At 72.5% G+C, this 45,487-nt stretch carries 35 protein-coding genes; 18 read left to right on the top strand and 17 right to left on the bottom strand.

Going from position 1 to position 45,487, the window contains the following annotated elements:
* The 3 genes from IF20_RS40325 to ptsP all read left to right on the top strand — a co-directional run.
* Positions 1 to 197 (top strand): hypothetical protein (locus tag IF20_RS40325; RefSeq protein ID WP_234426969.1); only part of this gene is annotated, 197 nt, incomplete at its 5' end.
* A 281-nt stretch (positions 198 to 478) separates the two neighbouring features.
* Positions 479 to 928, top strand: coding sequence for a PTS sugar transporter subunit IIA (locus IF20_RS35305; RefSeq protein ID WP_052869539.1), 450 nt, complete (start codon positions 479 to 481; stop codon positions 926 to 928).
* A 108-nt stretch (positions 929 to 1,036) separates the two neighbouring features.
* Positions 1,037 to 2,707, top strand: coding sequence for a phosphoenolpyruvate--protein phosphotransferase (gene ptsP, locus IF20_RS35300; RefSeq protein ID WP_052869538.1), 1,671 nt, complete (start codon positions 1,037 to 1,039; stop codon positions 2,705 to 2,707).
* Between the two features lie 199 nt (positions 2,708 to 2,906).
* On the opposite strand, the gene IF20_RS35295 is transcribed toward ptsP, so the two are convergent.
* Both IF20_RS35295 and IF20_RS35290 read right to left on the bottom strand, forming a co-directional pair.
* Complete coding sequence (locus IF20_RS35295) at positions 2,907 to 3,887, bottom strand: hypothetical protein (RefSeq protein ID WP_234426968.1); 981 nt, start codon at positions 3,885 to 3,887, stop codon at positions 2,907 to 2,909.
* Between the two features lie 175 nt (positions 3,888 to 4,062).
* The gene (locus IF20_RS35290) at positions 4,063 to 6,072 is read right to left on the bottom strand and encodes an acetoacetate--CoA ligase (RefSeq protein WP_052869544.1); all 2,010 of its coding nucleotides are present in this window, start codon (positions 6,070 to 6,072) and stop codon (positions 4,063 to 4,065) included.
* A 340-nt stretch (positions 6,073 to 6,412) separates the two neighbouring features.
* On the opposite strand from IF20_RS35290, the gene IF20_RS35285 reads away from it, so the two are divergent.
* The 4 genes from IF20_RS35285 (at position 6,413) to IF20_RS35270 (ending at position 10,730) form a co-directional block, all read left to right on the top strand.
* Positions 6,413 to 8,923 carry a glycoside hydrolase family 31 protein gene (locus IF20_RS35285; RefSeq protein WP_052869537.1) on the top strand — a complete coding sequence of 837 codons (2,511 nt, stop codon included), beginning with the start codon at positions 6,413 to 6,415 and terminating at the stop codon, positions 8,921 to 8,923.
* Between the two features lie 168 nt (positions 8,924 to 9,091).
* Entirely contained in the window at positions 9,092 to 9,376 is a 285-nt protein-coding gene (locus IF20_RS35280; protein WP_110944853.1) for a methyltransferase, read from the top strand.
* A gap of 80 nt (positions 9,377 to 9,456) precedes the next feature.
* The gene (locus IF20_RS35275; RefSeq protein ID WP_052869543.1) at positions 9,457 to 10,308 is read left to right on the top strand and encodes a M15 family metallopeptidase; all 852 of its coding nucleotides are present in this window, start codon (positions 9,457 to 9,459) and stop codon (positions 10,306 to 10,308) included.
* Between the two features lie 71 nt (positions 10,309 to 10,379).
* Positions 10,380 to 10,730, top strand: coding sequence for a DUF962 domain-containing protein (locus IF20_RS35270; protein WP_052869535.1), 351 nt, complete (start codon positions 10,380 to 10,382; stop codon positions 10,728 to 10,730).
* A gap of 58 nt (positions 10,731 to 10,788) precedes the next feature.
* Here IF20_RS35270 and IF20_RS35265 read toward each other — a convergent pair whose 3' ends face one another.
* The 4 genes from IF20_RS35265 to IF20_RS35250 form a co-directional block, all read right to left on the bottom strand.
* Positions 10,789 to 11,601: an ABC transporter permease gene (locus IF20_RS35265; RefSeq protein ID WP_052869534.1), complete on the bottom strand. Its 813-nt coding sequence runs from the start codon at positions 11,599 to 11,601 to the stop codon at positions 10,789 to 10,791.
* A gap of 205 nt (positions 11,602 to 11,806) precedes the next feature.
* Complete coding sequence (locus IF20_RS35260; RefSeq protein ID WP_234426971.1) at positions 11,807 to 12,622, bottom strand: ABC transporter permease; 816 nt, start codon at positions 12,620 to 12,622, stop codon at positions 11,807 to 11,809.
* 232 nt (positions 12,623 to 12,854) lie between these two features.
* Positions 12,855 to 14,060 (bottom strand): ABC transporter substrate-binding protein, encoded by a 1,206-nt coding sequence (locus IF20_RS35255; RefSeq protein ID WP_052869533.1) that lies wholly within the window; start codon positions 14,058 to 14,060, stop codon positions 12,855 to 12,857.
* 236 nt (positions 14,061 to 14,296) lie between these two features.
* Positions 14,297 to 15,505: an ABC transporter ATP-binding protein gene (locus tag IF20_RS35250; protein ID WP_052869532.1), complete on the bottom strand. Its 1,209-nt coding sequence runs from the start codon at positions 15,503 to 15,505 to the stop codon at positions 14,297 to 14,299.
* A 401-nt stretch (positions 15,506 to 15,906) separates the two neighbouring features.
* Here IF20_RS35250 and IF20_RS35245 point away from each other — a divergent pair, with 401 nt between their 5' ends.
* From IF20_RS35245 to glpK, 3 genes are all read left to right on the top strand, one after another.
* On the top strand, positions 15,907 to 18,135 hold the full coding sequence (locus tag IF20_RS35245) for a GGDEF domain-containing protein (protein WP_110944852.1): 2,229 nt from the start codon (positions 15,907 to 15,909) through the stop codon (positions 18,133 to 18,135).
* Between the two features lie 505 nt (positions 18,136 to 18,640).
* Positions 18,641 to 19,408: an MIP/aquaporin family protein gene (locus IF20_RS35240; protein ID WP_052869531.1), complete on the top strand. Its 768-nt coding sequence runs from the start codon at positions 18,641 to 18,643 to the stop codon at positions 19,406 to 19,408.
* A 435-nt stretch (positions 19,409 to 19,843) separates the two neighbouring features.
* On the top strand, positions 19,844 to 21,376 hold the full coding sequence (gene glpK, locus IF20_RS35235) for a glycerol kinase GlpK (RefSeq protein WP_052869530.1): 1,533 nt from the start codon (positions 19,844 to 19,846) through the stop codon (positions 21,374 to 21,376).
* A gap of 287 nt (positions 21,377 to 21,663) precedes the next feature.
* On the opposite strand, the gene IF20_RS35230 is transcribed toward glpK, so the two are convergent.
* Entirely contained in the window at positions 21,664 to 22,272 is a 609-nt protein-coding gene (locus tag IF20_RS35230) for a GTP-binding protein (protein ID WP_052869529.1), read from the bottom strand.
* A gap of 387 nt (positions 22,273 to 22,659) precedes the next feature.
* Between IF20_RS35230 and IF20_RS35225 the strand changes: the two genes are divergently transcribed.
* Together IF20_RS35225 and IF20_RS35220 are read left to right on the top strand one after the other, a co-directional pair.
* Positions 22,660 to 23,454 carry a GntR family transcriptional regulator gene (locus IF20_RS35225; protein ID WP_052869528.1) on the top strand — a complete coding sequence of 265 codons (795 nt, stop codon included), beginning with the start codon at positions 22,660 to 22,662 and terminating at the stop codon, positions 23,452 to 23,454.
* Entirely contained in the window at positions 23,451 to 24,224 is a 774-nt protein-coding gene (locus tag IF20_RS35220) for a sulfite exporter TauE/SafE family protein (protein ID WP_052869527.1), read from the top strand. Before IF20_RS35225 ends, IF20_RS35220 begins: the two co-directional genes overlap by 4 nt.
* 202 nt (positions 24,225 to 24,426) lie before the next feature.
* Here IF20_RS35220 and IF20_RS35215 read toward each other — a convergent pair whose 3' ends face one another.
* From IF20_RS35215 to IF20_RS35205, 3 genes are read right to left on the bottom strand one after another with little or no spacing between them, the layout of a single operon-like run.
* Positions 24,427 to 24,837, bottom strand: coding sequence for a DUF742 domain-containing protein (locus IF20_RS35215; protein ID WP_052869526.1), 411 nt, complete (start codon positions 24,835 to 24,837; stop codon positions 24,427 to 24,429).
* Between the two features lie 36 nt (positions 24,838 to 24,873).
* Positions 24,874 to 25,308 carry a roadblock/LC7 domain-containing protein gene (locus IF20_RS35210; protein ID WP_052869525.1) on the bottom strand — a complete coding sequence of 145 codons (435 nt, stop codon included), beginning with the start codon at positions 25,306 to 25,308 and terminating at the stop codon, positions 24,874 to 24,876.
* Positions 25,305 to 28,022 (bottom strand): nitrate- and nitrite sensing domain-containing protein, encoded by a 2,718-nt coding sequence (locus IF20_RS35205; protein ID WP_052869524.1) that lies wholly within the window; start codon positions 28,020 to 28,022, stop codon positions 25,305 to 25,307. Before IF20_RS35205 ends, IF20_RS35210 begins: the two co-directional genes overlap by 4 nt.
* A 209-nt stretch (positions 28,023 to 28,231) precedes the next feature.
* Here IF20_RS35205 and IF20_RS35200 point away from each other — a divergent pair, with 209 nt between their 5' ends.
* The 3 genes from IF20_RS35200 to IF20_RS35190 all read left to right on the top strand — a co-directional run bounded on the left by IF20_RS35200 (position 28,232) and on the right by IF20_RS35190 (position 31,080).
* Positions 28,232 to 28,687 carry a hypothetical protein gene (locus tag IF20_RS35200; protein ID WP_234426970.1) on the top strand — a complete coding sequence of 152 codons (456 nt, stop codon included), beginning with the start codon at positions 28,232 to 28,234 and terminating at the stop codon, positions 28,685 to 28,687.
* Positions 28,688 to 29,028: 341 nt separating this feature from the next.
* A complete protein-coding gene (locus tag IF20_RS35195) occupies positions 29,029 to 29,847 on the top strand; it encodes an IclR family transcriptional regulator (protein WP_052869522.1) in 819 nt (272 codons plus the stop codon).
* Positions 29,848 to 29,994: 147 nt separating this feature from the next.
* A complete protein-coding gene (locus IF20_RS35190) occupies positions 29,995 to 31,080 on the top strand; it encodes an S-(hydroxymethyl)mycothiol dehydrogenase (RefSeq protein WP_052869521.1) in 1,086 nt (361 codons plus the stop codon).
* Positions 31,081 to 31,315: 235 nt separating this feature from the next.
* Here the strand turns inward: IF20_RS35190 and IF20_RS35185 are convergent, their stop codons facing one another.
* The 7 genes from IF20_RS35185 to IF20_RS35155 form a co-directional block, all read right to left on the bottom strand.
* Complete coding sequence (locus IF20_RS35185; protein WP_234426967.1) at positions 31,316 to 36,859, bottom strand: hypothetical protein; 5,544 nt, start codon at positions 36,857 to 36,859, stop codon at positions 31,316 to 31,318.
* Positions 36,860 to 36,941: 82 nt separating this feature from the next.
* Positions 36,942 to 37,877, bottom strand: coding sequence for a hypothetical protein (locus IF20_RS35180; protein ID WP_110944851.1), 936 nt, complete (start codon positions 37,875 to 37,877; stop codon positions 36,942 to 36,944).
* 97 nt (positions 37,878 to 37,974) lie between these two features.
* Positions 37,975 to 39,516, bottom strand: coding sequence for a hypothetical protein (locus IF20_RS35175; RefSeq protein ID WP_052869520.1), 1,542 nt, complete (start codon positions 39,514 to 39,516; stop codon positions 37,975 to 37,977).
* A gap of 56 nt (positions 39,517 to 39,572) precedes the next feature.
* Positions 39,573 to 40,217, bottom strand: coding sequence for a pyroglutamyl-peptidase I (pcp, locus tag IF20_RS35170; RefSeq protein WP_052869519.1), 645 nt, complete (start codon positions 40,215 to 40,217; stop codon positions 39,573 to 39,575).
* 73 nt (positions 40,218 to 40,290) lie between these two features.
* A complete protein-coding gene (locus tag IF20_RS35165; RefSeq protein WP_052869518.1) occupies positions 40,291 to 41,259 on the bottom strand; it encodes a DUF979 domain-containing protein in 969 nt (322 codons plus the stop codon).
* Entirely contained in the window at positions 41,256 to 41,963 is a 708-nt protein-coding gene (locus tag IF20_RS35160; RefSeq protein ID WP_052869517.1) for a DUF969 domain-containing protein, read from the bottom strand. Before IF20_RS35160 ends, IF20_RS35165 begins: the two co-directional genes overlap by 4 nt.
* Before the next feature lie 98 nt (positions 41,964 to 42,061).
* On the bottom strand, positions 42,062 to 42,799 hold the full coding sequence (locus IF20_RS35155; protein WP_199896901.1) for a GntR family transcriptional regulator: 738 nt from the start codon (positions 42,797 to 42,799) through the stop codon (positions 42,062 to 42,064).
* 247 nt (positions 42,800 to 43,046) lie between these two features.
* Here IF20_RS35155 and IF20_RS35150 point away from each other — a divergent pair, with 247 nt between their 5' ends.
* The 3 genes from IF20_RS35150 to IF20_RS35140 are packed head-to-tail and all read left to right on the top strand — an operon-like array spanning position 43,047 to position 45,396.
* On the top strand, positions 43,047 to 43,811 hold the full coding sequence (locus tag IF20_RS35150; protein WP_110944850.1) for a LamB/YcsF family protein: 765 nt from the start codon (positions 43,047 to 43,049) through the stop codon (positions 43,809 to 43,811).
* A gap of 56 nt (positions 43,812 to 43,867) precedes the next feature.
* Entirely contained in the window at positions 43,868 to 44,509 is a 642-nt protein-coding gene (gene pxpB / locus IF20_RS35145) for a 5-oxoprolinase subunit PxpB (RefSeq protein WP_199896903.1), read from the top strand.
* The gene (locus IF20_RS35140; protein ID WP_052869514.1) at positions 44,506 to 45,396 is read left to right on the top strand and encodes a 5-oxoprolinase subunit C family protein; all 891 of its coding nucleotides are present in this window, start codon (positions 44,506 to 44,508) and stop codon (positions 45,394 to 45,396) included. The genes pxpB and IF20_RS35140 overlap by 4 nt, the downstream gene beginning before the upstream one ends.
* The last annotated feature ends 91 nt before the right edge of the window (positions 45,397 to 45,487 follow it).

The raw sequence follows: 45,487 nt of genomic DNA, 5'->3' as shown, positions 1-45,487 counted from the left end.
TGACTTTTGGCACGCTGTTGAGTTCTCAAGGAACGGACGCTTCCTTTGTACTGACCCGAGAGACTCTCTCAGGCTTTCCTCCGGGCGCTTCCCTTCGGTGTTTCACACTCTATCAGGCCTTTCCGGTCTTCCGAACCGCGTCCCTTTCCGCATTCAATGCGCGCACCGCAAGAAGCGATGCAGGCATGCAGAAGTGACCGAGATTCTCAGATCAGACTCTGATGGGGTGCCACCCCTGTCGCGGGCCGCAGTGATTGCGTCCTCGTGTCCGGGGCAGGTGTTAGACAGTACAGGTGGGGTTGGGGCGAGGCAAATCGGGGGAAGGCCGCTGTCCAGCGGCACCCCTTCACACGCATGATCGCGCCTCGCGTCTGTCGTGCGAAGCGTCCACTTCTTATGACTTACGCTCTGACCGGTGCGCCGTCCGGGACAGGTAGTGACGGCGACCTGATAGATCTCCACCCCTGGGAGGCTTCCCATGACCACCGTGACGTCCCCGCTCGCCGGACGCGCCATCGGGCTCAGTGCAGTGCCTGACCCCGTCTTCTCCGGCGCGATGGTGGGGCCCGGTACCGCGATCGACCCGACCCGCGAGCCTTCCGTGGCGCTCGCGCCCGTGGACGGCGTCGTTGTTTCCCTGCACCCGCACGCGTTCGTCGTCGTCGACGCCGAAGGGCACGGCGTGCTGACGCACCTGGGCATCGACACCGTTCAGCTCAATGGCGAGGGCTTCGAGCTCCTCGTCAACAAGGGGGACAACGTGACGCGCGGCCAGGGCGTCGTCCGTTGGGACCCGGCCGCCGTCGAGGAGGCCGGCAAGTCGCCGGTCTGCCCCGTCGTCGCGCTGGAGGCCACCGCCGACGCGCTCGGTGACGTGCGCGAGGACGGCGACGTGAAGGCCGGGGACCAGCTCTTCAGCTGGCAGTGACGCCGAATCCGTTCCGTGAACAGGCACCGGACGACGGTGCGGGCGGAGCGGCACGTACGACATTCAACGCGGCGGCGCCGGCCGTCGCATCACACGGAGACGGGTGCAATGGAGACAACGCTGCGAGGCGTCGGCGTGAGCCACGGTGTCGCCATAGGCGAGGTACGGCACATGGGAACGGCGGTGTTGGAGCCGCCGGCCAAGCAGATCCCCGCCGAGGAAGCGGAGCGCGAGCAGGGGCGCGCCCGCCAGGCGGTGGAAGCCGTGGCCGCCGACCTGATCGCCCGTGGCAACCTCGCGGGTGGTGAGGCGCAGGCGGTGCTGGAGGCCCAGGCCATGATGGCCCAGGACCCCGAGCTGATGGCCGACGTCGACCGCCGGATCGCGGTGGGCAGCACGGCCGAGCGCGGCGTGTACGACGCGTTCGCCGCGTACCGGGCGCTGCTGGCCGGTGCCGGTGAGTACCTGGCGGGCCGGGTCGCGGACCTGGACGACGTGCGGAACCGGATCGTCGCGCGCCTGCTGGGCGTGCCCATGCCGGGCGTGCCGGACAGCGACGAGCCGTATGTGCTGATCGCGCGGGACCTCGCGCCGGCCGACACGGCGCTGCTGGACCCGTCGCTGGTCCTCGGTTTCGTCACCGAGGAGGGCGGGCCGACCAGCCACAGCGCGATTCTTGCGCGGGCGCTGGGCGTGCCGGCCGTCGTCGCCCTGCCGGGTGCGCACGAGCTGGTCGAGGGCACGGTCGTGGCCGTGGACGGCAGTACCGGCGAGATCTTCGTGAACCCGAGCGATGAGAAGCGCGCGGAGATGGAGCGGGCGGCCGAGGAGCGGAAGGCCGCGCTGGCCGCCGCCACGGGTCCGGGCGCGACGTCGGACGGGCACAAGGTGCCGCTGCTGGCGAACGTCGGCGGTCCGGCGGACGTGCCGGCGGCGGTCGAGGCCGGTGCCGAGGGCGTCGGGCTGTTCCGTACGGAGTTCCTGTTCCTCGACGACAGCAAGAACGCGCCGTCGGAGGAGAAGCAGGTCGAGGCGTACCGGCAGGTGCTGGAGGCGTTCCCGGAGGGCCGGGTGGTCGTGCGCGTGCTGGATGCGGGCGCGGACAAGCCGCTGGACTTCCTGACGCCGTCGGACGAGCCGAACCCGGCGCTGGGCGTGCGGGGTCTGCGTACTCTGCTCGACCACCCGGATGTGCTGCGGACCCAGCTCACCGCGCTGGCGAAGGCGGCCGAGGGGCTGCCGGTCTACCTCGAGGTCATGGCGCCGATGGTGGCGGACCGCACGGATGCCAAGGCGTTCGCCGACGCGTGCCGTGAGGCGGGGCTGCAGGCGAAGTTCGGCGCGATGGTGGAGATTCCGTCCGCCGCGCTGCGGGCGCGTTCGATCCTGCAGGAGGTGGAGTTCCTGTCGCTGGGTACGAACGACCTGGCGCAGTACACCTTCGCGGCCGACCGTCAGGTCGGTGCCGTGTCCCGGCTGCAGGACCCGTGGCAGCCCGCGCTGCTCGACCTGGTGGCGATCTCGGCGGAGGCCGCCAAGGCCGAGGGCAAGAGCTGTGGCGTGTGCGGCGAGGCGGCTTCCGACCCGCTGCTCGCGTGTGTGTTGACGGGGCTCGGTGTCACCAGCCTTTCCATGGGTGCGGCGTCGCTTCCCTACGTACGCGCCACGCTGTCGAAGCACACGCTGGCGCAGTGCGAGCGTGCTGCGTCGGCGGCGCGTGCGGCGGACACCGCCGAGGAGGCGCGTCTGGCGGCGCAGGCGGTGCTCTCCGGCGAGTGACCTGACGCTCGGGGCCCCGGTTCGGAGGTCTCCCCCAGCGGTCTGTGCCGTGTCGATGGCCGCCCCGCCCGTGTGGCGGGGCGGCCATCGTCGTATGCGGGGGCGTGGGCTGGTCACCGGGGCGCGGGTCGTGCCCCGGTGTCGTCCGCCGGGCCTTCCGTGTCTCTCCCTGTGGCGTCTCTCCCTGTGGCGCTCACCCTCACGTGCCTCCGCAGTGCTCGTGGGGGTAGTCGGGAGCGGGCAGGGCGATGCCCGGGAGGTAGTCGACGCCTGGTTCGGGTGACACGGGGTCGCCTGTCCTGGCGTCGGTGCAGTACGCGGAGAAGACCTCGGCCGCGGTGAGGGCGGTGAGCCAGCTGCCGCGGAGGGACCAGCCGCGGACCTCGTCGCCGTGCTGGTCGTCGAGGGTGCGGGAGACGACGCCGCCGGCGCCGCCGAGGGTGAAGCCGGCGGCGAGGACGGTGCAGAAGATCAGTGCTTCCGCTTCGGCGAGGTGCAGGCGGCCGTCGGGGTATGTCGTGGCGTGCATCGTCGCGAGGAGCGGGCTGTCGCCGCTCGCGGTGACGCTGCAGACGACGTGGTGTCTGCCGGGGCCGAGGGCGCCGAGGAGCCGCAGCATGGCTTGGGAGGCGTGCTCGAAGGCGTCGTGCCCGGTGTCGCCGTCGCAGGTGGGGCAACGGCCGGCAGTCGACAGGAGCGTGCTGGCCCGGTCCCAGGTGTCCTGGCGGACGGCTTCGTCGAGGAGTACGGGCAGGGTGTCGGTGATCCGCCGGCCGGTGTACGGGACGGTGGCGCCGGCGGTGGTCACCTCGGTGGTGTAGCGGGCACGGCTCTCCGGCCGGTCGGGGTCGATTCCCGTGTCGGTGCAGTAGGTGGCGTATTCGCCGGGGTCGAAGAGGGTGAGAGCCGTGTGCCGGCCCTGGGCGGCGCGGGTGCGGAGCAGGCCGTCGAGCCGGCGGAGGTAGCCGAGGTGATCCTGGCCGGTGAAGGGGAAGGTGCGGTAGCGGCTCATGGCCGCGAGGTCCTCGGGAGTCGGGAGGATCGCGAGGGTGCCGGGGATTTCACGGGCCAGCCGGCGTGCGGCGGCGGTCCTGCGGCGGGTGCGGCGCGCGGGGCCGCGGGTGCGTCGGGTGGTGCGTCGTTGGGCGCCGGGCTGGGCGCGGCGTGCGGTGCTGGTCATGGTGTCCCCCTTGATGACGCTGGTGAGCGGGCGCGGATCGGCTGACGGGCCGATCCGGCTCGCGAGTCGTCACTGACGACTCATGTGCTCACTGAGCGTAAGCGAGGGGTCTGACAATGGCTGCGATGAGCCGCCGAAAACGTCTGTGAGCAGGCGTTTTCGGCGGCTCATTCGATCACTGAGCGCGGTCGGCGGCGATCCGCTCGTAGAACCTGAGGAGTTCGAGGTTGTCGACGGAGCCGGGGTTGACCGCCTTTTCCAGCGGGGTGCCCTGGAGCAGCCGCTTGACCGGTACTTCGATGCGCTTGCCGGTGAGCGTGTGCGGCACGCCGGGGGCCTCGATGATGTCGTCGGGGACGTGGCGCGGCGAGAGCTGGGTGCGGATGGTCTGCTTGATGCGGCCACGCAGGTCGTCGTCGAGGGTGGCGCCTTCGGCGAGGTGCACGAAGAGGGGCATCCAGTAGCCGCCGTCGGGGAGTTCGAGGCCGATGACGAGGGATTCGCGGATTTCGGGGAGTCGTTCGACGGCTTCGTAGATGTCGGCCGAGCCCATACGGACGCCTTGGCGGTTCAGGGTGGAGTCCGAACGGCCGTGGATGACGACGGTGCCGCGTGCGGTGAGGGTGATCCAGTCGCCGTGCCGCCAGATGCCCGGGTACATCTCGAAGTAGCTGCCCCGGTAGCGGCTGCCGTCGGGGTCGTTCCAGAAGTGGATGGGCATGGAGGGCAGCGGGTTGGTGACGACGAGTTCGCCGACCTCGTCGGTGAGGGGCTTGCCCTGCGGGTCCCAGGCCTGGAGGTCGGTGCCGAGGCAGGGGGCCTGCAGCTCGCCGATGTAGACGGGGAGGGTGGGTACGGCGCCTGCGAAGCAGCTGCAGACGTCGGTGCCGCCGCTGACGGAGGCGATCCACAGGTCTTCGGCGACTTCGTCGTGGAGCCAGCGGAAGCCGTCCGGAGGGAGCGGGGAACCGGTGGTGGCGACGCATGTGACGCGGGAAAGGTCGTAGTCGCGTCCGGGGTGGACCCCGGCCTTGGCGCAGGCCATGACGTATGCGGCGGAGGTACCGAAGAGGGTGGCTCCGGTGCGTTCGGCGATCCGCCACTGCGCGCCGGTCTCGGGGAAGCCGGGGCTGCCGTCGTAGAGGACGATCGTGGAGCCCACGAGGAGGCCGGCGACGAGGAAGTTCCACATCATCCAGCCGGTGGAGGTGTACCAGAAGAAGCGGTCGCCGGGTCCGAGGTCGCAGTGGAGTCCGGCCTGCTTGAGGTGTTCGAGGAGGATGCCGCCCTGGGACTGGACGATGGCCTTGGGGAGGCCGGTGGTGCCGGAGGAGTAGAGCACCCACAGGGGGTGGTCGAACGGCACCTGTTCGAAGACCGGCTCTTCGGTGTGGGAGACGACGTCGTCCCAGTGGAGCGCGCCTTCGGGGGCCTCCGTGCCGAGCAGGGGGATGTGCACGACGGCGGTGAGGCTGGGCAGTTCGGCGCGCAGCTCGGTGACGGTGGCGCGGCGGTCGTGTTCCTTGCCGCCGTAGCGGTAGCCGTCGACGGTGAACAGGACGACCGGTTCGACCTGCTGGAAGCGGTCCAGGACGCTGCGGGCGCCGAAGTCGGGTGCGCAGGAGGTCCAGACGGCGCCGACTGCGGCGGAGGCCAGGAGGGCGACGACGGCCTGCGGGATGTTGGGTACGTAGCCGCTGACGCGGTCGCCGGGGCGGACGCCGAGGCGGCGGAGTTCGGCGGCGAGCGAGCCTACCTGTGCGCGCAGCTCGGCCCAGGTGACGGGGGTGGGGTCGTGGCTCTCGTCGACATGCAGCAGGGCCGGTTCGTGGGCCCTGGCGGGGTCTTCGCCGGCGCGCAGGGCGTGCTCGGCGTAGTTGAGGGTGGAGCCGGTGAACCAGCGGGCGCCGGGCATGGTGGCGTCGGCCAGCACGGTGTCGTAGGGCGTGCTGAAGCGGACGTCGAACCATTCGGCGGTGGCGCGCCAGAAGGTGCTGAGTTCTTCGACGGACCAGCGGTGGAGTGCGGCGTAGCTCGTGATCGGGTCGCCTTGTGTGGCTGCGGGCGCGTCGTACTGGGCGGCGGCCCATTCCTGGAAGCGGGTGACCTGTGCTCCGGCGATACGGTCCGCGCCGGGTTGCCACAGGGGCTCCGGGTGGGTTGCGGGCTGCGGTGCGGTGGTCATCATGCGGCTCCCGGGCTGTACACGGCTGGTGTGCCGGTCCGTGCGCCGCGGTGGGCGGTGCCGCCGGCCCGTCCCGCCCGGTGGCGCCCGACGCGTCCGTAGGGGTGCGCAGGACACGACTGCTCAGGACGATGCCATGTGATCGTCTTCGGCACCAGGGTGGACGCCCCACATTCAGGGGGAATGGTGTGTGGCGCGGACACGGTGTGAGCGGCGCGCCCCGCGCCGGGCCGGAGGACCTGGAGCACGGTGTCTCTTTTGCGGACACAGCAGGTCAACGCAGGTGAACGGAGGCTGAACGATGCCTGCACCGGGGTGCGCTGATGGCAGGCTGAGCAGTATGGACGGGCGGGATCTGGTGCGGTCGGCACGGACGGTCAGGGCAGTGGGCACTTCTCAGGGGTGGTTGTCGGTGCGCTCGGCGCTGCGGCGGAGGCGGGCCGACGCCGCGGGGCTGCCGCCACGGGGTGCGGAGCGGGCGCGGGTCCCGGGTACGGCGGTGGGGGCCGAGCCGCAGCCGGGCGGTGGGGTGGTGCGGTTCGCGCGGTCCTCGCTGCGGATCAGGGTGACGTCGGGCGGCGCGGTCTTCTGCGGCTGGGACGGTGCGACGCCGGAGCCGTCGTACGCGCTGGTGGGGCCGGGGCCGGAGGCGGACGGTCGGGCGGAGCTGGAGCCCGACACCGAGGGCGGCTGGCGCGTGGTGTCGGAGCGGGTGACGGTCGCGGTGTCGCGCTTCGGCGCGGTGGAGATCCGTACGCCGGGGGGTGTGGTGCTGCGCCGGGAGTTGCCGCCCCGGTGGTGGGACGTGGTGTCGGAGGCCGGCCACGGAGACGGCACGCGGCCGGAGAGCCGCTCGGACCAGGATGCGGTGTCCGGGGACGACGGCACGGAGGAAGCCGTGCGGACCGGTTCGTGTGGTGGTGTGTCTCGGTGGGTGCAGCGCTCCGAGGTGGCGGCGGACGCGCGGTTCTTCGGGCTGGGCGGCCGGGCGAGCGGACCGCGGCTGCGGGACGGCACGTACCGGCTGTGGAACACCGACCCCGGGGGCGCTTTCGGGCCCGGTGACGACCCGCTGTCGCTGACGATGCCGGTGCAGCTGGTCGTGGCGGACGCCGGTACGCACCTGGTGTTCCACGACAACTCGTGGGACGGGCGGGTCTCGCTGCACGAGGGTGAGGAGGGCAGGGGGTCGGGGCACGACCGGGCCGGTTCCTGTGAGGTCCGGATGGACGGCGGGCCGCTGCGCTACTGGGTGCTGACGGGTACGCCTTCCCGGGTACTGCACGGCTGGGCGTCGCTCACGGGGGCGCCCGCGCTGCCGCCCCGCTGGGCCCTTGGGCATCAGCACGCCCGGTTCGGTTTCGGTGATGCTGCGGAGGTGCGGCGGGTGGTCGCCGGTTACCGGACGCGCGGTGTGCCGCTGACGGCGCTCCACCTGGACATCGATCACCTTGACGGCCATCGGGTGTTCACGGTGGACCGTACGCGCTTCCCCGATCTGCCGGGGCTCGCCTCCGAGCTGCGCCAGGAGGGCGTGCGGCTGGTTTCGATCGTGGATCCGGGGGTGAAGGCGGAGCCGGGGAACGCGGTGTACGAGAGCGGAGCGGCGGCCGATGCGTTCGTGCGGGAGGCGCGTGGGCGTGAGGTGCGGGGCGTGGTGTGGCCGGGTGAGGCGGTCTTCCCCGACTTCACGGACGCCCGGGTGCGCAAATGGTGGGGCGGGCTGTATGCGGAGCGGCTGGCTCAGGGGTTCGCGGGCGTGTGGCACGACATGAACGAGCCGTCGTCATTCGTCGCGTTCGGGGAGCCGACGCTGCCCCGGTCGGCGCGGCACGCCCTGGAGGGCCGGGGTGGGGACCACCGGGAGGCGCACAACGTCTACGGGCTGGCGATGGCACGTGCGGGCTATGAGGGGCTGTGCGAGCTGCGCCCCGATGAGCGTCCGTTCCTCTTCTCTCGCTCCGGATGGGCCGGGCTCCAGCGCTACGGAGGCACGTGGTCGGGAGACGTGGCGACCGGGTGGCCGGGGCTGCGGGCTTCCTTGGCGCTGGTGCTGGGTCTGGGACTGTGCGGCGTTCCGTACAGCGGTCCGGACATCGGCGGCTATTCGAAGGTGCCGTCGGCCGAGCTGTATCTGCGGTGGTTCCAGCTGGGGGCCTACCTGCCGCTGTTCCGTACGCACTGTGCGCATGACACGGGGCGCAGGGAACCGTGGGAGTTCGGGGACGAGGTACTGGCGTACGCCCGCGGGGCGGCCCTCGAACGCGAGCGGCTGCTGCCGTACGTGTTCACACTGGGGCAGCTGGCCCGGCTGACCGGTGCGCCCTACGTACGCCCGCTGTGGTGGAACACGCCGCGCGATCGGGCGCTGCGTGATTGTGAGGACGCGTTCCTGCTCGGGGACTCGCTGCTGGTGGCGCCGGTGTTGGAAGAGGGCGCGCGGCGGCGGTCCGTACGCCTGCCGCGCGGGCGGTGGTACGACACCACGACGGGGCAGGCGTACGAGGGGCCCGGGCGGGTGATGGTCGATGCGCCGTTGTCCCGGATTCCGGTGCTGGCACGGGCGGGCGCGGTGCTGCCGGTGGCGGGCGCGGACGGCGACGTGGAACTGGAAGTGTGGGCTCCGGCGCAGGGGCGTAAGGGCGGCGGACTTGTCGTGCCGGATTCCGGGGACGGTTGGGAGCGTCCGTGCGTTGAACGGATGGAGTCGCAGTGGGAGTCGGGGCGTGTGGTGGTGAGCCGGCCGGACGGGGAGCCGGTGGGCTATCGGGTACGGGTGCGCGGAGGCGAAACGAGGGCCGAGGCCGGCGAAGCCGGACCCGACGCGCATGGTGGACGCGACGAGGCATGACACGGCACGTAGCAGGCCGACGGACGGAGACGGTGATGGGGGAAGACACTTCGGAACACCTCGGGGAGGGCCCCGGCGTGCCGGTCGGCGGCGCGTCCCGGAACGTGGGGGAACTGGCGGACCTGGTGACGCCGATGGCCATCCGGACCGCGGCGACGCTGCGGCTATCTGCTGTGTGCCGTGCTGCACGACTGGGACGACGAGGCGGCGGTGGCGATCCTCAGAAGCTGCGCCTGGGCTGCCGGCCGTACGGGCAAGGTCCTGGTGGTGGAGAAGTTCGGCGCGGGCGGGGAGGCAGTCAACACGGCGATGGACCTGCGGATGCTGGTGTACTTCGGTGGCCGTGAGCGCGGCGTCACGGACCTGACGGTGCTGGCGGCACGGGCCGGGCTGGAGGTGCGCGAGGTCCATCCAGCGGATCGGCTGGCAGTCGTGGAACTGACGCCGAGCTGACCGACGCCGGCCCGGAGATGGCGCTCAGACCCCGCGTGGTGGTCTTCCGCAGGCTGGTGCGGGCCTGGTAGACGATGGGCATGCCAAGACTTGCTGCCGCGCTGCGCGGCCTCGCCGTCACTGCCGCCACCCTGGTATGCGTCGCCGCGCTGCCCCCGGGCGCCCAGGCCCAGCAACCGCAAGGACATCCGGCTTCGGGGCAGGCCTCACCCACCAAGGACCCGAGGGCCCCGAAGGAATTCGTGGCGCTGCGCGACGTGGATCCGACGATCCGGCAGGAGATCCGGTACTACACGCCGCACAACTTCATGGGCGTGCCGGTCACTGGCTACGAGAAGCCGATGTGTCTCCTCACACGGGACGCGGCGAACGCGCTGCACCGGGCACAGGTGTCGTTCCTCAAGAAGGGCTACACCCTGAAGGTCTACGACTGCTACCGGCCGCAGCGGGCGGTGAACCACTTCGTGGAGTGGGCCAAGGACCTGGACGACCAGCGTATGAAAGGCGAGTTCTATCCACAGGTCGACAAGTCGACGCTCTTCAAGGACGGGTACATCGCCGAGAAATCCGGGCACAGTCGTGGCAGTACGGTCGACCTGACGCTGGCAAAGCTGCCTGCACTGCCCACCCGCCCGTACGTGCCCGGTGAGCCGCTGCACCCGTGCTACGGCCCGCGGGACGACCGGTTCCCCGACAACTCGCTCGACATGGGCACGGGCTTCGACTGCTTCGACACCCTGGCGCACACCCTCGATCCGCGCGTGAAGGGCGAGCAGCGGAAGAACCGGTTGTTCCTCAAGGCGGGGCTGGAGAAGGCCGGCTTCGTGAACTACGAGTATGAGTGGTGGCACTACACCTTCCAGCCGGAGACGTTCCCCGACACCTACTTCGACTTCCCCATCTCACGGAAATCGCTCGCCGGACGCCACTGACAGGCGTGGCCCCCGCCCGTCGTCGCGCACGCCACTGACAGCCGTTGTGCACCGACGCTAACGTGCCGCCCATGACGACACGGGAATTCAACAGCTACGAGGAGTTCTGGCCGTACTACGTGGCGATGCACTCCAAGGCCGCGACTCGATGGGTGCACCTGACGGGCACGCTCACCGGGCTCGCGGTCTCGGCGTACGGGCTGCTGCGGCGGCGCCGGAAGCTGCTGCTCGGGCTGCCGCTGATCGGGTACGGAACGGCCTGGCCGGCGCACTTCCTCATCGAGGGCAACAACCCGGCCACCTTCGGGCACCCGGCGTGGTCGCTGCGTGGTGACGCGCAGACGATCCGCATGATGCTGGCGGGACGGGACGCCGAACTGGACGAGATCGCCCGCAAGTGGCTCGCGGAGAACGCGGCGTAGCCCCCACGGCCCCGCCCTGCTCACGGCCGGTCGCTGACCTGCTCATGGCTTCCCGCGCTCACAACCGCCCGCCGGCCGAGTCCGACGAGAGCCGCTGGGCCACGTACACCGGGATCACCGACAACGCGATGAGCAGGGCGGCGACGACGTTGATGACCGGAGCCTGGTTCGGGCGGGCCAGGTTCTCGTAGATCCAGATGGGCAGCGTCTTCGTCCCCGGCCCGGCGGTGAACGTGGTGACCACGATCTCGTCGAAGGAGAGGGCGAAGGCGAGCAGGGCGCCTGCGAACAACGCCGACCGCAGCGCGGGCAGGGTGACGTGGCGGAAGGTCTGGGCGGGGCGGGCGCCCAGATCGGCGGAGGCCTCGGCGAGCGAGGGCGCGATACGGCGCAGCCGGGCGGCGACGTTGTTGAAGACGATGACGACGCAGAAGGTCGTATGGCCGACGATCACGGTGAACAGGCCGAAGCCGATGCCGAGCGGGTCCAGGACGGTACGGAACGCCGCGTTGAGCGCGATGCCCGTGACGATGCCCGGCAGCGCGATCGGCAGCACCACCAGAAACGAGACCGTCTGCCGGCCGAAGAAGCGGTGCCGGTGGACGGCGAAGGCGGCGAGTACGCCGAGGACCAGGGCGATGGCGGTGGCGGCGAGACCCGCCTGCAGGGACGTCCACAGGGCGTCCCGCACACCTTGACTGCGCACGGCGCGCACCCACCATTCGCCCGTCAGCCCGCTGGGCGGCCAGGCGAAGGAGCGGTCGGCGTTGAAAGAGTTGAGGACGACCAGGAGCAGGGGCACGTGGACGATCGCCAGCCCCATGGTCATGAGCACGCCCAGCACGGCCCGGGCGGTGCGGGTCAGATGCACCTCACGTCCTCCTCGCGAACGGCAGGTCGGTCCGGTGCGGGACCGGGGATGGCGGCGCGTGTCGGAGCCGGAATCGCTGATGAGCTGTCCGGCGCGGAATCGGATGTCGGATGCGGGAACCGGGGCGTTCGACGGTCCGTTGTCACAGTGAGTAAGGAAAACGGGACGGGGAGCAGAGGGGAAAGGCAATGTGAGATACGGGGAGTCACAGTGAGTCCAGGGCTCCGGCGCGCCGCACGGCCGCCAGGTAGCAGACGATCAGCACGACCGGTACGGCGGAGAGCGCGGCTGCCAGCGGCAGGTCGAGGGTGACCTGTGAGGCGATGACGTTGCCGAGCAGTTGGGTGCGGCCACCCACGATCTGGACGGTGAGGTAGTCGCCGAGGCTGAGGGAAAAGGTGAAAACGGAGCCGGCGAAAAGGGCCGGGCGTACGGCGGGCAGGACGATGAGGCGCAGGGTGCGCCAGGCACCGGCACCGAGGTCGGCGGAGGCCTCCAGATGGTGGGTGGGGAGCCGCTCCAAGGCCGCGAACACGGGGAGGACCATGTAGGGCAGCCAGAGGTAGGCGAGGACGAGGACTACGGCAGGCAGGCCGTAGCCGGGGCCGGTCAGTCCCAGCGGGGCGAGTACCGCGTTGACCAGACCGTGTTCGCCGAGCATGACGCGCCAGGCATACGCCTTGACGAGGTAGCCGGCCCACAGGGGCGTGAGCACGGCCACGAGCAGGGCACGCCGCCACCGCCCGGACGCCACCCGCGCCATGAAGAAGGCCATGGGCAGGGCAAGGAGGGCGTCGATGAGAGTGACGGCTACAGCCACGCCGAGGGTACGCAGGGTGATTGTGCGGTAGACCGAGTCGGTCAGGATCGTGCGGAAGTTGTCGGTGTTCCAGACATGAATGACATCGGAGGTGAAGCTGTCGGTGGTCCAGAAAGCGGAGAGCAGAAGGACAGCGAGCGAGCCGAGGTAGGCGAGGCCCAGCCACAAAAGGGGTGGTGCGAGCAACGCCGCCAGCCTCAGTCGGGCTCGCGCACGGGAGCCGGCCGCCGAGGAGGCTTCTTCCGCCGGGGTGTCAGTTGTTGAGGTCCCGATCGGTGAGACGTCAGCCGGTGAGACGTCAGCCGGTGAGACGTCAGTCGCTGAGCCCCCTGACGGCGCGAGGTCTGACCTCGAAAGGCCTGACGGTGAAAGGTCTGACGACGAGGGGTCTGGTGGAGGGGGTTGCATCGGTGAGGTCACCGGCCTGGTCCTCTCAGCCCTTGATCTCCGTCCAGGCGCGGGTCCATTGCGCATAGTCGGTGCACTTCACGGTCGTCCGCCCGTCCAAGCACTGCTTGACGGGCGTGGTCCAGAAGTGGACGCGCTTGTAGTAACTCTCGTCGTCGGCGTGATACGTGGCGCAGTGCTTGGGGTCGGTCGTCTCGTCGCACGCCTTCGCGTTGGCGGGTGCCTCGCCGAAGTACTCGGCAACCTGGGCGTTCACCTTCGGTGAGACGATCCAGTCGAGCCACTTGTACGCGCAGTTGGGGCGCTGGGCCTTGGCGGACACCATCCAGGTGTCCGACCAACCGGTGGAGCCTTCCTTGGGCAGGACGGCCTTGACCGGGGCCTTCTCGGCCTTGGTCAGGTTGGCGATGACCTGCCAGGTGGTGCCGATGACGCTGTCGCCACCCTTGAAGGCGGTGACTTCCTTCTGGTAGTCGCTCCAGTACTCGCCGACGTTGGCGTGCTGCTTCTTCAGAAGTGCGGCGGCTGCATCCAGTTGCCGCTGGTCCAGCGCGTACGGGTTCTTGATGCCCAGTTGCGGCTCGGCCTTCATCAGGTACAGCGCGGCGTCGGCGATGTAGATGGGCGAGTCGTAGGCGGTGACCTTGCCGGCGTGCTTCGGTGCGTCTTCGAAAACGGCTCGCCAGGAGTCGGGGGCGGGCTTGACCTTGTCGGTGCGATACATGAGGAGATTGGCGCCTCGGCCGTGCGGAATGCCGTACATCTGTCCGTCGACGGAGTTGAACGGCTGTTTCTTCAGGCCCGCGAAGATGTCCTTGTAGTGCGGTACGAGCTTGGTGTTGACGGGTGCGACATCGCCGGAGGCGATCAGGCGCAGGGTGGCGTCGCCGGAGGCCGAGACGGTGTCGTACTGGCCGGTCTTCATCAGCGAGACCATCTCGTCGGAGGTGCCAGCGGTCTTAGTGTTGACCTTGCAACCGGTCTGCTTCTCGAACGGGTGGACCCAGTCGATCTTGGGGTCGTTGGAGCCGTCCTCGGCGTAGCCCGCCCAGGCGATGATGTTGACCTGTCCTTCGCCCTTACCGAGCGATTTCTTCATGGGAATGTCGGGAGCTCGGAAGCCACCATCCCGGGCGTCGCCTCCGCCACCACCGCCCGAGGAGCCGCACCCGACGGCCAGTAGCAGGACCGTGGCCGCGGCGGCGGCCTTCCACACGTTCGTGTTGCGCATCCGGTTCTCTCCCGTCGCACACGGCGTCAGACACAGGTGCTGAGCGTCGCTCAGTATCCGGATCAAGAGCGCACTCCACCAGAGCGCGTGGGGCATCGATCGGGTCAACTCTTGGCGGAGCGCCTGTCGGTGCGCCTGTCGGAGCGGCTGGCCGAGCGACTTGCGGGGCGGCTGGCGGGAGGGTTGGCGGGGCAGTCTGACAGCGAAGGGAACGAGGGAGGGAGGAGCGGAGCGAGTCAGTTGGGGACGGGGTAGGCGTCGTCGGAGGTCCAGGTGAGGCGGACCGGGGAGTCGGGGCGCAGGGGCAGAGCCGGGGCGGTGTTCAGGCGGAGGACGGTCAGGCGGTCGCCGCCTTCGTCGAGCCGGACGAGGAAGCGGGTGTGCGGCCCGGCGTGGGCGATGTCGGCGATCCGGCCGGTGACCGAGCGTTCCATTGACACGGCAGTGGTGGGGGCTGCCTCCGGTACGGCAGTGATGGGGGCAGCCTCTGTCACGGCAGTGGCGCGGGTCGACTCCGCGGGCCCTGAGTCGCTCGCGGGACGCGTCGGGGTTGTGGGGGATGGGGAGGATGTGGGCTTCACGGTTGCCGGAGGTGGGAGTGTCGGAGAGGGGGTGTTGTCGAGAGGGGTGATGCGTATGCGTTCGGGGCGGATGCTGTAGGTGCCCGGGCGGCCTGCCACTCGTTGTGCGGCCTCGCCGCGCAGCAGATTCGTCATGCCCACGAAGCCCGCTACGAAGGCGGTGGCCGGGCGATCGTAGATCTCCAGGGGTGAGCCGACCTGTTCGATGCGGCCGCCGTCCAGGACCGCGACTCGGTCGCTCATCGTCAGCGCCTCCTCCTGGTCGTGAGTGACGAGGAGGAAGGTGATACCGGTGGTGCGCTGGATCTGCTTCAGTTCGGTCTGCATCTGCTGACGGAGCTTGAGGTCGAGCGCGCCGAGCGGTTCGTCGAGCAGCAGCAGTCCGGGGCGGTCGACGAGGGCCCGGGCGAGGGCGACCCGCTGTCGCTGGCCGCCGGAGAGCTGCGCGGGACGCCGGTCGCCGTATCCGTCGAGCCGTACGGTCGCGAGGGCTTCGCGGGCACGAGCACGGCGTTCGTCCTTGCGGACGCCGGCGACGAGGAGTGCGTAACCGACGTTCTGCTCGACGGTCATGTGCGGGAAGAGGGCGTAGTCCTGGAAGACGGTGTGCACATCGCGGTGGTGGGGCGGTAGTGCGGTGACGTCGCGGCCGGCGAGTTCGACGCGCCCGGAGCTGGGGGCTTCGAATCCGGCGATGAGGCGGAGGAGGGTTGATTTGCCTGATCCGGACGGGCCGAGGAGAGAGAAGAACTCGCCCTTCCTGATGTTGAGTTCGGCGCTGTCGACGGCGCGTACGGTGCCGAAATCCTTGGTGAGGGCGGTCAGGCGGACCGCCGCTGCGGGCGTCGAACGGTCGTCGGCCATGCGGTCTCCCCCGGTGGGACGGCTTGATCGCGCCGGGCGACTGTACCGGGGCGGCGCGGTCCGCGTCACCGGCGCAGGCAGAGGAAGAGACGCGGGAGAGGAAGAGACACGGTGGGTGGAGTCGGAGAGGGAAAGTACGGAAAGTGGCGTGCGAGATCCGCGATGCGAGATATGTGGCGTGAGGTACGAGATGTGAGGTGTGATGCTGGTTCGCGAGGCGCGGCTTCGGGAGTTCTCATCGCGACGGGCTGCCTGACGGGCGGACGCCCCAGGGCGTGTGTGTCCTCCGCTCCCCCGAATCGCCTGGGTCGGTCGGTGCATTCTCCCTACGCGCAGGAAGGGTGCGTGAACAGCGCGTGAACCCTGCTGCGCAGGAGGCGGGTGGGGGGCATGCTGTCCGCGTGCCTGCCTGGACGGACCAGCTCCGATTCGCCTACCAGCCCGTCGTCAACCTCACGACCGGCACCGTCGCCGCGCTGGAGATATTCGCCCGTCCCGAGCGCGGGGACGTGCTGGCACAGGCCCACCGCTCCCCCGCCCTCGACGTCGACCTGGCCGCGCTGGCGATCCGGCACGCCACGCACCGTGAGACGTTGCTGCCACTCCAGGTGAACCTGTTCGCGGCCACCGCGGCCGAGTTCCCCGAACTCACGGCGTTCCGTTCGGCGGTGCGCGCATCGGGACGACGACCGTGCGAGATCACGCTCGACCTGACCGGGCCGTACACCCACGTACCGGCCTGTGCGCTGTTGGAGGCGGTGGCGGAGCTGCGCGCCGACGGCTTTCGGATCTGTGCGGACGGGGTGGGCGACGGGGACATACCGCTGCGGCTGCTGGGCGATCTGGCGCCGGACATCATCAAGCTGGACGCCTCGCTCTGTGCGGACCTGGACGTCCGGCCGGGGCGGGCAGCGGTCGTACGGATGGTGCGGCAGCTCTGCGACGAGTTGGGCGGGTTGCTGGCGGTGGAGGGCGTGGAGACCGAGCGGAGTTACGCGGCGGTGCGGCTGGCCGGCGCGCAGCTCGGACAGGGGCATCTGTTCGCACCACCCGCGCGGCGGCCCGCGGCCGAGGTTTTCGTGCCCCCGCAGACGCCGTCCGCGTCGGCCATGGTGGCCGGTTCGGCCACGCCGGTCAGGACGACGGCCGGACCGACTGGGACGACCGTCCCGGTCGGGACAGCTGGGAGGGCCGGGAGGACTGGGAGGGCTGGGGCCACCGCCCCGTCCGGGATGCCTGGAACCACCGTCCCGGCCGGGACGACGAGGTCGGCCGGGGCGGAGGTCGGCGGGGTGTCCGAGGCCGGTGGGGTGGGGGAGGCCGTCGGGGTCACGGCCGGACCGCCGGTGGCGCAGTTCGTGCAGCCGGCAGCGCTGCTGCCGGTGACGGCCTCGGCGGAGGAGGTACGCAGCCGGCTCACGGGGCTGCCGGACGTATCCGGGGTGCTGTTGGTGGACGCGGACGGCGTGCCCGTACGGGCCGTGGACCGGAACCGGTTCCTGCTGTCGCTGTCCGGGCGGTACGGGCACGCACTGTACGCGGACCGGCCGGCCCTGCGGCTGGGCGACCGGCCGCGTACGGTCGGCGCCGACGCGACGGCGTGGGAGGTGCTGGACGTCATCGCGGACGGCGACCGGGACCGTACAGGGGACGATGTCGCGGTGGTGGACGAGCGGGGCCGGTGCATCGGGGTGGTGCATCTGGCGGACATCCTGCGGGCGCTCGCGGAGAGTCGGGTGGAGGAGGCGGTGCGGCTCAATCCGCTGACGCGGCTGCCGGGTTCCGACGCGGTCAACGCGGAGGTGGACCGGCGGCTCGCGCAGGGTCGGGCCGTCGCGGTGAGTTGGCTGGACGTGGACGGGTTCAAGCAGGTCAACGATGGCGCCGGGTTCGCGGCGGGGGACGAACTGATCCGAGCGGTGGGCGCGGCGCTGGCCCGAGCGGCGAGCGGGGACGCGGCCTGCCGGGTGGGGCACATCGGCGGCGACGACTTCCTGGTGCTGACCGATCCGGACGGGCTGGACGCGGTGGCCGCTGCGGTGCTGGACGTGCCGTGGTCGGCGGGCGGGAGGCCGGTGACGATGTCGCTGGCCACGGTGGTGTGTCCGGCGGGTACGGTCACGGGCCACGCGGCGGCCGCGGCCGCGCTGGCCCCGCTGAAGAAGGCGGCGAAGGGGTTGATCGGGGCGAGTTGGGTGCTCAGCCGGCTCGGATCGGCCCACCAGGAGGTTCGCCGGGGGCGAGTGGCCGGTGCGACGGCACCGGCGTACGCATCGGGAACGGCACCGGCGTCAGCACCGGGGGCAGCGGGGGCGTCAGCACCGCGAACGGCACCGGCGTCAGCACCGGACGCAGTGGCGTCAGCGCCGGAAGCGGCGGCGTCGGCAAGCCTCCCATCGGAGTCGGCGAGCCTGCCCTCGGAGTCGGCAAGCCTGCCCTCGGCGGCCGGCACAACGTCCGGTCCCTCGGCGGCCGGTGCAACGTCCGGTCCCTCGACCGCATCGCCCAGCCCCTCGTCCCCATCGCCGGGCGCCCCCTCGATCCAAGCACCGGCGACCCCGTCGGCCGGTTCGGCACCCGTGGGCTCCCTTCAAGACAAGTACGGGGGCGAATTGCGGCCCACGCATTGAGTCTCGCGTGAAGCGCCGGGCCGCGCGGCCCGGCCACGTCGCCTCCTTCGATCGCGGTTCGGATGCGGTCCGGTACCGGTTCGGGCAGGGAGGGGAGCGTGCGGGTGGGGCTGCCGAGCGGTGGTCGCCCCCGTGGTCTGCGAGTTTCGAGCCCGGGGAGGCGTGCGGGGCGGTGTACGCCTTGAGCGGCGCGGGTCGTTGCTGTCCATGTCCTTGACGCTCCATGACGGCCGGTGAACACTTCCGGTGTCAGTCGGCGTGCCGTACGCAGGCTCCCCCGACCGCGTGGCGTCGCCGCGCGTTGTCCTGCGCCCCACCGGCGTCCCACCGCACTGGCGCGCTCATCGCGGAGGCCGGGCGGGTGATGCGGGAATCACGGCCGCCGGCTCCGCTCCGTACGAACACCATGGCGCGTCCGGAATTCATGTGGCCGAGCCATGGGAGAGGTACGCACCCTGCACGGAGGACCGGGGTCCGCCCCGGGCAAGGGCCCAAGGAGCCGCAGATGTATTCCAATGGGGACATATTCGTCGGTGAGATCATCGGCACCGCGATCCTGATTCTCTTCGGCGCGGGCGTCTGCGCCGCCGTCACCTTGCACTACTCCAAAGCGAAGTCGGCCGGTTGGGTGGCCATCGCGTTCGGCTGGGGCCTCGGCGTGCTCGCCGGTGCCTACACCTCGGCGCCGCTGTCCGGTGGCCACCTCAATCCCGCCGTCACCCTCGGCTCGGCCGTCGCGGGCGGCACCCCGTGGTCGAAGGTGCCGCTGTACATGGCGGGGCAGCTCATCGGTGCACTCATCGGTGCGGCGCTCACCTGGGGCGCGTACTACGCACAGTTCGCGGCGAACTCGCAGGCGGACAAGGCGCAGCCGACGCTCGGCGTCTTCTCCACCGGACCGGAGGTGCGCAAGCCGGTGGCGAACCTCGCCACCGAGATCATCGCGACCATCGGCCTGGTGCTGCCGATCCTGTTCTTCGGCGAGAACAAGGGCATCGGCATCGGGCCGATCCCGGGCACGTCCGGCGGGGTCTACGGGTCGGGTATCAACGTGCTGCTCGTCGCTCTGTTGGTGGTCGGCATCGGTCTCTCCCTCGGTGGTCCGACGGGGTACGCCATCAACCCGGCCCGCGACCTCGGCCCTCGTATCGCGCACGCGCTGCTGCCCATCCCGAACAAGGGAACCTCGGACTGGGGTTACGCCTGGGTGCCGGTCGCGGGTCCGCTGATCGGGGCGGTGCTCTCCGCGTTGATCTACAACGCGGCCTTCTGACAGCGAGCGGTACGCGCGGGCCGTCCCAGGACGGCAGGCCCGTCGACAGCAGTACGGCGGTTCACGGTTGACAGTGGTTCTCGGCAGGTACCGGTAGAACGGTTCAGGGATGGCATCGGTTCCCGACGGACACCGGCACACCGGCACATGGGCACACCAGCACATGGGCCCACCGGCTCCACGATTTCGCCAGCGCCCTCGGCACGCCGGCTCCACAGTCATCGCCAGCGCCCTCGGCACACCGGGCACCCGGCACCCGGCACCCGGCACCCGGCACCCCCGGTATCCCGGTCCCACGCCCCGGGCTCGCCCCTTCCCCCATCGGCTCCGCCCCTCGTATTCCGCGTACGCCCTACCGACCGCGTCGTTCCGCCCGCAGCCTGGCGCTGCGGGCAGCACGCTCACCGACTGCGGTCATCCGACTGAGGAGACGCCATGACGGACAGCACGCCGAAGACCACGCCGAAGTACGTCGCCGCGATCGACCAGGGCACCACCTCCAGCCGTTGCATCATCTTCGACCAGGACGGTGCGATCGTCGCCGTCGACCAGCGCGAACACCGGCAGATCTTCCCCAAGCCGGGCTGGGTGGAGCACGACGCGACAGAGATCTGGTCGAAGGTGCAGGCGGTGGTGGCGGGGGCGCTCGCCAACGCCGGGCTGCGCGCGGACCAGCTCAGCGCGCTGGGCATCACGAACCAGCGGGAGACGACGGTCCTGTGGGACCGGCGGACCGGGAAGCCGGTGCACAACGCAATCGTCTGGCAGGACACGCGTACCGCGGCGCTCTGCAACGAGCTGGGTGGCGCGGACGGCCAGGACCGGTTCCGGGACGCCACGGGCCTGCCGCTGGCCAGCTACTTCTCCGGGCCGAAGGCGGCCTGGCTGCTGGACAACGTCCCCGGGCTGCGGGCACGTGCGGAAGCCGGCGAGATCGCGTTCGGCACCATCGACTCCTGGCTGATCTGGAACCTCACCGGTGGCACGGACGGCGGGGCGCACGTCACGGACGTGACCAACGCCGGCCGGACGATGTTGATGAACCTCTCGACGTTGCAGTGGGACCCGGCGATCCTCTCGGCGATGCGGGTACCCGAGGCGGTGCTGCCGGAGATCAGGTCCTCGGCTGAGGTGTACGGGACGGCCGTGGGCCAGTTGGCGGGCGTGCCCGTGGCGTCGGCGCTGGGTGACCAACAGGCCGCGGTGTTCGGGCAGACCTGCTACGGCGTCGGCGAGGCCAAGAACACGTACGGCACCGGGTCGTTCCTGCTGCTCAACACCGGTAACCGGCCCGTGCCGTCGAAGAGCGGGCTGCTCACCACCATGGGGTACCGGCTCGGCGGCGAGGCCCCGGTGTACTGCCTGGAGGGCTCGATCGCGATCACCGGCGCGTTGGTGCAGTGGTTCCGCGACCAGCTGGGCATCATCAGCGCCGCCGAGGAGATCGAGACGCTGGCGGCGAGCGTCGAGGACAACGGCGGCGCGTACATCGTGCCGGCGTTCTCCGGGCTGTACGCGCCGTACTGGCGCTCCGACGCGCGGGGTGTGATCACCGGACTGACCCGGTACGTCACGAAGGCGCATCTGGCGCGTGCCGTGCTGGAGGCGACGAGCTGGCAGACCCGCGAGGTCGTGGACGCGATGTACCAGGACTCGGGCGTGCAGATCACGTCGCTGAAGGTGGACGGCGGGATGACCGCCAACAATCTGCTGATGCAGCATCAGGCGGATGTGCTGGGCGTGCCGGTGATCCGGCCGGTGGTGGCCGAGACGACCTGTCTGGGCGCGGCGTACGCGGCGGGGCTGGCCACCGGCGTCTGGCAGGACCTGGACGAGCTGAGGGCGCACTGGAAGCGGGACGCGGAGTGGGCGCCGCGAATGCCGGGCGAGGTCCGCGAGCGGGAGTACGCGCAGTGGCGGAAGGCGGTGGAGCGCAGCTTCGGCTGGCTGGACGAGAACGGCGAGTAGGGCACGTCACAGGAGAAGCGACGTCACAGGACGAGCAGCGTCACAGGACGAGCAGCGTCGCAGCACAATCGACGTCGCACGACGAGCAGAGCGTCCCGTGGGCTGCCGCACGGCTGTCCGCGGGGTTGACGTCCCACGGGCTGCCGCACGGCCGTCCGCGGGATCGTGGCGGCCCGTACTCCGGACGGCGGGGTACGGGCCGCGCGGCGCCGTCGGAGGCCGTTTCCCTGTCGTAGCCCCCGGGCAGCGCGGCACCGCCGTCGGCGCCCCCTCGTGCGGCCCGGGAGTCAGGACAGCGCCGGCTGGTGCTGCTCCTCGCTCATGCGCAGGGCGTGCTGGACGACCTCGATGAGGACGTCGCGCGCCGAGTCCTTCTCCCGGGCGTCGCAGTCCACGATGCTGACCTCGGGGTCGAGGTCCAGCGCTTCGCGGACGGTGTCGGCGGGGTAGCGCTCGGCGCCCTCGAAGCAGTTGACGGCGACGGTGAAAGGGATGCCGCGGCGTTCGAAGTAGTCGATCGCGGCGAAGGAGTCCTCCAGGCGGCGGGTGTCGGCGAGCACGACGGCGCCCAGCGCGCCGGTGGCCAGCTCGTCCCACAGGAACCAGAAGCGGTCCTGGCCCGGGGTGCCGAAGAGGTAGAGGACCAGGTCCTCGCGGAGGGTGATCCGGCCGAAGTCCATGGCGACGGTGGTGGTGTGCTTGCCCTCGACGCCGGCGGTGTCGTCGAAGGGCAGGCTCGCCTCGGTCAGCTGCTCCTCCGTACGCAGCGGCTTGATCTCGCTCACCGCGCCGACCAGGGTCGTCTTGCCGACGCCGAAACCGCCCGCGACGAGGATCTTGAGCGTGACCGGCTCGACGGCTTGCTTGCGGCGTCGCTCAGCGCGCCCGAAGACCATTGACCGCTTCCTCCGATTTCGGTGGTGTCGTGTCAGCGGCGGGCCGGCGCACCGCGGCTGACGACAACTGTGGGAGTACGACAACTCCTGCGTGGGAGTGGATCGTTCCGCACCGACTGTACCGACGACAAGCCCGCGGCCCGGCACCGCCCCTGTGTGATGTGTTCATGTTCACTGACCGTGCGGAGCCCTGCACACGGAGATCCCGGCCCGGCGGATCGCCGAGCGGCCCGCCATGAACCCACTGGTCAGGCGTTTATGCAGGTCAATCGGGGTGGCGTAACTCCGGCGTAATGCCACGGCGGTACCGTCGGAGGCTGCGGAGAACGCGGCGGCGGCATGATGCCGCCACGTGCCGCCACGTGCCGCCACGGAAAGGAGTCGGCCATGCGGGAGACGGCACCATCGGGTGCGCAGGGCAGGGACGACGGGCCGTGGGTGTCCTCGCGCCCCCGGGCCGAGCGGGCCCGGCAGCTTGCCGACGTGCTCCGCCACCGGATCACCAGCGGCGCGTACGACGGCGGAGTGCTGCCCGGCGAGCGCGAGTTGGGCGCGCACCTCGGGGCGTCCCGCAACGCCGTACGGGAGGCGCTCGCCCTGCTGCGCAACGAAGGGCTGATCACCCGCAAGCAGGGTGTGGGCACGACGGTCGTACTGCCCAAGTACGGCCACGGGCTGGACCGGCTGGCGGGCCTGGCGGAGACGCTGACCGGGCACGGGACGGTCACCAACGAGGTACGGGCGGCGCATCCGGTCCCGGCTCCCCCGGCGGCCATCGTGGAGCGGCTGGGCCTGGCCCCGGGCGAGGGAGCGGTGCACGTAGAGCGGTTGCGCCGGCTGGGCGGCCTGCCGCTCTCCCTGGACACCACGTACCTGACGGCCGACATCGGGTTGCCGCTGCTGGGCTGCGACCTGGCGCACCGCGACCTGTTCGCGCTCATCGAGGAGACGTCCGGGCAGCGGCTGGGCCGCGCGGAGGTGTCGGTGCACGCGGTGACCGCGGACCCGGACACCGCCGCGCTGCTGGGCGTGGAGGCGGGTGCCGCGGTCTTCGCCATCGAACGGCTCACGCACCTCGCGGACGGCCGCCCCGTGGACGCCGAGTCGCTGCACATCAGGGCGGACCGACTGGCCCTGCACGCCACGTTGCACCGCGGCCCGGCCCCCACGGAGTCGCGATGACGGGGGCCGGGCTCGACACCGCCACGCTGGTGCTGCTGGCCCTCTTCGGGCTGGTGGCCGGGGTGGGCATCACGGCCGTGGGGCCCGGTGGCGTCCTCGCGACCGTGGGGCTGTTCGTCCTCACGGGCCTCTCCCCCGCCCAGGTAGCCGGCACCGCCATCGTCACCCACGTGGCGACAGGCCTGTTGGGCACCGCCGCGTACGTGCGCTCCGGCGAGCTGCGGGAGCTCCGGACACGGCGTACGGCCTGGGTGCTGGCGGGTGCGGCGGTGCTCGGCACGCCGCTCGGCGTGCTGGCCAACACCGTCGTCTCGGGGCGGGCCTTCGGGCTGCTGCTGGGCTTCTTCGTGGCGCTGGTCGGCGCGCTTCTTTGGTACCGCGAGCGGCGGGCCGCGCCTACGGGGGCGGCGTATCCCCCGGCACGGGTGACGGCACCGCTGGGCTTCGGGGTGGCGGTGGCGAGCGGCGTGTTCGGGGTCGGCGGACCGATGCTCACCGTGCCGCTGCTCGTCGCGCTGCGGATGCCGGTGTTGGCCGCGCTGGCCGTCGCGCAGGCCCAGTCGGTGGTCATCGCCACCGCGGGGACGCTCGGCTACGTCGCGCACGGCGCGGTCGACTGGCCGCTGGCGGCGCTCGTCGGCGTGCCGGAGCTGGCGGGCGTGCTGATCGGCTGGCGGCTGGCCCGCGCGCTCCCCTCGCGCACGCTCAAGACGGGCCTGGTCGTGGCCCTGTTCGCGCTGGCGCCGTACCTGGCGCTGTACGGCGGCTGAGAGCGGTCCCGCACGATGGGGGCTGAGAGCGGTCCCGCACGACGGCTGAGAGCAGCCCTGTACGGCGGCGGCTAAGAGCGGCCTGTACGGCAGCGGCTGAGAGCACCCCTGTACGACGGCGGCTGAGAGCGGCCTGTACGGCGGCTGAACGGGCGTACGCGGCCGGGCGGGGCCCTGGGGCGCCCGGGCCCGGCCGCGCCGCTCAGAGGGCGCGCAGGCCGTTGATGACCTCGCGCAGGATGCCTTCGTCGGGGAGTTCGGCGGGCGGTACGGGCCGGCTGACCCGCACCAGCTCGGCCTCCAGCAGATCGCCGATCAGGACCCGGACCACGCCGACGGGCAGGTCGAGTTCGGCGGCCAGTTCGGCCACCGAGAGCGGGGCCTCCCGGGTGAGGTCGACGATGTCGAGGTGCTCGGGCGACAGGGACTGGTCGGTGACCGGCTCGTCGGCCCGGCTCTCCGCGATCACCTGCGCGATCAGGTCGAGTCCGGCGACGGCCCCGCTGGCGGTACGGCCGCGGGTCATGGCGTACGGACGTACGACCGGGCCCGCCTCGTCGTCGAACCACCGGGCCGGGCCCGCTCCGGGCCCGGCCTGTTCTTCTCGGTTCATGCGGTCACTCGGTTCATGCGGTCACCGTCGTCATCCTCAACTGGGCCGGTCGGCCCTGGGCGCCGTGCCCAGGTGCGTACCCACCCGCTTGACCAGCAGCGTCATCTCGTACGCGATCAGGCCCACATCGGAGTCGGCGTCGGCGAGCACGGCCAGGCAGCTGCCGTCGCCCGCGGCGCTCACGAACAGGAACGCCTCGTCCAGCTCGACCATGGTCTGTCGGACCTGGCCCGCCTCGAAGTGCCGGCCGACGCCCTTGGCCAGGCTGTGGAAGCCGGAGGCGACCGCCGCCAGGTGCTCGGCGTCCTCCCGGGACAGGTCGGCCGAGGCGCCGGTGGCCAGTCCGTCGCTGGAGAGGATGAGCGCCTTGTGGATGGAGCCCACCCGGCCGACCAGCTCGTCGAGCAGCCAGCCCAGTTCGCCCGAGCCCTTCGCTGCGGTCCCTGCTGCTGTTGCCTTCGGTGCGGTCATCGACCGTCCCCTCCCATGTTCTTTCTCGGTGCTGTGCCGCTGCCGTCGTCGCCGGATTCGCGCCGGCCCCGCTGCCAGCCACGCTGGAGCGAGGCCATGCGGGCCCGCACGGCCTCGGCGTCACGGTCGGCCGCGGGGTCCGCGGCCTCGGGCGCCGCGCCGGCCTGCCGGTCGGTCGACGCCTTGAGCTGGGGGGCGAGGCTGGCCTGCCGTACGCGCCGGGGCAGGCCGCGCACCGTACGGGCGGGCTGCGCCTCTTCAGCGGGCGCGGGCGCGGCCTCCGTGGGCCGGTCGCCGGCGGATGCGTCCGCGGTCGGCCGGCCGGGGAGCCGGTAGGCGCCGCTGCGCTCCGACTCGTCCTGCGCGCCGCGCTCCGTGGAGCGCTGCTCGGCGGGGCCGTCGGCCTGGCCGCCCTGCGCGCGACCGTGCTCCCGGCGCCCGTGGGTCTCCTCGCCGGCCGGGCCGCCGCCCGCTCCCGGCACCGGCCGGCCGTGGTCGCTGACCAGCGCCGGCGAGCGGCGGCGGCGCGGCAGGGGCGCGGGCCCTTCGCCCGGGGCCCGGTCGCCGGCCGGCCGGTGCTGCTCGCTCTCGGCGGGGACGGGGCCCGTGGGCGAAGCGGGGCGGCTCTCCTCTGTGCGGCGCTGCCGCCGGGGGCCGCGGAGGACGTGCGCGTCCTCGTCCGCGGCGGGCCGCCGCGCCGGCAGGTCCGAGGTGCGCTCCGGGAGCGGCACCGGGATCTGGGCGAGGGCCGCCAGGTCGCCACCACGGGCGGCCGGCGCGGGCCGCTCCACCGAACCGGTGTCCTCGCCGCGGCCGTCGTAGGTCTCGGTCAGCAGCGTGCCCGGGATGAACACCACCGCGGTGGTGCCGCCGTACGGGGAGGCCTGCAGGGAGACGCGTACGCCCTGCCGCTGGGCGAGCCGGCTGACCACGAAGAGGCCGAGCCGGTCGGTGTCGGAGAGTTCGAACTCGGGGGTCTCGGCGAGCCGGAGGTTGGCGTCCAGGAGCGCGTCCGGCGCCATGCCCAGGCCGCGGTCGTGGATCTCCAGGGCGAAGCCGTTGGCGACCCGCTCGCCGACCACCTGTACGGCGGTGTGCGGCGGCGAGAAGACGGTGGCGTTCTCCAGGAGTTCGGCGGTGAGGTGGGTGAGGTCGGAGACCGCCGGGCCCTCCACTGCGAGGCGCGGCAGCCGCCGCACCTCGATGCGCTCGTAGTCCTCGACCTCGGAGACCGCGGCGCGCACGACATCCATGAGCTGGATGGGCTTGCGCCACTGCCGGGAGGGCGCGGCGCCCGAGAGGATGACCAGGCCCTCGGCGTGCCGCCGCATACGGGTGGTGAGGTGGTCCAGGCGGAACAGGTCGGCCAGCTCGTCGGTGTCCTCGGTGCGCCGCTCCATGGCGTCCAGCAGGGTGAGCTGGCGGTGCAGCAGGACCTGGCTGCGGCGGGCGAGGTTGACGAAGACCTCGGAGACGCCGCGGCGCATGTCGGCCTGCTTGACGGCGGCCTCGATCGCGGCCCGCTGCAGCGTGTTGAGCGCCTGGGCGACCTGGCCCATCTCGTCCTGGGTGAACTCCAGTCGGGGCGCCTCGGCCTCCACGTCGACCCGTTCGCCGGCGGCGAGGCGGCGCATGACGCTGGGCAGTCGTACGCCGGAGACCTCGTGCGCGTCCTTGCGGAGCCGGCTGAGGTCCTTCACGTGCCGGCGGCCCAGCCGGAAGGAGACGACGATCGAGGCGAGCAGCGCCACGAAGCCGAGCACACCGGCGAAGGCGGCCTTGGCGAGCACGGTCATCGCCTGGGGCTGGACGCGGTCCTCGAAGCGGTCGCCCGCTTCCTTGTCCAGCCCGTCCAGGTCGTCGAGGACCCGGCCCGCGACGCTGTGCCAGCGTTCGGCGTTGACGGCGGTGGGGGCGGCCGAGGGTCCGGCGGCGATCACCTTGTCCTCGAAGGACTGCAGTTCGCGCGGCTTGTCGCCGTTCCAGTAGTCCTCGTAGACGGCCCGCTCGCTCGCGGGCAGGGAGGTGAGGTTGGTGTCGTACAGGAGCTTGCGCTCGGCCACCCGGTCGGCGAAATCCCGCAGTTCGCGCGGGGTCATCGAGCGGGACACCAGCGCGGCGCTGAGCACCGCGTCCTCACGGGAGACGGCCTCGCGCCCGCGGGTGACGCCCACCAGCGCGCCGCCCTCCTTGGAGATGTCCGCGTTCGGCAGGAAGTGCAGGCTGCCCATGAAGTCGTAGCAGGGGTCGACCAGGGCGTTGTACTGCTGGAACGCCTCGCGGCGGGTGAGGGTGTTGTTCTCCACCTGGTCGCGCAGCTCGTCCAGGCCGGCGAAGCCGTCGAGCGCGGTCCGCAGCCGCGGTCCCGCGCTGCCGAGCAGGTCCTCGCGCACGCCGGAGGAGTCGGCGTTGCTGCGCAGCTGGGCAACGGCCCGGTCCGTGGCGCGGGTTCGGCGGCGCAGCTCCGTCAGGGAGCCCGCGATGCGCGGGTCCGCGAGGTAGACCAGGGTGGCGCGGCGCTCCTTCTGGAGAGCCTGTACGGCGTCCTCCGTCGGGTAGCCGACCTTGTCGACGATGACCGCGACCTTCAGCAGTTGGCGGGCTTCGCTTCCGGTGACGTAGGTGGCGAACGCCCACATGGCGGTCAAGGACACCAGAGGTACGAGCAGCAACGCCACGATCTTCCGGCGGATGGACTTCCCGCGAAAGCGCATGGCCTCCCCTACGTCAACCCCGGCGCGCGGGGATGGTGTTCCGTCAACAAACGGCGCGAGCCTACTACTGTCGGGGGATCAACTCGAAGAGCTGTCCGGCGGAGTGGGCCGCAGGTCAGGACCGGATAGCCCCCCTTGTCCGACGATTCCGGGACAACCCGCCCGCCCGTGTGGCCTCCGCCACGGAGCGTGCGGCGGGTCCCCATAAGATCGGGAACGCCGGTACGCGGCAGCATGTACCGGAGAAAATCCGGGCAGTCACCGAACAGCCGGGCAGGCGGGGAAAGTACGGGGAGAGTGACGCTTTCATGGACATCGGCAGAGGCGACACGCTGTGGCAGGAGGATCCGTCCCCCCGCCCCCGGATGCCCGATCCGGTTCGTGCCGCCGCCGTACGCGCCGTGATCATCGTGGCGGTGACACTCGTTCAGGCGATGGTCGCCTTCCTCAGCACGCTCGCGGGGTCCTGGCTCGCCTTCCCCGCGGTGCTCAGCACGGTCGCCTCGACGATCGTCGCGACGTGGGGCGTGCTGGACGTCTGGGTGACCCGGCAGGTGTGGATCCAGCGCAACGGCGTGGAGTCGCGCCCGAGCAGCACGGCCAGGGCACTGCGCCGGGAGCGGCGGCGCGCGCGACGGCAGGAGCGCCGCTCGGCCGCCGCCTGAGGCCGCGCAGGTGCGCCGCTCAGTCGCCGCGTGCGGCCGTACAGGAGCGCCGCTCGGCCTTCGCGTGCGGCCGTACAGGAGCATCCCTCGGCCTTCGCGTGCGGCCGCGTCCGCACCGGCTGTCTTCCTTCGCCATGCCGTACGGAGCGGAAAGACTTCCCGTGGTTTCGGCCACCATCTGGCCTCTTTGGCGTCGATCGGTATGATGACGTTTCCCATTGCGCATCGCTCAGCGCAATACGCAACTGGGTGACGCGCAACAGACCGAGCTACGGGAGTCGGTCACGACGGGCTCCCGACAACTGGCCGCACAGGGCCACCGGGCGGTGACGCACAGACCGATGCCGAAGACGAGCGAGAGCAGCACCAACGAGACCGCCGAGGAAGCCGGCGACAGCACACGCGGCGGAGGCGGCTCCGTCCAGTCCGTCGACCGGGCGGTGAGCGTGCTGGAGATCCTGGCCCGGCTGGGCGAGGCCAAGGTGACCGAACTGGCCGAGGAGCTGGGCGTCCACAAGTCGACCGCCTTCCGGATCCTCGGCGTCCTGGAGAACCGCGGGCTGGTCGAGCAGGAGGGCGAGCGCGGCAAGTACTACCTGGGCGCGGGCGTACTGCGGCTGGCGGGCGCCGCCGCGATCCGGCTGGACATCTCCCAGGAGGGCGCCCCGGTGTGCCGGGCGCTGGCCGAGGACACCGGCGAGACGGCCAACATCGCGGTGCTCGACGGCGACGCGGCGGTCAACATCATGCAGGCGCGCGGCTCGGCCGCGGTCACGGCGTACAACTGGCTGGGCCGGCGCACCCCGCTGCACGCCACCGCGAGCGGCAAGGTCCTGCTGGCGCACCTGCCGCGGGAGCGCCGCGACAACCTGCTGACCCGTTCGCTGCCCCGCTTCACCGAGCACACCCTCACGACCGCGCCGTTGCGCGCGCAGCTGACCGAGGCCCTGGAGCAGGGGTACGCCTGCACCGCCGAGGAGCTGGAGATCGGGCTGAACGCGGTCGCCGCGCCGGTGCGGGCGCACGACGGCGCGGTGATCGGCGCTATCGGCGTGTCAGGACCGGCGTACCGCATGGAGCAGGAGCTGCTGCCGGAGCTCGCCGAACGGGCCGCGAAGGCGGCGGCCGAGCTGTCGCGCGCCATGGGCTTCGCGATCTGAACTCCCTTGCGCCGCAAGGGCGAAAACCTCTTGACGGATCCGCCCCTGAATCCCAGCATGTCTCATATGATGCAACAGACCGCATCATAGGCAACACAAACCGGGCACCGCCCTCCGCCGCCACAGGCGCTGTCGAGGAGTGAAGACATGCCGCACGAAGCCCGCGCCGTCATCGCCGTGAAGAAGGGGGCGCCGGTCGAGGTCCTGCCGGTCCTGGTGCCCGACCCGGGGCCCGGAGAGGTCCTCGTACAAGTGCAGGCGTGCGGCGTCTGCCCCACCGACGTGCACCACCGCGACGGCGCGGCCGGTGACGCCTTCCCCTACCTGCTCGGCCACGAGGCGGCCGGCATCGTCGAGGCCACCGGCCCCGGTTGCGGTGGCCTCACGCCCGGCGACTACGTCGTCCTCGCCTGGCGCGCCCCCTGCGGCTCCTGCCGTTCCTGCCGCCGCGGCCGCCCCTGGTACTGCTTCGACTCCCGTACGGCGCGCGGCCGGACGACCCTGCTGGACGGTACGCCGCTCACGCCCGCGCTCGGCATCGGCGCGTTCGCCGAGAAGGTGCTGGTCGCCGCCGGCCAGGCGGTCAAGGTCGACCCGTCGGCCCGGCCCGAGGCCGCCGGGCTGATCGGCTGCGGGGTGATGGCCGGGTACGGCGCCGCGGTGTACACGGGGCGGGTCGGCAACGGCGACACCGTGGCCGTGATCGGCTGCGGCGGAGTCGGCAACGCCGCCATCGCCGGGGCCTCGCTGGCCGGCGCCCGCCGGGTGATCGCGGTGGACGTGGACGCCCGCAAGCTGGACGCCGCCGAGCGCTTCGGAGCCACCGACACCGTCAACTCCCGCTGGACCGACCCGGTGGCGGCCGTCCGCACGCTCACCGGCGGGCACGGCGTGGACGTCACGATCGACGCGGTCGGCAGTCCGGACACCTTCCAGCAGGCCCTCGCGATGCGCGACCTGGCCGGGGTCCTGGTCCAGGTCGGCGCCCCCGAGGAGGACCTGCACGTCGAAATCCCGCTGCACGACCTCTTCTCGCGCGGCGGCGCCCTGAAGACCTCCTGGTACGGCGACTGCCTGCCCAGCCGCGACTTCCCCGTCCTCATCGACCTCCACCTGCGCGGCAAGCTCGACCTGGAGGCGTTCGTCTCGGAGACGGTCGCCCTGGACGACCTGGAGAGCGCCTTCGGCCGGCTGCAACGGGGGGACGTGCTGAGGTCGGTGGCGGTGCTCTGAGCCCCCCTGCCGGACAGCACGCCCGCAGCCAACCCTGACGAACGTCGTGGGGTGCCCCGGCGGGCTCGGCCGGTTCCGGGGAACCACCGCGCCGCCCGTGCCGGTCTCTCCGGGCGGCGTGGCCCCGGTCCGGTCCTCGGTTCGTCTCACCGCGCCACCATACGAAGGGTCGCGGGCCGCCGGACACTGCCGAAAGACCCATGGGCGCCCGGCCGGTGGCGGCGCGGTGTACCGACTACCGGTCGGTCGGCGGGCCGTCCGGCGTCGTGGGCTCCTCGGGTGCCGTCGTCGCATCGTCCCGTACAACCGACGGCTCGTCCGGTGCCGTCGTCGGCTCGCCCCCGGCGCCGGTCGGCTCCTTCGGGGCCTTCCGGTCGTCGCCCTGCGGGACGCGGGGGGCCTCCTGCTCCTCCGGGCGCTTGAACATCCGGGTGGCGGTGATCTCGCCGTGGATCGTCTCCGCCTCGCGCTGCTGCGGCAGACCGGGGCGCAGGTGCTCCTCGACGCTGATGTACTTCAGGCCCGCGCGCAGGTCCGCGTCGTTCCGCAACCGGATGACCAGCGGGAACTCCGCGAGCGCCGTGGTGTCGAACAGGCCGGTGGTGTAGAGCAGCTGGACGCCGAGCGCGTCGGCGACGGCCCGCTGGAGCTCCAGCAGGTACGTGGCGTTGGCGCGGCCGATGGGGTTGTCCAGGAACAGCGTGCCGGCGTGCCGCTCCTTGTCGCGGCCCCGGTCGTTGCTGCGCAGCGCCGCCATCGTGCAGTACAGCGCGATGGCCGCGGTGAGCAGCTGGCCGCCGGAGAAGACGTCGCCCATCTGCCCGACCGGCACCCGCTCGGCACGGAGCACCGCGTCCGGCTTCAGGATCTCCACGGCGACGCCGCGCGGCTGGAGGGCCGCGGCAACGCCCCGCAGGAGCAGGGACATGCCGTCCCGGCGCAGGTCACTGTTGCGCTTGACGGCGGCGCGGGTCGCCTCGTCGATGACCTCGCCGAGCCGCTCGGTCAGCGTGGCCTGGTCCGGGTCGTCGAAGCGGATGCGCAGGAACTCCTGGCCCGACCACTCCCCCAGACCCTCGGGGAGCCGGGACAGCCGCTGCGCCGAACGGAGCGTGGCCAGCGAGGACTCCACGAGTCCGCGCAGCCGGTCGACGATGCTGTCGCGGTTGCGCTCCAGCTGCTCCAGCTCGTCGGTGAGGACCCGCAGCCGGGGCGCGAACGCCTCCGCCCACTTCGCCGCGTGGTCCGGCAGCGCGGCGGCGGGCAGCTCGCGGATCTGCTGCCGGGCCGGCGTCTTCACCATCTCGTACCGGGTGGAGTTGGCGTGCCGTACGAGCACGTCGCTCGCCTCGCGGACCGCGGACTCCGCCGCCGACAGGTCGCTCGCGCAGCCGCGCAGCGAGCGGCGTGCCTCCGCGGCCGCCCGGCGGGCCTCCTCCAGCCGGCCACGGTACGGCTCGGGCGCCTCCTGGTCCTCCTCCGGGCCGTTGTCGCGGAGGATGTCGCGCAGCATCGCGGCGGTCTCGTCGAAGCCGCCTGCCGCGTCCTCGGCGGCGCGGTGGCCGCGCAGCAGCTGGGCATGGGTGGCGCGGGCGGTGTCCAGCGCGTCGGTGGCGGTGGCCAGTTCGGCGTTGGCGGTACGCAGCAGTTCTTTGGCGCGGTCGGCGTCGGCCGGTACCAACTCCTCGGGCAGCTCGGTATGGGCCTCGACCCCTTCGGGGGGCGCCAGCCGCTCCGTCTCACCGCGCAGCCGGCCCAGCTGCTCACTGGCTGCCGAGGCACGCGACTCCAGCATCGCGACCAGTTCCTCGGCGCGCGCCGCGGCGGCCTGCCGGGACGGGCCGTCGGCCGCGTCCGGGCTCTGCAGCAGCGTCTCGGCGCGGGTGCGGACCTTGTTGGTGAGCCGGTCCAGCTCATTGCGGGCGTTGCTCTCGTCGCCCTCGGCGCGGGCCTGCTCGGCCCGCAGGTCGGCGCCGACGCCGACCTTCTCGTACAGCTGGGACGCGGCACGGTAGGCCTCGCGGAGCGTGGGCAGCGAGGACTCCGGCGGGGCCTCCTCCTCGCCCAGGTCGTCCGGTACGCCCGCGATCTCGGCCCGCTCGGCGCGCAGCGCGCGGGCGGTGCGGCGTGCGTCGTCGGCGGCGCGCTGGGCGGCGCGGCGGTCCTCGTCGGCGGCGCGCGCCCGGTCGACGCACTCCTCCGCGCGGGCCTCGTACTCCGCGCTCTCGTCGGCCAGTTCGCGCAGCCTGGTCTGCCAGGCGGCGCGCTCGCGGAGCCGGTAGGCGAGGCCGGCCAGCGCGTCGGCGACCCGGCGGGCGCGCTGCGCCGCCTCGCCGCGCTCCTCCCGGACGCGGGCCGCCTCGGCAGCGGCCTCGTCCGCCTCGGCGCGTGCCGTGCGGGACTCGGCCAGCTCCGCCGTGGCGGCGTCGGCGGCCGCACGGGTCTGCTCGGCGGCGGCCGCCAGTTCGGCGAGCCGGCCGGCCGGGCAGCCCGTGCGCCACGAGGCGAGCCGGGCGGCGAGCGCGCGGTCGGCGGAGAGCCGGGCGGCCAGCTGCCGGATCTCCTCGTCGCGGGCGGTGGCGCGGGCGCGCAGCGCCTGCCGCTCCTCGTCGGCGGCCGACTCGTCGTGCATGGCCGGGTTCGGCGGCACGAGGAAGACGCCGCTGTCCTCGGCCTCCGGGGGCGGCGTCGGCGCGAGCAGGGCGGCGGCCGTACCGACGGCCACGGCGGAGCGCGGCAGCAGCGCGGCCTGGGCCAGGACGTCGCGGGCGCGGGCGTGGGTGTCGGGGTCGGTGATGATGACGCCGTCGACCAGTTCGGGGCGGGCGGCGAGCACGCGTGCGTGGTCCACGGGGTCGACGGACTGGGCGAGGTAGCGCCAGCCGGGCAGGGCCGGTACGCCGTGCTCGCCCAGGTACTCGACGGCCGCCAGCACGTCGGGGCCGGGCGGCAGGAGACCGCCGTCGCCGAGTGCGCCGAGGATCCGCGCGTCGTCGGCCGCCGCGGTCCGCATGTCGAACAGCTGCCGCTCGGCGGAGCTCACGCTCTCGTCGAGCAGTTCCTGCAGCGCGTCGGCGTTCCGGTCGACCTCTTCGGCGGAGAGGGGGCCGTCCGCGCCGATGCGCCGGGGGCGGGGCAGGGCCGCGCCGTGCGCGCCGTTGCCCTCGTGGTCGTCCGCGTGGTCGGTCCCGTCGTCGGGGCAGGCCTCGTCCTCGGCGGAGGCGGCCTCCACGGGGGCGGCGTCGGCGCGCTCTTCGGGGGCCGCAATTGCGTCGGCCGTTTCGGCGCCGGTCGCTGCTCCGGTGTCCTCAGGTGCTTCGGCGCCGGCCGCCGGTCCCGTGGGCTCGGACGCTTCGGTGCCGGCCGCCGGTCCCGTGGCCACGACCGGTACGTCGGCGTCACCGTGCTCGTCGTCCGCGTCACCGTGCCCGTCGCCCCCGTCCCCGCGTTCGTCGTCCGCGGTGCCTGCCGGCCCCTCGGAGTCGACGGAGTCGATCCGTGCGGAGACTTCGTCGCGGTTGTCGGACTCGGCGGCGTACGTGCCGCGTCCGCCGGCGGGCCGCTCGTCGGAGGCAGGGTCCTCCTCCTCGGCCGAGGCACCGAGCCCCACGACGCCGGACGCCCAGGAGCCGCCGCCCACGGCCATCGCGTCCCCGGTGCCGGACGTACCGGCCGCCGGGGCCGTGGGCGCGGGCGTGGCGGGGCGTACCCGGTCCGGGGCGCTCCCCATGACCGGTCCGGCGAAGTACCCGTCGTCGGGCTCGGCATCGTCCACGCCGGCGGGGTCCGTACCCGTGCCGTCCGCTTCGGCGGCCACGCCCGCGGTTTCGGCGTCGTCCAGTCGGACCGTCACCCGTAGCGGCGGCCGGTGCTCGGCCGCGAGGGGGCGGCTGCCGCGCTGGCCCGGGAGGCCCGGCGCGGGGGCGGGCAGCGCCGACGGGAGGCCGAGCAGTTCCGCGAGCCGGGGCTCGGCGCCGATCGACTCGGCGGCACGGCGCTCCGCGTCGTAGGCGCGCTCGGCGGCGTGCGCGGCGTCCTCCGCGCGGGCCGCGGCCAGTTCCGCGCGGGACTGGCGCGCCGCGGCTTCCTTGGCGCGGTCGCCGGTCACCCTGGCGGCCTCGCGGGCGGTGTCCCAGGACTCGACCGCGGCCTTCTCCGCGTCCGTCGCGGCGAGCGCGGCGCGGGCCGGGTCGGCGTCCGGCGCGGAGTCGTCCAGCCAGCCGGCCCGTACCGCCTCCGCGGTCTCCTGCTCGACCTCGGCCAGCCGCTGCTTGAGGTGCTCGGTCTCGCTGCGGGCGCGCTGCGCTGCGGTTGCGGCGGCGGTGGCATCGCGATGCGCCGACTCGCCCGTCTCCTGAAGGGCAGCGGAACGCTCCTCTTCCTGGTTGGCCCAGGTCTCGGCCTCTGTAGCGGCGCCGTGCAGCGCCCGTACGAGGTCGGCGGCGGCCTTGCTGCGGGCGGCGAGCGCGGGCGCGGCGTCCCGCTCGGCCTCCTGGATGGCGGCGGCGACGCGCGCCGACCGGTCGGCCGCCGCACGGTGCCGCAGCACGGTCTCGGCGGCCTGCCAGGCGGAGTGCAGCGTACGGGCGTCGTTCAGCTCGCGGCGCTGCGCGGCGGCGCCCTTCTCGGCTGCGGCCAGCGCCAGCGAGGCGTGCCGGTAGGCGATCTCGGCGGAGATCAGGGAGCGGCGCTCGCGGGTGGCCTCGGCCTCGGTGACGGCGTGGGACGCGGCGGCGACCTGTTCGGCGAGCTCGGCGGCGCGGCCGCGCTCCTCGGTGGCGCGGGCGTGCAGCCGCTGCGAGAGGTGGCGCGTGCGGCGCTCGGCTCCGGCGTGCACCTCCCGGGCGCGCTCGCGGTGTTCGGCGTTCTCCGCGATCTTCGAGAGGAGGTCGAGGGAGCCGGCCGTGAAGTCGCGTTCGGCGGTCAGCTCGGCGCGGCGGCCGAGCTTGTGCGCGAAGCCGTGCACGAGGTCGGCGAGGCCGTCGGTGTCCCGGGTGTCCGTGACGGCGCGCAGCAGCAGGTCGGTGAAGTCGGAGTCGTTCTTGACCGCGAAGAGGCCGGCCGCCTCGCCCTCGTCGGCGTTCATCTCCCGCTGGTAGCGGAAGAGTTCGGGGTCCAGGCCCAGCTCGCCGAGGTGTTCGTTCCAGCGTTCGTGGATCTCGACCCAGACGACGTCGAGGTTGGGGTAGTTCTTGCCGGCCTCGGTGAGGGCGTCGCGGAAGCCCTTCATCGTGCGGCGGCGGCCCTGCGCTGCGGACGCGCCCTCGACGATCGGGCGGACGGCGGTGGACTCGGCGACGGGGAGGGAGTCCAGGCTCATGCCGGGCCCTGGCCGGAAGCTGTACCAGGCCTCGGCGAACTTCCGCGGGTCGTTGGAGACCTGACGGCCGCGCCACTCGCTGACCTTGCCGACCACGACGGTCTCGCCGGTCACCGTGTGCTGCCACTCCAGCGCCACATGGCCGCAGTCGTCGGCCAGCAGGAACTTGCGGAGCACGCCGGAGCTGGCGCCGCCGAGGGTGTTGCGGTGGCCGGGCAGCATGACCGAGAAGATCAGCTTGAGCAGTACGGACTTGCCGCCGCCGTTCTCCAGGAAGAGCACGCCGGCGGGGGCCGGGCGGCGCGGCGGGCCGACCGGCTCCTCCTCGAAGAAGTCCGCCTGGGCCGGCGCCGGTCGGGGCACGGGCTCACCGACTCCGCGCAGGTCCAGGACGGTGTCGGCGTAGCGCGCACCGGCGGGCCCGATGGAGTAGAGGCGAACCCGGGACAGCTCGTACATAGCGGCGGACTCTCGTTGTGGTGACGGTGATCGGTGGTTGGCCGGCGGGCCGGCCGCGATTTCGGGTGTACGGGACCGGGGGTCAGCCCGAGTGGAAGGGCAGCCCGGCGTCGGCGACCAGGTCCAGGTCGTCGGTGTCCTCGGCGGGCAGCAGCGAGGCGCTGCCGTCCGCTATGGGGACCACCCCCAGCTCCAGCAGCTCGGCCATGGCGGCCGTGCCCGCCATGTCGCGCACCTGGAGCTGGTAGCGCGCGGTCGTGCGGTACGTGCCGCCGGCGTCGTCCCCGGTGCGCTGCAGGAAGCCGGAGTCGACGAGGAAGGAGACGGCCTTGGCGATGATGCCGGTGGTCGAACCCGCCAGCCGCCGGGCGTCCTTCGTGGCGCCCGTCGCGCTGCGCCTGGCGTACACCCGCCAGGACGCCTCCAGGCCGGGCGCGCCGCTGGTGGGGTCGGTGTTCTCGCCGGCCTCGGCGGCGCGCTCCTCCAGGCGCCGGCAGGCCTGGCGGACGAAGGCGTCCACGCCGTTGACGGTGATGCGGCCGATGTAGCCGTCGTCGGCGAGGTCCTCGGGGCGCGGGAAGGCCATCGCGGCGACGGCCAGGTGCGCGAGGCCGTGCAGGAACCGGTCGCCCGCGTCGGTGGAGGCACGGCGGGCGTAGTCGCCCATGCGGACCGCGAAGACGGAGTCCTCGGCGGCGGTGACGGCCATGCCGGCGCGGGTGGAGACCTCCAGGACGACCAGGCCGAGCCCGGAGGCGACGGCGTCGGCGAGGCGCGCGAAGGCGGGGTCGTCCCGGTAGCGCCGCAGCAGCTCGCCGTACTCGACGTCGCGGGCGGGCAGCAGCTTGGGCTGGAGGCCGAAGGACACCAGGCGGGCGGCGTCCGCCGCGTCGGCGGGGGTGACCGGCGCGGGGCCCTTGGCGGGCTGCTCCGCCTCCGGTACGGGCAGGCCCCAGCCGTCGCCCGCGCCGGCCGTCGGGTCCGGCCGCGCGGTGTCGTCGGCGTCGTACTCGGTCACGAATCTGGCTCCTTGCGGATCACGGTCTGCATTGCTGTGCTCCCCTCGACGGCCCCTGTGGGCGCTCCGGGGCTCGCCGGCGCCACGGCACCCGGCATCACGCCACCTCCGACCGCTCGGCCGCCATGCCCGCCGCATCCAGCAGGGCGGTGCCCACGATCAGGTCGGCGCCGCCGAACTCCGCGTCCACCAGCTCCGTGCCGTCGTCGACCGCGAAGAGCAGCTGCTCCTCGCCCTGGCGGTAGGCCGTGCCGACCGGCGGGCTGGCGGCGTGCACGGCCATCAGCGCTACGAGATACGGCAGTTCCGGGTCCTGGCGGCGGGCCTCGGCGAGCAGTCCGGAGAGCCGGCGCGGCGCGTCCGGCGGCAGCGTGAGCAGCGCGGTCGCGGCGTCCAGCTGCTCCTCGCTGAACCGGCTGTCGTCGGGCGTGGCGATCAGGTCGGGCTCGGGCATCTCGGCGCCGAGGTGCTCGCGCTCCTGGGGCGGGGTGAGCAGCATCTCGACCAGGTCGCCGACCCGTACGGCGGTGGGGGTGCGCAGGCCGGTGCCCTTGGCGAAGAAGGCGTCGGTGACCCGGGTGGACTGCTCGACGGGCAGCGGCAGTACAGGCGCGACGAGCTGGCCGTACAGGTCGAGCCCGGCGTGCGCCGTGGGCGGCGCGAACGCCTGCCGGTCCTGCTCGGCGCGGAAGAGGGGACCGGCTTCCAGGAGGCGGGACTGCAGCTGGGTGTGGCGGCGGATGCAGTCCTTGACGATGTCGACGAGCTCGGCGGCGCGCCTCTTGTGCTCGGCCGTCTTCGGGTCGTTGCCGGTCTCCGCCTCGTCCCGGGCGCGGCGGATGTTGGTGAGGATGGCGTTCTCGTGGCGGTACCGGTCGGCGACGTGGTCGAGCGCCTCGGCGATCATGTCGGGCACGGCGCGCAGCCAGTCGACGGCGCGGACGTTGCGCCGGGTGGCGTCGAGGGTCTTACGGAGCGTCTCGGCGTACTGCACGGTGCGGTACCGCGCCTGCTCGGCGGCGAGCTGGGCGTCGGCGAGGCGGCCGCGGCTGATGAGCACTTCGAGCTTGACCTCGGCGGCGATCTGGGCGCTGGTGACGTCCGTGTCCAGCGCGCCGACCAGGACGTTGACCGCCTCGTCGGTGGTGCGGAGGTAGACCGTGCCGCCGGGGCCCGGGACCTCCTCGATGAGCTTGAAGTCGTAGTCCCGGCGGACGTAGTCGCCGTCGGCGGTGAACGTGCCGTAGACGGCGCGGAAGCCGCGGTCGACGCTGCCGACGTTGATCAGGTTCTCCAGGACCCAGCGGGCGACGCGCTCGTGCTCGGCCGCCGGGCGGCGCGGGGCCTGCGCCGCGATACGGGGCAGCAGCCTGGCCACTATCTGCTCGTGGTCGGCCCCGGTGTCGAAGTCCATGTGGAGCGTGACCAGGTCGATCGCGGCGAGGGCGACCTCGGCCATGGCGTAGACGCCGTACTCCCCCGCGAGGTTGGCCTTGCGCGCGTCGAGGTCGTGCAGCGGGGCCGTGCACGCGAGCGCACGCAACCGCCGGGCCAGGCCCTCATCGGCGGCCGGGCCCGGTGCGGGTCGCGTCACCCCGCTGAACTGGGACGCAGCACCCTGGGGGGATGGAGAAGTCACGGTGAACAGATTAGGCCGTCGCACTGACAACGGACGAAACGGCACGGCCCCCGAGGTCAGTGTGTGGCGCCGCCCACAGCCTTGATGTCGTCGGTGCGGCCCGCCGCCGTGACCATGATCACGCGCAGCGCCTCGGCGGCGGCGCCGACGGGGAGCGAGGGCTCGCCCTTGTCGGTGACCTGCTCGGGGGCGTACGGGATGTGCACGAAGCCACCGCGCGCCGCGGGCCGTTCGGCGGCGAGGAGGTGCATCAGGCCGTAGAAGACGTGGTTGCAGACGAACGTGCCGGCGGTCTGCGAGACGGAGGCGGGCAGCCCGGCTTCACGGACCGCGGTGACGCACGCCTTGAGCGGCAGATTGGTGAAGTAGGCGGCGGGCCCTCCCGCGACGATCGGCTCATCGATGGGCTGCGCACCCGCATTGTCGGGAATGCGGGCATCGTCAACATTGATGGCCACGCGTTCGACGGTCACGTCGGGGCGTCCGCCCGCCTGCCCGACGCAGACCACCACCTCGGGGTCGGCCTCCGTGACGGCCGTACGGAGCGCGTCGAGCGCCTCTCCGAAGATGCAGGGCAGCTCGGCGGTCACGACGTCGATGCCGGGCGGCGGATCGGCGGCAACGGCCTGCACGGCCTGCCAGGAGGGGTTGACGTCGCTGCCCTCGAAGGGAGCGAAGCCTGTCAGGAGTACCCGTGTCATGCGCTGTTCCTCGGCGTCGTTCGGAGCGTGTGCGGTGGCGGAGCGTGTGCGGTGGCGGAGCGTGTGCGGCCGGTCAGAAGGCGAAGGCGGACATGATGACGATGTTGCAGCCGAGCAGCACGACGGCGGTGGGCAGCTGGGCCTTGATCGGGCCGTACTGGTCCTTCAGCTCCAGCAGCGCCGCCGGCACGACGTTGAAGTTGGCGGCCATCGGCGTCACGAGGGTGCCGCAGAACCCGCAGAGCATGCCGATCGCGAGGACCGCCGGCGCGTTGCCGTGTGCCTGCTCGATGAGGACGGGCCAGCCGACGGCGGCGGTCATGACCGGGAAGGCCGCGAAGCCGTTGCCCATGATGACCGTGAAGAGGAACATCCCGACGCAGTAGACGACGACCGCGGTGATCACCGAATCGTGCGGCAGCACCGCCTCGGTGAGGATGCCGACCTGCTTGCCGACCCCGGAGACCGCGAAGATCGTGCCCAGCGTGGCCAGCAGCTGCGGCAGCAGCATCGCCCAGCCCATGGACTCCAGCATGGAACGGCCGGCGTGCAGCGGCGCGGCGACGCTCTTCTCGCGGAGCATGACCATGGCCAGGACGAGCGCCACGATGGCGCCGATCCCGAGGCCGAGGATGGTCTCGCTGCCCTTCTGGAGCAGCGGGCCGCCCCCGAAGGAGAGCTTCGGGACGAGGACCGCGCACACCAGGGCGACGGCCGGGATGGTGAGTGCGGGGAGGAACAGCTTGCTGCCGTGTTTACGGGCGCTCGCCCGCCGCTCCTCCGTGGTGGTCGTACGGGCCTTGCCGCGCCCGGTGAACCCGAAGGCGGCGAGGCAGATCATCACGAGGACGGCGGCGCCGAGCGGTTCGGCGGGGGCCGACTTGTCCACGACCCAGGAGCTGTACACGAAGCCGGCGCCGAGCAGGCCCCAGAAGGCGGCGGTGCCGTAGCGCTTCGGGTTGGTGCGGTCGGCCGCCATCTGGACGGCGAGCACCATGAAGAGCGCGCCGACCAGCCAGTAGAACCACTCTGCCTTGATCACTTCGCGGCCTCCTCGGTGGCGAGTTCCACGCGGGCGCCGAGCAGTTCGCGCTCCAGCGTGCGGTCCATGCGGAGCAGCCGGCCGCCGTGCACGGCGAGGGCGCACAGCGCGGTCGGGATGGCCCACAGGGCGAGCTGCAGGGGCTCGAGGTGGGTGTGGTACGTGGAGTTGGCGAAGCCGGTGATCAGAAGGATCGAGCCGACGGCGAGGAAGACGTCCTCACCGAAGAACAGCCCGACGTTGTCGGCGCTGGCGGTGAAGGACCGGATCTTCTCCCGGGTCTTGTCCGGCAGCGTCCCGTAGCGGCGTTCGGCGGCGCCCTCGGCCATCGGGGCCGCGAGCGGGCGCACGGTCTGCGCGGGCCCGAAGAGGTCCCGCAGGCCGAGCGCGGCGAAGCCCTGGCGGAGCACGAGGTACAGCGTCAGGAAGCGTCCGGTGGTCAGCTTCGAGAAGCGCGAGATGAGGTTGCGCGCCTGCTCCTGGAGGCCGTGGCGCTCCAGGAGGCCGATGACGGGCAGCGTGATGACGAAGATCGTCACGGCCCGGCTGGAGGCGAAGCCGTCCCCGAAGGCGGCGAGCACCTTCTGAGGGGACAGCCCGCCGAGGAAGCCGGTGGCGATGCCCGCCACCCCCACCACCAGCAGGGGATTGCGCCGCGTGGCGAATCCGATGATCACCACGAGAACGCCCAGAAGAACGATCACCGGGACCGCCTTTCGACGCAGGGCCCCACGGACGTCGTGAGGATGTGCCAGGACGGTAGAGGATCGTTCTACGATCCGACAATAGGTTGAACGTTCTGTTACCTCTCGGTAACTCGCCCGGACACCTGCTGCGCGTACGCGCTCGCCAGCTGCGCCCGGGAATCCTCCAGGTAGGACGCGAGCAGCCGCTCGGCCTGCGCCGCGTCGCCCCCCTGAAGGGCCTCGAGGATCTGCCGGTTCCGGGTGAGATATGGCTCATAGAAGCGGCGCGGGTCGTCCATCACGTGGAACACGAGCCGCAGCTCGGCGAGCACGCCGCGCATCAACTCGTCCGTCCGCGGGCTGCCGGCCAGTCCGACCAGCGCCTGATGGAAGCGGATGTTGGCGGTCGGCAGGTCCTGCCAGGACCGCTCCAGCGCGGCCCGCTCCCCCGCCAGCACGGCCGCCTCGACCTGCTCCAGCTCGTACGGCGGCTCACCGAGGCCGCGGACCGCGGCACACTCGATCATCTCCCGCACCCGGTAGATGTCGAGCAGGTCGTCCACCGCGACCACCCGCACGAAGACGCCCCGGTTCAGCTCGTGCACCAGCAGCCGTTCGTGCGTGAGCAGCCGGAACGCCTCTCGGAGGGTGTTGCGCGACACCCCCAGCGCCCCGCAGATGGAGTCCTCCGACAGCCGCACACCGGGCGAGAAGAACCCCTCCGCAATACGGTCGCGCAGTATGTCCGCGACCCGTTCCGCAGTGCTCGTCCGCCCCAGCAGCGCCCGGTCCACCGCCAGCCCGGCCGGCTCCACGAGCCGCCGGTCGATGCCCTTCGCCACGTCGTGCCTCACTTTCGTCCCCCCGGTCACCCGGACCGCGTACGGCGGCCGCCCGGCCGCTCACGAGGGCACGCAGTCAATCCCAGATCAGCGAACAAGACAACAACCCTCTTGTCCTATCGTTCAACAATCCTCTAGCTTGATGCGGTAACCGGTCGGCCCGAGCGCCCCAGGAGGACAGCCGCTACGGAAACGGGCCGGCCGGCTCTGCCTTTCCCTGCCCCTGTCCGGCCCCGCCGGCCTGTTGGAACGGACGCACATGACGGACCCGGTGATCGACCTCAACGCCGACCTCGGTGAAGGGTTCGGGCGGTGGCCCCTCACCGACGACGACAGTCTCCTCTCCGTCGTCACCAGCGCCAACGTCGCGTGCGGCTTCCACGCCGGCGACCCCTCGACGATGCGCCGGGTGTGCGAGACGGCCGCCGAGCGCGGCGTCCGCATCGGCGCCCAGGTCTCCTACCGCGACCTCGCCGGCTTCGGCCGCCGCGCCATGGACGTGCCCCCGGACGAACTCGCCGACGAGATCGCCTACCAGATCGGCGCGCTGGAGGTCTTCGCGCGTGCCGCCGGGTCACGGGTTACGTACGTGAAGCCGCACGGCGCGCTGTACAACCGTGCCGTGCACGACGCCGAACAGGCCGCCGCCATCGTGGCCGGCATCCAGCGCGCGGCCGGTCCGCTGCCCGTCCTCGGGCTTCCGGGTTCGGAGTTGCACGTGGAGGCGCGCGCCGCGGGACTGCCCACCGTCGCCGAGGCGTTCGCCGACCGCGCCTACACGGCCGCCGGCACCCTGGTGTCGCGCCGCGAGCCCGGCGCGGTCGTCCACGACCCGGACGCCGTCGTCAAGCGCTCCCTGGGCCTCGCCCGCGACCACGCCGTCACCTCCATCGACGGGGAGCGCGTGGACGTCGACCTCCAGTCGCTGTGCCTGCACGGGGACACCCCGGGCGCCGCGGCGCTCGCCCGGCGCGTACGGCACGAGCTGACGGCCGCCGGCGTCCGGGTGGCGGCGTTCGCATGACCGCACCCCCGCCCGGCCCCACCGGGTCCCGCGCCGCCGAGGGCCACGCCCTGCGTATGCGCACGCTGCCCGTGGGCGACCACGGCCTGCTCATCGAACTGGACAGCGGCGAGGCCGTGGAGGCGCTCCACGCCGAGCTGCTGCGCCGCGCCGCGGCCGGGCAGCTGCCCGCCACCCGCGAGATCGTCCCGGCCGCCCGTACCGTGCTGATCGACGGGCTCGCCGCACCGGAGCGGTTCGCTGCCGAGCTGGCCGGCTGGGAGATCCCGCCGGCCGCCCGCTCCGGTGCGCGGACCGTCGAGCTCCCCGTCCGCTACGACGGCCCCGATCTCGCCGACGTCGCCGAGCTGTGGGGCGTCACCCCCGACGAGGTCGTACGGATCCACTCCGGTACCGAATTCCGGGTGGCCTTCTCCGGCTTCGCCCCCGGGTTCGGCTACCTCACCGGCCTCCCCGAGCGCTATCACGTGCCGCGCCGCGCGACCCCGAGGACGCGCCTCCCGGTCGGCTCCGTGGCCCTCGCGGGTCCGTACACGGGGGTGTACCCGCGCTCCTCTCCCGGGGGCTGGCAGTTGCTGGGCACCACGGACGCCGTTCTGTGGGACTCCGCCCGGGAGCCGGCGGCCCTGCTCGCACCCGGCACCCTCGTACGCTTCGTCCCCCGATCCTTCGATCCGCACCCGGAGGCGGCTCAGTGACCGACCGCGCCTTCGCCGTCGTACGCGCCGGAGCACTGACCACCGTCCAGGACCTCGGCCGCATCGGCCACGCCCACCTGGGCGTGCCGCGCTCCGGTGCGCTCGACGCCGACGCACACCGCCTGGCCAACCGTCTCGTCGGCAACGCCCCCGAAGCCGCGACGCTGGAGACCACCGTCACCGGTTGCGCGGTACGGGTACGGTGCGCGGTCACCGTGGCCGTCACCGGGGCCCCCTGCCCGGTGACCGTCGACGGGCGCCCCGCCGCCTGGGGCGCCCCTGTGCGCGTGCCGGCCGACGCCGTACTGGAAGTGGGCACCGTCACCCACGGGCTGCGCAGTTACGTGGCCTTCGCGGGCGGCGTCGGCATCGAGCCGGTGCTCGGCAGCCGCGCCACCGACCTCCTCTCGGGGCTCGGCCCCGACCCGCTCGCCGACGGTGCCGTGCTGCCGCTCGGCACGCCGGGCACGCCGGCCGTCGCTGTCGAGGCGGTGCCGCACGCCGGGCCGGTGCGCGAACTGGTGCTGCCGGTCCGTCTCGGGCCACGCGACGACTGGTTCACGGCGCAGGGGCTGCGCACCCTCCTGACGGGCGTCTGGCGGGTCTCCGCGGAGAGCAACCGCATCGGGCTGCGCACGGAAGGCCCGTCCCTGGAGCGTGCCCGGGACGGCGAACTCCCCAGTGAGGGCATGGCGCTGGGCGCCGTCCAGGTGCCCCCGAACGGCCTCCCGGTGCTCTTCCTCGCCGACCACCCGACGACCGGCGGCTACCCGGTCGTCGGCGTCGTGCAGGAGGCCGCGCTGCCGGCCGCCGCACAGGCCGCGCCGGGCACCCCGGTGCGCTTCGTGCGGGCGCATCGCAGTCCCCGTACGCGCGGCGCCTACTGACCTTTCCGGAGGGTTGTCGGGTGCGGGTCACACCGGATCAAGTGGTAGGCCGGTGCCGGTTAGGCAGCCGTCGATCAGGTGTGGAGCCTGC

Source organism: Streptomyces niger, assembly GCF_000718305.1.
GTDB classification, from domain to species: domain Bacteria; phylum Actinomycetota; class Actinomycetes; order Streptomycetales; family Streptomycetaceae; genus Streptomyces; species Streptomyces niger.
The sequence above is the reverse complement of the archived record's forward strand: the minus strand, read 5'-3'. Positions and strand labels throughout refer to the sequence as shown.

What these genes read in the sequence shown, in the direction of transcription:
- IF20_RS35305 (WP_052869539.1), top strand. Translation starts at nt 479, where the DNA reads ATGACCACCGTGACGTCCCCGCTCGCCGGACGCGCCATCGGGCTCAGT.
- ptsP (WP_052869538.1), top strand. Translation starts at nt 1,037, where the DNA reads ATGGAGACAACGCTGCGAGGCGTCGGCGTGAGCCACGGTGTCGCCATA.
- IF20_RS35295 (WP_234426968.1), bottom strand. Translation starts at nt 3,887, where the DNA reads ATGACCAGCACCGCACGCCGCGCCCAGCCCGGCGCCCAACGACGCACC.
- IF20_RS35290 (WP_052869544.1), bottom strand. Translation starts at nt 6,072, where the DNA reads ATGACCACCGCACCGCAGCCCGCAACCCACCCGGAGCCCCTGTGGCAA.
- IF20_RS35285 (WP_052869537.1), top strand. Translation starts at nt 6,413, where the DNA reads ATGGACGGGCGGGATCTGGTGCGGTCGGCACGGACGGTCAGGGCAGTG.
- IF20_RS35275 (WP_052869543.1), top strand. Translation starts at nt 9,457, where the DNA reads ATGCCAAGACTTGCTGCCGCGCTGCGCGGCCTCGCCGTCACTGCCGCC.
- IF20_RS35270 (WP_052869535.1), top strand. Translation starts at nt 10,380, where the DNA reads ATGACGACACGGGAATTCAACAGCTACGAGGAGTTCTGGCCGTACTAC.
- IF20_RS35255 (WP_052869533.1), bottom strand. Translation starts at nt 14,060, where the DNA reads ATGCGCAACACGAACGTGTGGAAGGCCGCCGCCGCGGCCACGGTCCTG.
- IF20_RS35250 (WP_052869532.1), bottom strand. Translation starts at nt 15,505, where the DNA reads ATGGCCGACGACCGTTCGACGCCCGCAGCGGCGGTCCGCCTGACCGCC.
- IF20_RS35240 (WP_052869531.1), top strand. Translation starts at nt 18,641, where the DNA reads ATGTATTCCAATGGGGACATATTCGTCGGTGAGATCATCGGCACCGCG.
- glpK (WP_052869530.1), top strand. Translation starts at nt 19,844, where the DNA reads ATGACGGACAGCACGCCGAAGACCACGCCGAAGTACGTCGCCGCGATC.
- IF20_RS35230 (WP_052869529.1), bottom strand. Translation starts at nt 22,272, where the DNA reads ATGGTCTTCGGGCGCGCTGAGCGACGCCGCAAGCAAGCCGTCGAGCCG.
- IF20_RS35225 (WP_052869528.1), top strand. Translation starts at nt 22,660, where the DNA reads ATGCGGGAGACGGCACCATCGGGTGCGCAGGGCAGGGACGACGGGCCG.
- IF20_RS35220 (WP_052869527.1), top strand. Translation starts at nt 23,451, where the DNA reads ATGACGGGGGCCGGGCTCGACACCGCCACGCTGGTGCTGCTGGCCCTC.
- IF20_RS35215 (WP_052869526.1), bottom strand. Translation starts at nt 24,837, where the DNA reads ATGAACCGAGAAGAACAGGCCGGGCCCGGAGCGGGCCCGGCCCGGTGG.
- IF20_RS35210 (WP_052869525.1), bottom strand. Translation starts at nt 25,308, where the DNA reads ATGACCGCACCGAAGGCAACAGCAGCAGGGACCGCAGCGAAGGGCTCG.
- IF20_RS35205 (WP_052869524.1), bottom strand. Translation starts at nt 28,022, where the DNA reads ATGCGCTTTCGCGGGAAGTCCATCCGCCGGAAGATCGTGGCGTTGCTG.
- IF20_RS35195 (WP_052869522.1), top strand. Translation starts at nt 29,029, where the DNA reads ATGCCGAAGACGAGCGAGAGCAGCACCAACGAGACCGCCGAGGAAGCC.
- IF20_RS35190 (WP_052869521.1), top strand. Translation starts at nt 29,995, where the DNA reads ATGCCGCACGAAGCCCGCGCCGTCATCGCCGTGAAGAAGGGGGCGCCG.
- IF20_RS35185 (WP_234426967.1), bottom strand. Translation starts at nt 36,859, where the DNA reads ATGTACGAGCTGTCCCGGGTTCGCCTCTACTCCATCGGGCCCGCCGGT.
- pcp (WP_052869519.1), bottom strand. Translation starts at nt 40,217, where the DNA reads ATGACACGGGTACTCCTGACAGGCTTCGCTCCCTTCGAGGGCAGCGAC.
- IF20_RS35150 (WP_110944850.1), top strand. Translation starts at nt 43,047, where the DNA reads ATGACGGACCCGGTGATCGACCTCAACGCCGACCTCGGTGAAGGGTTC.
- pxpB (WP_199896903.1), top strand. Translation starts at nt 43,868, where the DNA reads ATGCGCACGCTGCCCGTGGGCGACCACGGCCTGCTCATCGAACTGGAC.